Here is a 51,810-nt window from a genome sequence, read left to right on the forward strand (position 1 = left end):
TCCGCTTCACGCCCCCTCAACGCCGGTCGCCGCTTGCCCGGTCACCAGGCATCTGACAAGCTGATCCCAGAGAGACGACACACCTCTGGTTTTGACGACAGGTTCCACGTTACGACGCTTCATCGGAAGGTTCATTTTCATTCGTCTCTCGGATGCGTACCGGCCCAGGGTTTGCCCTGGACTTGCCTCCAACGCTCACGACCACGTCTCTTAAACGCAGCCGCTTGGAGTGGTTTGAGCCCAGCTCCTGAAAGCCGAGCCCGAGGGGCCAACCCTCATCATTATCGCAGCTTCAAGCACACAGATTGTCAGGCCATATAGACCATCCTTTCCGAGTGCTCTGCAGCACACTGTCATCGCCGTGAAGACGCTCGGCAGCCAGCACTTGTGCCTCGATTAGCCCCGTTCAACACCGCGGCGCAAGCGCCAACCTGGTCGGCCAATGTCGAGAGGCTGAGGTCGATGCCTTTACGGGCATAGCGCTCACTTTGCCGGTTCAGCGGCTGATGCTGACCGAACTTCTCAAACAGGATCATCGCCAAAAGGTTCGGCCCGGCAAAGCACGTGGCCTCCAGTGAACCGAAGAGCTTCTTCACCTCGGAGATCCGAGGTAAATCGGTCATGACATTTTTCTTTTTCGGACTTACTTAAGTGCGGCCCGCACCATTGCGCAGATCGAGATTCCCCGTAAAGAGTCTCTTTTCATCAATTCTGGGGGATTACATGAGCGTGGGCATTTCGCAGCGTAGCCGCACAAGTACTGAAGACGGACGCATCATCATAACCGGCACAGGCAGAGCAGGAACAACTCTGCTCGTTCAATACTTTACGGCTTTGGGTTTCGACACTGGTTTCAGCATGAACGGAATCTTTAAAGAGATCGACAGCTTTTCGCATGCCGGGCTGGAAAGAAAGCTCGTTGATGAAACAAACCCCTACGTCATTAAGTCTCCTGAATTCGCTGATCATTTGATGGATGTCCTCAAAGAAGGGCGCATGAAGATATTTTCTGCCATTATACCGATGCGAAATTTGTTCGACGCCGCCGCAAGCCGTCGACGTGTATTTAAAGCGGGTGTCCAATGGGGTTCGCTATGGAAAACGAAAGACCCAAATAAACAAGAAGACATGCTGGCCATGCAGTTTTATAAGGCCATGTACCCCCTAGTGAAATACGGCGTCCCGACCTATTTTCTCGACTTTCCCCGCTTCGCCGAAGACTTTGACTATTTTTTCAGGACACTCCGGCCGCTTACCGATGTGCATGGTGTCACACGAGCAGAAGCAAAGGCCGCCTATACTCGTGTTGTAGATAAATCAAAAATTCATTCATTCCGCGCGCTTTTTTCCACCCCGGGAAAATCCAAAAGAGGAATTGAGATAGTGCAAAACAACCTGACCGCGGCTTCGGATAATACAGTGTCCTCGAACCCGAACATTCTACTTCCACATGTATTTCGGGAGAAAGATTTCGTAGATCTGGGAACAGCCGTCGAGAGCCGATACGCAGGCATATTTTCGCCGCGCGAGGAAGTCTCTGTCGTTCCGCTAGGCGTCACGGCGCAATTTTTAGAGAATCCTGAGGATTTCCATCACGCCGCGACAGATACGGATCATGCGCAATGGCTTATAAGTACGGTGCTTGAGAGAATTTCCCATGTTCCGGAGAATTCCCTCGTTCTGGACGTGGGATCTGGCTCTGGCAATACTGCATTCGCGCTGCTACGAGCGTTGAGAAATCCGGTCATTTTGGCGACCGACATAAGCAGACCGCTGCTAAGGTCACTATTGACGACGGCAAAAACTGTGAAGAACGGCAGTTCGATTGTTCCTATCTGCATCGACTTGAACAAGCCCTCTTTCCGAGACAACAGGTTCGATTTGATTGTTGGCAGGGCTATTCTCCACCACCTTTTCGAACCTGATATTCTGATCAAGAATCTGTACGCCAGCATGAAGCCAGGTTCATCAATGGTCTTTTTTGAGCCATATGAATGTGGCTATGCATTTTTCGGGATGCTCTTGGAGATGATCATCGAGACGGCAAATAGAATGCCCGGAGTCTCAGACGAGATTATCACTTTCCTGCGAGGAACAAGCCTCAGCTATCAGAAATGCGAACCGAAACCCGTCGAAGAATATGCCAACCTGGATGATAAATGGAATTTCAGCCGCAGCTATTTTGAACGCGTTGCCGACGACCTCGGGGCGCACTTAAGAATTTATCCGATGTATAAGAGCGCTCATCCTTACAGCGGCGAGTTAGCTTTCCGTCTAAAAGCGGGGGCTGGGGCCGAAAAAGATGCACTGCCGCAATGGGCGTGGGATTTGATGGAGAAGTGGGAATCGCGGCTTTCGCAGGACGCACTCGACGAAATGGCCTATGCAGTGTCAGTTGTATTTACGAAACCGGCAAGTTGAACCTCCCTAAAAATTTCTAATGAACATGGTAGCTTTGGGGCGATAGTATTGAACTGACTTACTTCAAAGCTGCCTAAGAATTCGAGAGCATGGAATGGCGATCAAGCCCAAGATAGATTTCACCAGATTTTCATACGCCATCCAGCAAAAAATGAACGTCATGAATGCCGTAATGTTGCGCGATATGCGTACTCGTTTTTTCAATCACGGCCTTGGGTTTTTGGTACAATCCCTGTGGCCACTCAGCCACATGATTGTTTTGTTGACACTTTATAACTTTGCCGGCCGAAGTGCCCCGTTTGGCGACAGTCTCAACGTTTTCTTTGCTACCGGCTTGGTGCCTACGCTAAGTTTCATGTACATCTCCCGGTTCATGTCACTCTCTGTCGTGCTAAACAAGCCGATGCTATCTTTCCCGGCCGTAACCGTCACCGACATATTGTTTGCTCGCGCGTTGTTGGAAATTATTGCTGGGGCCCTCACGCTTCTTTTGATCATAATTGTCTTATGGTGCACTGGTGCCAACCCTACGCCGGTCGACCCGGCGCAAGCAGTTTTATGCTACCTTTCGACCGTCTTGCTTGCCGTAGGCGTTGGAACTTTGGCTGGGGTACTAGTAATGATGTTCGAATTGTTCGTTACTGTATATGCGCTGCTATGCATTCTGTTCTACATCAGCTCCGGAACGCTTTTCGTTGCGAACCAACTTCCGAGCTCACTCGCGGTTCCCTTGTCATACAGCCCGCTCATCCAAAGCGTCGAATGGATGAGGACTGCTTATTTTGAGAACTACAGTGACAGCCTCGTAAACAGAGGATATCTCGTTATCTTCGGACTCACATGCCTACTGCTAGGCCTAGGCCTGGAGCGGCTTTTTCGACGGCGGATAATGGAAGGATAGCACCAACTATCCAACCAAGCTGAGAAAATGGCTAATTTTTCCTAAGTCCACCTCAAAGTCCGCAGTGGATGGGTCGGTGTCGCCCATATCTTTGCAGAATATTTCACTATAGCGAATTCCGCTGATAGAAGCCAAATCCCAGAAAAAGGGGTCGATGAATCGTGAGGACGATAGCACCAGCGCATGCGCTCTCGGGTTGCAGAATATTATATTCGTAAGCGCTGCTCCCTTCCCTCCAATAATTACTTCGGCGTTCTGAAATGCCTTTATCTGCTGCCCAAAGCTATAGAGTTCCGGAAAGAATGTCACAAACCCTCGAGATTCAAGAAACTGCTCGAATTCGGGGCTATTTACGATGTGTCGCGTCCCAATCTTTTGCCTGCTAATATATAGACGATTCCCCTTGAACGGCTCATCCACAGTACCAAATAGCCTGATGGACGCCTCTTTCGTAAAATCGATTGCCGTTGGATGCTTGAACAACGGAGGGACATGAACTGGCTGAACGTAAAGCAGCTGCTTGACATTCAATGGCATTTGATCGTTCGCGAATATGATCTCAGCATTTGGGAAATATTCATGGGCACATCGTAACATGATTTCCTTCAAGGGGCCGGAAACATCGCCGTAAATTATGGTGTCAATCTGTACCCCTGCCGCGCTCATCGCCGGGAGAATAGGCATAAGGTCAACAAGGTAATGGCCAAAATTTCGATACCAGGGCCTTTTTACGAGAAGCGTTGTACCGTTTCCGGCCTTATCCCCTCGGTTTGGCAATTCCATGTTTTCAAATGTACCAAGAACACCATCAGGTTTAATCCCGTGGTTGATAAATTCGATCGCGCTATCAAGTACTAGAGAGCCGGTAGAGAGTATAACTGTCCCCTGCCCTACAACCGTTGCGTTTTCAAACCTAAAGAGATGTATGTCTTTTGGCGCACAACCAGATTGACCCATGACATCGCCAAAATAAGCACTCTCATCGTGCGATAGATACTGCGTGTCTAGATGAAACGGCCGGGGCCGGTCATACCCTTTTCCCGGAATTAGCGTACCGAGCACGGACGCTGTCACTGGCTTCTTCGTACCTGCGATGAGTTCAGCACAGGAAACAACGTTGTTATTTATTTTCAACTGCTTATCCTTCGCAGAATTTGATAAACTAGAGCCCTTTCAGTTGCTTTTAGCACACTGTTCACCTATGGATAGGCCCATTTTGAACAATGGAGTTTCGGGAATGTTCATCCACATTAATAGCGGAATTGGCTTCAGAGATTTTATAACGCAGATGGTTCGTAGTAAGCGTGCAAGAACTTATCTCGAAGTTGGCGTACGAGACGGAGCGACGTTGACGATGATCGATTGCGATGCGATTGGCGTCGACCCGTATTTTCAGTTCACGGTTAACCCCGCTGGCAAAAAAAGAGCACTCTATCTGTTTCAAGAGACGAGCGACGAATTTTTTCGGGACCGAGATGTTAAGGCCATCATGGCAAAACCGATTGACGTTGTGTTTCTCGACGGCCTGCATCAGTTTGAGTACCTCCTTCGCGACTTCATCAATAGCGAACGCGTTTGCCATAGCACTGGTCTGATCATGTTGGACGATTGCCTGCCGGTTAACGCGGAGATGACCGAGCGAGAGCATCGCCCCGAAAAACGTCTGAATGCCGATCTTGCGCAATGGTGGACAGGTGATGTCTGGAAGCTGGTTCCTATCCTCAAAAAATGGCGTCCTGATCTTCGCATCACATTGGTTGACACTAACCCTACCGGGAACGTCTGCATCACCAATCTCGACCCGTCTTCGACTGTCCTGAAAGACAACTTTTACAAGATTGTCGATGAATATAGGAACATTCATATGAACGACGAAGTGCTTCAAAAATTCTATGAAGAAAACGAGGTCATATCGACATCGACAGTTCTGAATGGTTTTGACGCCTCGTACGTTGTGGGTCCTTGACCAATCAAAACGCTCTCCGGCTGAATTTTTCAGCTTGCATTGGGCTGCCCCTCATAACTACTAATCTCCTAAAAATCATCAAAGCTTATTATCAATTTTCTCAACCAGAGATTACATGGGGGCTCCGTTGCGTATTCCGGTATTTTCAAAAAGTCGATCAAGCAACAAGCCTTCAGAAACAGAACTGCAGCGCGCCCAGAGAATTCGCGATGCGGGCGACATATGGGGTGCCTTTACGATCCTACGGGCGGGGTATGAAAAGCAGCCATCCGAAGAAATTGCCACCGAACTATCAAGCCTAATTGGAACCACCTCTGGTTATGTGGATGTTCTGGCCGCCATGGCTTCTCATTTCGACAATAATTTCTATCTCAACTCCAATCCTGACGTTCGAGGCGCTACCAAGGACGGCGATATCCACTATCTTCTTTATGGATGGAAGGAAAATCGAAATCCCTCGCCATTCTTCGACAATGCCTTCTATCGCGATCGCAATCCCGATCTGAAACCAGGAGAATTCCTCCTGTCACATTTCGCGAAGTGCGGTAAGGCAGCCGGCAGCCCAGCGAACCCTATTAACGACCGCTATTGGTTTGAGCCATTTTCGCCAACCGATGAGCAGTGGAGCAAACTTTCACCCGCAAGGATGAACGATAATACAGAGACGGTAGTCATAATCCCTGTTTATAAGGGATATGAAGAAACGATGACTGCCATTTATCACGCCGTTTCCTCAAGGGGAAATGATCGATATTCTCTCTTGGTGATTAACGATAAAAGCCCAGATGATGCTATAAATGCTAGACTTCGATCTCTCGCGGCCAAAGGGTTGTTTGAATATCATGCAAGCGTGATAAACCGTGGCTTTGTTCAAACCTGCAATTATGCGATTAAGGAACTGAGTGGGAACCACGACGTCATTCTGTTGAATTCGGACGCTTACGTTTTCCCTGGTTGGTACAATCGCCTCAAAGCCCACGCGATCGATCCCTCCGTGGCTACGGTCACTCCGCTTTCCAATAACGCGACGATCTGCAGTTATCCCCTAACCCATCGTGACAACTTTCTGGCTCTCGAATGCACACCCGAACAATTGGATACGCTAGCGGCAAACGCCAACAGGGGTCTTGCTGTTGAAACCCCAACCGGCGTCGGTTTCTGCTTCTACATGAACCGCAACGTCATCAACAAAATCGGAGCACTTGACTCGGACGCATTTAAGGTCGGCTACGGCGAAGAAAATGATTTTTGCATGCGTGCGCTCAATCACGGTTACAAAAACCTGATCGTCGGCGATGTTTTTGTATTCCACACGGGATCTGTGTCTTTCTCCGCGATAAAGGAAGAGAACTTCAACATGGGTCAAAAGGCCTTAGAAGTGAACCATCCCAATTATTCCCCGCTAGTTCGCGGCCACATCATGGCAGACCCAGAGCTGCATCTACGACGCAGGCTGGACATGGAACGTCTCTCCGCTGCGCTGCGTGGCGCCACTGTTTTTGTGACCCACAAATGGGGTGGTGGAATAAACACCTATCTGAAACAACAGAAAGAAGCTTTGAAGGACAAGAAATCGGATTTTGTTACACTTCAAGTGCATGATAGTTGCCGAGTTACGGTCAATACCGACTATGGGCTCTTCGTTCCTAATCTTACAAATATTGATCTCAGAAACGAGTTCGGCTTAGTCGCTGAGATGATTGACAAGCTCTCACCGAAACTTTTCCATGTGAACAGCTTCGCCGGCATCGACTGGCATTGGCATAAGAAACTGCTCGAACTTATCAGCGAGAGCGGCATCCCGTACAAGTATGTAGGGCACGACTATTCGTCCATCAGCCATCACTATCAGCTTCTTCGACCCGACAATATTTACGCACCCATCCCGTCAATTCAGGAACGCCGCACTTGGTCAACAATGATTGAGAATTCTGGCAGCATCGACATTTGCGATCCAGATGAACGGCTTGAGGCTTATACCGGCTTTCTAGTGAAGGCTGCTGTAGTGGAAGTCCCAAGCAAAGCGGCCAACGCTATTCTTGAACGCGAGTTTCCACAGGTGACTTTCAACGTAGTTCCGCATGATGATCACCTTCCAGATTTTCCGATAGCGACTCGCCGCGCCAGGGACAAGAGAATCAAAGTCGCTGTTATCGGGGCGATCGGCCCCCACAAAGGCAGCGACGTTTTAACAGCATTAGCTGTTGATGCTAAAAACAGAAATCTCGAACTCGATTACACTTTGGTGGGGTACAGCAGCAACGATGAGCTATTGAAGTCCCAAGGTGTTTATATCACTGGCCCGTATCATACTGAAGCAGAGGCCCTGGACATTCTATCTCGGGCGCAGCCCGATTTCGTGCTGATCCCGAGCATCTGGCCGGAAACATTCTGCTATGCTTTGTCAATGGCCTTGAAATTGCTCATACCGCCTGTTGTCTTTGATATCGGAGCGCAAGCAGAACGCGTTTCCCCTCTCGCGTGGGGGGTGACTCTGCCAATCAGCCTAGCCTACGCGCCCCGAAAGCTGTCTGAAACCCTATTAGGTATCGACATCGATAAATTGTGGGATGCCAGGGAAAGAAAGATAGCCGCATAGGCAGCCACAAGAAACTTCGTCATGACCGCAAACCGAAGCTGCACGGAATACTCAAACCACAACGTCGCAATATGGCAAACGTAGTCATTCATATTGGCCTACACAAAACTGGATCAACGTCGATACAGCATTTCATGGCAACCAACAGGAAGCTGCTTCACGATAACGGCGCTCTCTATTACGAAGGTGTCCTAAATGACCAAAATCATGTAGACTTGCACGTTGTTTCAATTCGTCCTGACAGAGAAACTCCCTTTAAACGCCTTACTGGCGCTAAAAGTACGCCAGAGCTTGTCGAGACCGTGCGCTCGCGCATCAGTGACGCATTGTCCAAAAATGCCAGATTGACGGTCTTCTCGAATGAAGGGATTTCTCTGATCGCTCATAAGGACGAGGCACTTCGTCTGAAGTCCCTTTTTCCCAACTCCAGCATTAAAATTCTTGTCTATCTAAGAAAGAAAGAAGACTTTCTGGCTTCGTACCGGGCGCAGATGGAGAATCTCGAATATCCGAGAGTTGTTACCAGGGATTCATACGCCTACACGAAAGATGATACTTGGTTACTCGATTATCAGAAGAGACTGAGCCTATTCCGAACCGTTTTCGGTGGCCAGAATGTTGTTGAAATTGACTATGATAATGAGATGCAATTTCATGGGAGTGTGATCCCGTCGTTTATCGAATTCATCGGCGCCAAATCTCTTTTTTCGGCATCCGATTGGCAACGCATATGGCTTAACACACGCTCAGAAATAAGCCTCTAAGAACGAAGCGGCAAAAAACTGAACATCGCTTCCTAAAGATAGTGCGTTGCCGGCCAAGAATGACTGCCGCCAAACGTTTTAACGCATCTGAAAAGATTTCAAGGAACTTCGAAACCTCCGTTCAGCAAGAATGCCACGACACCGGCGGCGATGTGGCTGATGAAAATCAGTTCCCGATGATGACGGCGCCGATCCGGCGGATAGCATCTGCGAAGGTAATGCCAGCAGCCATGCCCCCAGTGCCGACGACGCCGAGCGCCCCAAGGCCGATTAGCTTCCAGCGCCTTACGTCATCAAATCAGAGCTTCCAGACGCTTGGTCTCCAATCATCCATGTCGCATTCCGCGCGCTAATTGTGAAGCATCCCGTAGCCGTGCCATATTTGCAGTACGTCTCCGGAGCGGACCTAATGTGCCAGAAAATTACCAATGCTTACTCTTCCTGTGCGTATTCCGATGAAGCCGGCCATCGATTCCGATTTGAAGCCGGCCAGTCATTCCGATTTCATTCCGGCCGGCGTTCCGATTTGAAGGCGGCCATTTGTCGGACTGATCCTGGGTCTTTTGGATGTTTGGATTGAGTTTTGTTTTTGGTCAAGCGTGGGATGTTTCGGGCGCTCCTGGCGAGCGGTGTTTTCGCATGCTTTCACCGGTGAGATCGATGCGATAGGCATTGTGAACGAGGCGATCCAGGATGGCATCGGCGAGCGTGGGGTTTGCTATTATTTCCCACCAGCGATCCAGGGGCACCTGACTGGTGACGATCGTCGATCGACGCTCGTAGCGGTCTTCGATGATCTCGAGGAGATCGCGCCGCTGATCATCGTTGAGCTTTTCCGGTCCCCAATCATCAAGGATAAGCAGATCGGTCTTGGCCAGCGATTTGAGGATCCGGCCATATCGCCCATCGCCTCGTGCAAGGGCAAGTGTTGCGAATAGCCGGGGAACCCGGTGGTAGGCGACGGAGAAATCTTCGCGGCATGCTTTATGGCCGAGTGCACAGGCAAGCCAGCTCTTGCCGACACCGGCCGGCCCTGTGACGAGGAGGCTGTGGTGCCTGCGGATCCAGTCGCAGCCAGCAAGCGTCATGAACAGATTGCGGTCGAGACCGCGTGCGGCACGAAAGTCGGCATTCTCGATCTGCGCATCGTGGCGAAGTTTGGCAGCCCTGGCGCGGGCTTCGAAACGCTTCTGGCGGCGCATGGTGGCTTCGCGTTCGAGCAGGATGGCAAGCCATTCTCCATGCTCGAGGCCGCGCGCCTCGGATTGTGCGTCGAGCTCCTGGAAGGCGGTGGCCATGCCGTAAAGGCCGAGTTCACGCAGCATATCGATGGTGGGATTGGTCAGCATTGGTGTGTCTCCTCAATGAAAGTAATCAGGGCCACGCAGATTGGCATGGTCGACAATGGCGGTTGGTTCGGTGGAATGGCGGGCAGCCTTGTGGTTGGCCAGAAGCGAAGCAATGCTCTTGCAGTTCAGGCCACCGATCTCGACGGCGCGTGCTGATACGGCTTCGGCCCGATTGCGTTCAATGTCGCGAAACAGGCGAAGCACACCCAGGCATGTTCGAAAGCCTTGTTCGGGGTGCGGACGGCTGGCAAGGATTGCGATCACCAGGCCCTCTGTCTGTGGCCCGATGGATGCGGCCCAGCGCCGAAAGCGATCCGGCGTCCACTCAGCGTATCGCCGGTGGGAACTGGGCATGTGATCTGGGTCGGTTCCATGGCGAGGACCACCATACCGACGCTGATGCACGGCGATGCGCTTGCCGCGGTGGAAGATCTCGATGGTGCGTGCCGTTGCCCTCAGGTCGACCTGCTGGCGAATGAGGGCATGGGGCACGGAATAAAAGAAGCTTTTGAACTCGACGTGATAATCGGTCGAGACACGGACCAGACGCCATTCGGCGAATTCGTAGTCTTCACCCGGAAGGCTGGCGAGCGCAGCACGTTCGACACTTTCAAATACTTGCCGCCGGGTAACACCCAATCGACGCATGAGGTGATCGTTGATGCGATCAAGTGCTTGGCCAATAGCGGCATTGGCCTCAGCCAGCGAGAAGAAAGTCAGCTTGCGCAACCGCCCCAGGATGCAGGTCTGAGCAAAACGGACTCCGTTCTCAACTTTCGATTTGTCCCGCGGTTTCTTTGGCCGTGCCGGAAGAACTCCGACGCCATAGTGGGAGGCCATCATGCCGTAACTGCGGTTGATCTCGGGATCGTAGAAGCTGGCGTGGTTGACGCCCGACTTCAGATTGTCGGGAACGATCAGCCGGGGAACGCCTCCAAAAAAATGAAACATCCGGACATGCGAGCCGATCCAGTCAGGGAGCGTTTGCGTCCAGGTCGCCTCAGCATAGGTGAAGCTCGATGCACCGAGCACCGCCACAAAGATCTCTGCCTCGCGGATCTCTCCGGTCTTGCGATCAACGATCGGGATCTTCTTGCCGGAATAGTCGACGAACACCTTGTCGCCAGCCGCATGCTCCTGGCGCATCGTCGGTGAAAGCCGCTGTTGAAACCCACGCAGGAGTTCACAAAAGCGGCTATAGCCGTAACCGTCGGGGTGCGACCCACGATACTCCTCCCACAGGATGAGCATGGTAACGCCCGGCTTCTTGAGCTCAATGGCAAGATCGGCCCAATTGGGCTCGACCCGTCTTCTCGTGCCGTGTTTGATGCCATTACGAGTGAACAGTTTGCTCTCGAGGGCATCGTCGGTGAGATCCCCAGGCAAGGGCCAGTTTAACCCAACCGCCGCCGCGCGCTGCAGATTATCCTGCACCGTGCTACGCGCAATTCCCAATACGACGGCAATCTCACGCGAGCTGGTTCCGCTTGCCGCAAGCCGCAGCATTTGTCGCAAATGTCTCATGGTCAGCCTTCTCTTTGCCGGCATCAAAATCCCCTCGTTCATCACGAGGTATCGATGCCAAAAGTTGCTGACCCAGGAGGTAATCTTCAGTGCCGAAAACTGGCCGGTCTTTGATTGGAACGGTGGCCGGCCTCAATTCGGAATGGTGGCCGGTCTTTGATCGGATTGCCGGCCGGCTTCACGTCGGAATCCGCACTCTTCCTGGAAAGGTGACCCCATCATTTTCAGGATATTATTTCCTTTCCCGAAACAGTCTCTGGGGAACAGATAAAGCTTCACCGTAAAGCGGTATATGGTTTATAGAAGACGGCGTACCGCGCAGAGCGCATGAATTTTATGAGTACTATCTTCGTTTCAGTTGCGGTGAGCCGTTAGCATGTCAACCAGTTACCTCCAAATGCTCGAGGCCGAGACAATCCACATTCTGCGCGAGGTCGCTGCAACGTTTTCCAATCCGGTGATGCTTTATTCCATCGGCAAAGACTCTTCGGTATTGATGCATCTGGCGATGAAAGCATTTCATCCAGGAAAGCCGCCGTTCCCGTTTTTGCACGTCGACACGACCTGGAAGTTCAAAGAGATGATCACATTTCGTAATCGCATGGCAGCCGAATACGACATCGAGCTTCTTGTCCATGTTAATCGCGACGGCATAGATCAGCATGCAAGTCCATTCACCAATGGCTCGAATACCTATACCCAGATCATGAAAACGGAAGCACTAAAGCAAGCGCTCGATAAATATGGCTTCGATGCAGCTTTCGGCGGAGCCAGGCGTGACGAGGAAAAATCGCGTGCCAAGGAGCGTATGTTCTCTTTTCGCACCGCGAAACATTCCTGGGATCCCAAAAACCAGCGTCCCGAAATGTGGAAAACCTATAACACGCGGGTGAATAAGGGCGAGTCGATCCGTGTGTTTCCGTTGTCCAACTGGACCGAACTCGATATCTGGCAATATATCGTGCAGGAAAAAATCCCGATCGTGCCGCTCTATTTCGCCGCCAAACGGCCTGTGGTTGATCGCGACGGCATGTTGATCGTGGTGGACGACGAGCGTATGCCGCTTGCTGCGACGGACGTGGTGGAAGAACGGATGGTTCGCTTCCGTACGCTCGGTTGCTACCCGCTCACCGGCGCTATAGAATCAACGGCTGCAACACTTGAAGAGATTGTTGGGGAAGTGCTTGCAGCTCGCACCTCGGAACGACAAGGCCGCCTTATAGACAAGGATGAGGCGGGTTCGATGGAAAAAAAGAAGCGCGAGGGTTACTTTTGATGAATGCTGGGATCCCCCCTGATCCTCTTTGCAGTGTGGCTGGCTATCGTTCCAACCAGGATGGAAAATCCCTTCTACGCTTCCTGACATGCGGTTCCGTCGACGACGGCAAATCGACGCTCATAGGGCGCTTGCTCCACGATACTAAGAACCTCTTTGAGGACCAGCTTTCCACTTTGGAGCAGGACAGCGTCAAATATGGCACCACGGGCGATGACGTGGATTTTGCACTTTTGGTCGACGGCTTGGACGCAGAGCGCGAACAGGGGATCACGATTGATGTCGCTTATCGGTTCTTTTCTACACCGAAGCGCACGTTCATTGTAGCCGACGCTCCCGGTCACGAGGAATATACGCGCAATATGGTCACCGGCGCATCGACGGCTGACCTTGCCATTGTCCTGGTCGATTGCCGTCAAGGTGTCCTGCAGCAGACAAAGCGCCACAGTTTCATCGCATCGCTGCTTGGCATTCGCCATATCGTGGTAGCGATCAACAAGATGGATCTGCTGCAATATGAACAGGCAGCCTTTGAAGGGGTAGTCGCCGACTATATGGCCTTCGCCAAGGGACTTGGCTTTGCGACCATCAGGCCGATACCGATATCCGCGCGCTATGGCGCCAACATAGCAACAAAATCGGCAGACATGCCATGGTACGATGGTCCGTCATTGCTTGATCATCTCGAAACCGTCGCGACCGATAGCAAAGTTTCGGAAAAGCCATTCCGCTTTCCGGTACAATGGGTTAATCGACCAAATCTCGATTTTCGTGGCTTTTCCGGCCAGGTCGCCTCGGGAACAGTCTCCGTGGGCGATGCCGTCACGGTCGCTAAATCCGGCCAGCAGACTACGGTAAAGCGCATCGTCACGTATGATGGGGACCAGACCTCGGCTTTCGAGGGGCAGGCCGTCACGTTGGTCTTAAGCGATGAGGTCGAATTGTCGCGTGGGAATCTGCTGGTTTCTCCGACAGAAAGGCCCAATGTTTCCGACCAGTTCCAAGCCCATGTCATCTGGTTCAGCCACGAGGCATTGATACCCAGCCGCGCCTATATTCTAAAGACCGAGACCGACAGTGTGAGCGCCACCGTGACGGCGCTCAAATATAGCATTGACGTCAATACATTCGCCCATCAGTCCGCAAAGACGCTGGCGATGAACGAGATCGGCTTATGCAACTTGTCAACCCAGCAGCCGATCTGCTTCGACAGCTACACCGAAAATCGCATAACCGGCAATTTCATATTGATCGACCGCTTCACGAACGCGACCGTCGGTGCAGGGATGATCATCCACTCGCTGCATCGCGCGCAGAACGTCCACTGGCAGGCGTTGACGATCGACAAAGCCGCCCGTGCCGAGCAGAAAAACCAGCGTCCCGTCGTATTGTGGTTCACAGGCCTATCGGGATCCGGCAAATCGACGGTCGCCAATCTCGTTGAAAAGCTGTTGCATGCGAAGGGAAAGCACACCTTCCTGCTCGATGGCGACAATGTCCGCCAAGGTCTCAACCGCGATCTCGGCTTCACGGCCGAGGACCGCGTGGAGAACATTCGCCGGATTGCCGAGGTCGCGAAGCTGATGACCGATGCCGGCCTTATCGTGCTGGTATCGTTCATTTCGCCATTCCGATCCGAGCGGCAAATGGCGCGCGAACTCATGCCTGACGGTGAGTTTATCGAGGTCTTTGTGGACACGCCAATTGAAGAATGCGTGAGGCGCGATCCCAAGGGCCTCTATAAAAAGGCTATGGCAGGACAGATTCCGAATTTCACCGGTATTTCGTCGCCCTATGAGGCGCCCGAAAATCCAGATATCCGTCTGCATACCTTAGGCCATGATCCACTTGATCTGGCGCACCGCGTCGAAGACTATCTGAACCAAATATGAGGCTGGCGTTGCCTATGCACTAAGCAGCGGAAACGGGGGAGTTCCAGCCGCAACCTCCGCCAGCATGAAGTTCAGATGTTGGCAGCCGGCATTCGGTTGTCGATAAAATACCACTGCTCCGGATTTTCACGCACCATTGGCTCGATTACCGCGTTCAAGAGGCGCACATCCGCGGCCAATTGATCTTCAGCCCCCTTGCCCATCGGCAGCCTGAACGGCTCCAGCGCCTTTAGCACAAAGCTCGCTCCGTTTTCCCGGACGATGAGGAGCGGATAGATCAACGCATTCGTCCTACGCGCCATCCGTGCAACGATGGCGTAGTTGCCTTCCAGGTGCGCTGGCTGGCCAAAGAAGGGCGCGCGGATACGGCCGTTGAAGCCCTCGTCGCAGAACATCAGCAGATTGCCGTCGTTCTCCAGGATCCGCAGCGCCGGGCGCGCGAAGCTGCGGCCGGGTTTCAGGATCCCGAGGCCCGCACCCTTGCGCACTCGGTTGACGATGTAGTGGCGCGAGCGGCGCTTGGGCGGGTCGTAGTTCATGGTGACCGCCAATCCCATGTCGAGCAGGCAATGCCACAGCACCTCCCAGTTGCTGACATGCGGCGCGATGAAAATCACCGGACCTTCGGCGCAACGCTCGACCAATCCTTCCGGGCCGATCTTGCGGACATGGCCGCGCGCCAATCGGGGAACGACGGAATATTCGGCCATCTGCCGGCCTTGTGAATCGGCGTAACGCTCCAGAAGCGTCTCGAGTTCGGTGCCGCTGAGATCCGGCCTTATCATCTTCAGGTTGGCCGCGGCGCGAGCATAAGCCCCTTTGTGGAAACGCGGCGCCAGGAGCCGGCCCAGCCACCCGCCGAGCGCGGAACACGCTCGGGCAGGTAAAAGCATGAAGGCAAAGTAGAAAAGGAGATCTATGGCGTTGTCGACATTCTCATAAAGCCAGTAGCGCAGAAACGCCTTGCGTCGATCGCCGCCGGCCAGGAAATCGGCGAGCGGCGGTGCCTTGGGAGCCTCGTAGGTCCAAGCTTTGCGTTTGCTGCCGGCAGTTTTTCTGCCGGTCTCGTCGCCGGTTGCCACCTTAGCGCCTGTGCAGCGTCACGGGCATGCCGCCACGCGGACGCAGTGTCAGGCGGCATTGCGGCTGGACCTTGTGGCCCTCCTTCACGCGCACCCGAAAGCGTTGGGCGAGGATTGCGAGGCAAAGGATCGCCTCGGTGAGGCCGAACTGCAGGCCGGGGCACACGCGGGGGCCGGCGGCGAAGGGAATGTAGCTGTAAGGCGTTGGACGCCCCTCCCCGAGAAAGCGTTCGGGATAGAAGCGATGTGGTTCGGGAAAAAGCGTCTCCGTGCGATGCAGTATCCACGGCACGATCAGGACGAGCGCCGCCTTGCGCACCTTCACGCCGCCGATCTCGTCTGCTTCGGCCGCCTGCCGCGCCAGGATCGGCACCGGCGGATAAAGCCTCAGCGTCTCCTCAATGACAGCCCGACACCAGTCAAGCTTCGCGACGTCATCGATCGACGGCACCCGGTCGCCGCAGACGGTTTCGATTTCCGCATGAACCGCCTCCTCCACCCAGGGTGCGCCGGCAAGCAGATACCATGCCCAGGTCAAGGTCGCGGCAGTGGTCTCATGTCCAGCCATGAAGATCGTCGCCGCCTCGTTCCTGAGCGCCACGACATCGAGCTTCAGCTCCGGATTGCGCCGCTGCCGGCGGATCAGGAGCTCGACCATCGAGCTGTTGTCCCCCTTGCCGGCCAAATGATCCTCGATCACCTGATCAATGATGCGATGGATGCGTTTCACCGATCGGCGAAGGCTCGGCGTCTTGATGATCGGCAGCCCCTCGTCGAAGCCCAGGAAATAACCGAGATTGATGGAATCAACCAAGGCCTGATAGCTTGCGAAGCCTTCGGTAACGGCATTGGCGCTGTCCTCGCCAAGATCGTTGCCGAAGACGCTGCGTGAGATGATTTCCGCCGTCAGCCCTGCCATTTCGAACAGGGCATTGACCTCAGCGCCATCGCCAAGGCCCTGCCAACGGTCGGCGAGTTCGCTTGCGGTATTCTGCATGATTGCGCCGAAGGCCGGCACGCGGTTCTTGTGCACGATATCGGAGACCAGCGGCCGCCGCTGTTTCCAGGTCTCCTTGTCGGAGATGAACAGCCCGTCGCCCAGCAGATATTCCAGCGCCCGGCGCATCTGCGGCGTCTTGCGCTCGAAATTTTCATGGCGCTTGGCGACCACGTAACGGATCGCATCCGGCGAATTGACGATGACGAGTTGACGCCCGAAAAGCTTGAACTCGGCTACATGCTCCCGATAATCCGCGCGCCGCCAGATGGACAGGAAATCGCTGCGCGCCTGCAACATAAGCTTCAGCGGTTGACCGGGCCTGCCGCTATAATAGGCGGCATGAGCCGGCTCGAAAATTTGCGTCGCCTGATCGGCGTGCTCAACGATTTCGGTTTTCTGATCAAGCCAGGCCAGCATGTCGGTGCAGAACTTTCGCGCCTTGTGGCCAAGGACAATGAGATGAAGATCGGGCACCACGTCGCCCGGTGGTGCCCACTATATTCATTTCGCAACCGCGGAAAAGCCCCCGCGCTGATGACAGGAGCGCTCGTCGACATCTTTGAATGAGATCTCCGGACAAGAACGGCGCATCAACCACAAAATGGTTGCTGTGTCCCCGCTCGCTTCATGCCGGCACCCTGCCAAGAAGCCGATGCTCTCGCTTAGACATCCTCCAAGGCCAACAGCTCATCAAATGTCTGGCGCCTGCGGATCAACCTATGCGTTCCGCCATCGATCAACACCTCGGGCGCATAGAGCCGGCTGTTGTAGTTCGACGACATCGTCGCGCCATAAGCGCCGGCGCCATGGAAAATGAGATAGTCGCCGACATGGGTTTCGGGGAGATCGCGTTGCTGCACTATTCCGGATTCCGCCTGGGTGAAGACATCGCCAGATTCGCATAAGGGGCCGGCTATGACTGTCGGCAAGGTCGCTGTTTCAGCGCTGCGTGGCGTCTTTCCGGGGATGACCGAAATGTGGTGATAGCTGCCATACATGGCCGGTCGGGCGAGATCGCTGAAGCCGGCATCAACAAGCACGAACCGGTTCCGGCCCATGGTCTTGACGGCCCTCACCTCTGCGAGCAGCACCCCGGAATCCGCAGTCAAGAAGCGCCCAGGCTCGATCTCCAGTCGGATCGGATGGCCGAAATGCGCCTCGACTTCACGCCGCGCGGCATCCCAGAGCGAGAAATAATGCGAGGGGTCGATTTCCTCCTCGCCTTCCCGATAGGGCACAGAAAGACCGCCACCGGCGGAGATCGCCTCGATATCGATGCCAAGATCGCGGCAGAACCCAACCATTGCCCCGCAGACGCGCTGCAGATGGCCGTAGTCGACGCCGGAGCCGATATGCATATGCAGGCCGACGAGCCTCAGGGAATATTTCTGCGTCAGCGCCACCGCGTCCTGCAGCTGCTCGAACCAGATGCCGTGCTTGCTGTTTTCGCCGCCGGTATTGGTCTTGTTGCTATGGCCATGGCCGAAACCCGGATTGATGCGCAACCAAACCCTGTGGCCCGGCGAGCGCTCACCCAGCTGATGCAACATGTCGATCGAGCCGATATTGACCTCGATCTTGTCGGCAATGACCCGCTCAAGCGTCGGTCGGTCGAAAACATCGGCGGTAAAGACGATCTCCGCTGCCTCGGACGCGGTGCCGGTTGCAAAGCCTGCCCGTGCCGCCCGCTCGATCTCGCCGAGGGAAACGGCGTCGACCCGGACGCCCGCCTTGCGCATTTCCTGCAGGATATGAATGTTCGAACAGGCCTTTTGCGCAAAGCGCACGACGTCGAATGCGGACAGTTGCCTGATGCGACGACGGATCGCGGCGGCATCGTAGATCCAGAGCGGCGTTCCATATTCCGCTGCTAACGCGCTCAGTATTTCATTGGAAGGAATGGTCATCTTTTCTCGGTCAGCGTGGGGCGGGAATAAAATCAAAATGGATAATAGGACGGGCGGAGCAGTAGTGCCACTCCGCCCGCTTGGCAATCTGAGACACTGAAATTGCTATCGTCTTGCCGTCAGCAGCGCCTGCTCAAGATCGGAGATAACGGCTGCGGCTGAATGAAGCCCGACGTTCAGGCGGATCGTGCGGTCGCTGACGCCAAATCGTGCAAAGACATTGGTCTCCGGCGAGATGCTGAGCGCCGCCTTTGCCGGGACGACGAGGCTCTCCGGGCCGCCCCAGCTGACCCCGATGCGAATGAGGCGCAGCGCGTCAACGAAATTTGCCACATCGATGCGATCGGAAACTTCGAACGAGAACAGCCCGCCGAAGCCGCTAAAAGTGCGCTTGCCGGCATGTTCGCCGAGCGCCGGGTGCATGACATTGGTCACGTCCTCATGTGCGTCAAGCCAGGACGCGACCTCAAGGCCGGCCTCGTGGTGATGACGCATCCGGAACGGCAGGGTCTCCAGGTTGCGCAGGACCAGCCATGCCTCGAACGGCGCCAGCTTTGCACCCGTATAGGGGTAGATTTCGCTGTTGATCCGGCCGATATGTGCCTTCGAGCCGGCAACAAGACCTGCCACCGTATCGCTCTGTCCACCCAGATATTTCGAGGCCGCGTGGATGACGAGATCGATGCCGAGGGCGAGCGGGTTCTGGTAGAGCGGCGTTGCCCAGGAGTTGTCGACGATCGTCACGACGCCGTGGCGGCGCGCGGCCTCGGCGATGACAGGCAGATCCTGCAGCTCGAACACCATCGAGGTTGGATTTTCGAGATAGGCAAGCCGTGCGCCAGGAAGGGCCGCGATCATGGCCTCGGTGTCGGTGCCGTCAATATAGTCGACGACAACGCCGAAGCGCTTCAGCACCTTTTCGAAGAAGCGGAAGGCATCGCTGTAGACGTGCCGCACGGTGACGATGCGATCTCCCGGGCCGACGAAGGCAAGGACCGCCGCCGCAATCGCGCCCATGCCGCTCGCAAAGGCGCGCGCCTCCTCGGCGCCCTCCATCTCGGCGATCCTCCGCTCCAGGAGCTGCACCGTCGGATTGTCGCCGCGCGAATAGATCGGCTTCTTCGAGCGGCCGGCGAAGACATCCTCGAGCTCCTTGTAGCTGTCGAACAGGAACAGCGACGTCTGATAGATCGGCGGTACCGCTGCGTCGAACGGGTCGTCGCGGCGGGGCATCAGCGTATCGGGAATGGCGTGCCGATAGGCATCGAATCTCGGTGTCTCGTTCATGGCGTTCCTCTTGGTCAGGAGTGAAGTGTCGATTGGCCGGTCAGTTGCCCCTCGGTTTCGGCGGGCAGAATGGCAAGCCATTCTCTCCGCGCGACGAAGAGGCCGAGCATGGCGGCAAGGATTGCAGCCGCGGCGGGAGCAGCGGATACGCCAGCAAAGCCCATCCAGAGAGGCAGCAGGAGCAGAAGCGGAATGAGGAGATAGCCTTGCGGCGCAAGGCCTACGAGCGCGGACAAGCCCGCCCTGCCCCGGGATTGCAGCATAACGAGCAGCACGGACTGAAAGGCGGCCAGGGGAAAGACCGGAAAGAGGGCGCGCAGCCACGCCACAGCCTCATCGACGACCTGCGGACGACCGGTGAACAGCCGCGCCATCGGTTCGGCAGCCACAAACAGCAGAACGGAATAGAGCAACGCGACGGGCACCGTTACCGCCAGCATAATGCGGATCACGCTTTTGAGCCGAAGCGCATCGCCAGAGCCGAAGGCATGGCTGACGACGCTCTGGGCCCCAAGGCAGAAGCCGAGGATGGGAAGCTGACCCAACGTCATCAGTCGAACGGCAATCGCAGTGGCCGCCACTCCGGTGTCGCCACCATGGACCGCAGCCTCACGCATCAGCACGAGAAAGCCGAACCCGGTCACGACGCTCGTGGCAGCGGCGGGAACGCCGATCCTCACCATCGGCCGCAGCAATCGCCAGCGCACCAATCCATTCGTCACGCCGACCGTGCCCCATCTGCGGACGAAATAGACGGCATAGCAGGCAAGTGCCGCAACGGCGGAAAAGATGGTTGCCAGCGCGGCGCCCGATGCGCCAAGCTTGAAGAGAAAGATGAAGACAGGATCGAGAACAGCGTTCAGGGCAAAGCTTGCGATCAGGACGATCATCGAAAAGCGCGAGTTGCCCTCGGCAATCGCAATGAAATCGCAGACCGTCTGCAGCAACCCGAGCGTGACGCCGAAGGCGAGCAGTCGTCCATAGTCGAGGCCGGGCGCGAGCAGACTATCGCTCGCTCCCAGCGCACCGACAAAGTGGGGCAGTCCGAGATAGATGAGCACGGACAAGACAATGCCGAGCGGGATCGTCGCAGCGAGCGCGGTCGCGGCAACCGATGAGGCGGCCGTCAGATTGCCCTCGCCGAGATGTCGCGCCAAAAGCGTGGCGAGGCCAATGCCGAGTCCCTGACCGGCCGCGGCCACCAGCAGGAACAGCGGCATGACCAGGCTGATGCCTGCCAGTACCTCCGGCCCGAGGGCACCAAGAAAGATCGCGTTTATCGCGTGATGCCCGGCGCTGGCGGCCAACCCGGCCACGGCCGGAAGCGCGACCGTCAGAACGAGCCGCAGGATGCGCGGATCGTTCATGTCGACGGATGCTGTCATCACGCGGCATCCCGCGCTAGCGAACCGAGCACGGGCAGACCATCGCCATCCGTCAGACCGGAAAGGTCCGGCGAGAGCAGTCGATCCATGAAGAAACGCTCGCGCAGCAGCATGACCAGCAACGCCTTCTTGTGCGGAAACTGGATGTGCTTGATCTTGGCGAAGCCGGACCGGTCAAGATTGCGGATCTGCTGGCTGTGATGGTGGATCGGCTCGCCGACAATGCGCCGTGTGCGCGGATCGGCGAGGAACATGTAGTGCATCAGCGACGGCAGCCAGGCGCTGACGAAGGCCTTGCCGCGGAAGTCATCTTCTCCGATCGCCACATGCCAGCCGCGATCATGGCCGTCAGCGTCATAATGCGGTCCGATCCGGTCTTCCTTGGCCCAATAGAGCTCGAAATAGCCGAAGGGAATACCGCCGAAAGTCCCGATCAACGGTAAGGTGCGCGGATCGGCCAGGCGGCCGGCAATGAAATCGCGGTGATAGGCGAGATCGCTGCCGTCTTCCCAAATGGCGGCGACCCGAGGATCGTTCATCCAGCGATGGAAATGCTCAAGGTCGGCCTCGACATCGGCGACGTGAAATCCCAGCTGGGTATTCAGCCAGGGTATGAAACGCTTGTAGACTCGACCCGTCGGCTTCGGTGGCCTTTGCGGATGAAGGGCGCCGTTCGTCAGGATCGGCACCTCCGGATAGGCGTGAGGAATGCTCCCGAGCCAGGGCTTCGTTTGCTGAAAGAAGGTTTCGGGGCGCCCGATCAGACGGTCTCCACGCAGCTCGATCACGCCCAAACTCAGCAGGCGCCTGGCGAGGCTATCATCTGCGAGCGTGAGCTCCACACAGCCCAATTGTGGATTGCAGGTCAAAATGGCTTCCAGCACGGCGTTGACAATATCGTCGGCGGCAACCGCCACCGTTGCCGCGGATAGGGTGTCGAAGACCAGAACGTCGGCGGGACCCGACAGATTGCCCGAGGCTACCTCCATTCCGTGATATTCGACCCGGAAATCACCAGACATCAGCCCCGACGATACGAGAAGCGGCTGGCCGCAGGCGAGCGCATGGCTCGCAACGCCTGCGGCCGGCAGACGCAGATCGAATGACTGCGACGCCATCGTTTCGCTCCTCATCGCTACGGAAGCATCCATAGTTCTTCTCCATCTCTCGAAACCGCGCGTCATTGGAATCGGCAAGGCCGCACACAGCGCTAATTCCGCAGTGACGAACGGCGCCCCGCGGAATTCAAAATATTTTTTGGAAATATTTTTTGAGATTTTTCTGAATTTCTGCGAACGCCGTTCGTTATGCAGCTGCGTCGATGTAATTCACGGACGAATCGAATTTATTGGCGCCGTAAAGTCAATATAGATGACGCGTTTAACTCAATAGTTATTAAAACTATTGGGATATGTACATTATTACACTTTGCTATGTTGGCTATGTATTAAATATCTTCGAGGAGAACGGCGAAGAAATGACTATTCATGACCGGAACGCCAATGCGGTTGATGACTCGGATCACGTCGCGAAATGCTCGCTATCGCCGACACAGTCGCGAATTTGGCTTCTATCAGAGACGGGCAACGAGGTCATTTATGGGCGGCAAATTCTTGCTATCGCCTTCCCTCCCATCGCTCTTGCAGTAGCACGCAAAGGGCTTGCGGCACTTTCGCGTCAACATCCGCTCATCACATCGGAATTCGAGGCTCGAGCCGGCGGCGCTGTGCAGCAGATCCTGAGGAATAGTCGTCATGTCGATGTGATCGAGGTGGATTTGGCGGCCGACGACAGTCTGGACGAGGCGCTTGCCGCAGCGGCCTCGGCGGAACGAGCGCGCGCCATAGATCTCGCCAGCGGCAATCCCGCCCGTTTCGTTCTGCTGTCAAGGAACGAGCAAGCGGTCGGCGCGGTATTTTCTCTCCACGCCGTCCTTGCCGATGCCGCAACGCTCGATCTGCTTGCGAAGGATTTCCTGCGCAATATACGCGGCAGCGCCAATGTGCTGGCTGATGTTAGCGAAACCGCGCTCCCGGACGCGGCATCCTGGATGACCGGCAATAGCGCGCCACGCAGTCCGGCGCTGGAGCTCGTCGATTTCTGGTTCGAACGCCTGACGGCACAGGAAAACATCGCGTCGCTCCCGCCGCAGGCAACGGCCGGACGGGATATAGTCGATGAGGCATGGTTCGAGCATTTGGTGGAGGTGCCCGCTCCGGAGTCCCTTGCACACGCACAGTCGACGGTTGAGACGTCCCGCGACGTTCTTGCCGCGCTGAGCATCGCCCTCCGTCGCCACACCGGATACGACACCCAAAGGATCGGTTTGGTCACGCGGCCGGCGACGCCGACGATCGCGGCGCGCAGCGAGGATGTGCTGATCCTCACCGCGGAACTGAATGGCGCCATGGGGCTTGAGGATGTCCGCAAGACATTCATCGAGGAAATCGAGACCGCCGCACGGCAATCCCTGCCCTTCGAGGCTCTTGCCGACGCGTTGCTGCGACGTGACGAATTCTTTGACACCACCGGCCTCGTCAAGACGCTTCTCGATGTACGGGCACCGCTCCAGTTTATGGAATCGGCCACGGATGAAACCCCGATCCGATGCCTCGTCGAGCCTCCGGCCCGCCGCGATGCCGAACTGGTCGTCACTGTTTCCCAAGCATCCAGGGATAGACTTCGCATCGGGATCGGCTTCGATCCGCAAAAGCATGACCGTAAGCAGATCGCCCGCTTCGCCGATGATCTGGTTATCGCCCTTGCCCGGTTGGGCAGCAACCCCGGCGAGGCGATCAAGCACATCCCATTCGTTTCGCCGGAACAACTGGACGGGCTGTCTGCGCCCTATCCCGACATACCCGAGCCGGATGACGGAGTGCCGATCCACGAGGTCATCTCCGCACAAGCCAGACGGCGGCCGTATGCCTTCGCCGTTGCGCAAGGAGAGAAATCGGTCACGCACGGCGAGCTCGAGGCGGCGGCCAATCGGCTCGCGCATCGCCTGATCTCCTTGGGGATCGGGCCTGAGAAGCGCGTCGCCATCGCGCTCGAAAAGTCGATCGATGCAATTATCGCCATTCTTGCCGTGCTGAAATCAGGCGGCGCCTTTACACCGGTCGAGCCGGATCACCCCGAAGCGCGCAACCGGCATATTCTGACCGCTCCCGGCCTGTCTCTCGTCATCTCCCGCACGCGGCACATCGCCAATCTGCCCAGCGACATCGCCACAGCGTATCTCAATCTCGACGCCACCGATCTCTCGTCGGAAAGCAGCGACGCGCCTGCCACCGCCGCTATAGCCCCGCAGCAGCTCGCATATGTGATCTACACGTCTGGCTCGACAGGTGTCCCGAAGGGTGTCGCGGTCGAGCACGGTCCCTTGGCGCATCATTGCAAGGCGACCCTGCGCATCTACGAAATGAACGAGGACTCTTGCGAATATCCGGTCCTGCCATTTACGTCAGATGGCGGGCATGAACGCTGGATGGTGCCGCTGATGGCGGGTGGCGGCGTAGTGCTGACACAGGACAAGCTCGCCACGCCCGAAGATGCTTTCGCGATGATGAAGCGGCACGGCGTCAACAATGCCAGCCTTCCCACAAGCTACGTGCGCGGACTTGCCGAATATGCCGGTGAGAACAGCGACATACCGCGGCTGCGGCTCTATTCCTTCGGCGGCGAGGCGCTGTCGCAAGCGGTGTTCGACATGATCACCGAGAACCTCAAGGCGCAGATGCTGATCAATGGCTATGGCCCGACCGAGACGATCATGACGCCGATGATCTGGAAAATCCCGGCGGGAACCCGCTTCGAGGGGACGGTCGCGCCGATCGGCCGCGGCGTGGGCGACCGGCGGATCTATGTGCTCGATGCCGACCTCGCGCCTGTTCCGGTCGGCGTGATCGGCGAAATCTATATCGGCGGCAGCGGCCTTGCACGCGGCTATCTCGGCCAGCCGGAGCTGACGGCGGACCGTTTCATTCTCGATCCCTTTTCGCTAGGCGGCAGACTCTATAAGTCCGGCGATCTCGGCCGCTGGCGGGAGGATGGCATCGTCGAATTCGCCGGTCGCGTCGATCATCAGATCAAATTGCGCGGCTTCCGCATCGAGCCCGGCGAGATCGAGGCCGTGCTGCGATCCGACCAGCGCGTCGCCGAAGCCGTCGTACTGCTGCACAATGAAGGCGGGCGCAGCTCGCTCGTCGCCTATGTGGTTCCGCGCGAGGGCGAAAGCTTAAGCGTGACCGAACTGCGCCGCGCAGCCATGACCGCCCTGCCCGATTATATGGTGCCGCAAACCATCATGATCATCGACGAGCTGCCGATGGGGCCGAACAGCAAGCTGGACCGCGCCGCCCTGCCCGCACCTCGCATCGAACGCGAACTGGTCGCGCCAGCAAGCGAGAAGGAAAAGACAATCCTCGACGCGTGGAAGGCCATTCTCGACATTGGCGATATCGGCGTCACCGAGAACTTCTTCGATATCGGCGGACAATCGCTGGCCGCCGTGCGCATCGTCTCACGCCTGAAGATGCGCCATCCCGAATGGCCGCTTTCGATAGCCGACATGTTCAATCATCCGACCATCCGCGACCTGGCGCTTGCCGTCGAGGGAAGCCGCGACGAGACCGGCGTCGACGTCGTCTATCTCCGGCGAAACGGCGACCGGCCGGTTCTCTATTGCTTCCCCGGCCTCCTCGTCTCGACGCGCGAATATATGCGCCTGGTGGATTATCTCGGCCCGGAACAGCCGGCGACCGGCTTCATTTGCTATTCGCTGACCGAGACCAAGACGCTCAGCACCCGTGTCGAGGACATCACGGCGCGCTATGCGGAAGCGGTGCGCAAGAAGGCCAAGGGTCGGCCCTGCGCCTTCCTCGGCTGGTCCTGGGGCGGGCTTCTTGCCTATGAGGCCGCCCGGCAGCTCGGCAATGACATCGACCTGCGCATGATCGGCATGGTCGATGTTTGCGACATGGACGAGGAATTCACCGTCGGCATCATGCCGCGCTTCGAAGACGGCATCAGGGACCGTACTCATGCCGCCGTGCAAAGCTGGCTCGCGAAGACGCCGATGCGCGAGGATTGGAAGAGGCTCTTTGCCGCGATGGATGGCGAGGTCTACGAACAGTTCCTCCACCATATCGTCAAGCATAACGTCAAGCTGCCGACGGATGGTCCGGACATCGGCTCCGAAGAGCACACGTTCTGGATTCTGGTCGACAACGCGATGATCTTCCGAAACTACCGCCTTGCGCCTTCGGATTTCCGCATCCATGCCTTTGCCGCCGAGGATTCCCTCACACGCGCGCTCAACGTCATCGACTGGCGCCGCTATTCGCCGAACGCCACGGCCTCCGAGATCGTCAATGGCACCAACCACCTGACGATCATCGGCAAGACGCCATTCCACCAGCGCTTCGCCCGACGGCTGGACCACGCCTTTGTGCCGACCATCCTGCCCGCGGGCAAGAACAACTAATCCACATCCTTCTGGAGCTGCATCATGACATCGCACGTGCTCGACCTCGCCGGGGCCGGAATTGGTCCGTTCAACCTCAGCCTTGCCGCCCAGCTCGATTCCATACCGCAACTTTCGGTCCGCTTTTTCGAGCGGCGACCTGCCTTCGCCTGGCATCCGGGAATGATGCTGCCCGGCGCGGAAATGCAGACATCCATCCTTAAGGATCTGGTGACCGCCACCAACCCGACCAGCCCATGGAGCTTTCTCTCCTATCTGGTTGCACACAAACGCTTTTACCAGTTTCTTAATGCGGAATATGAGGCCGTTCCCCGCAAGGAATTCGCTGACTATCTCGCATGGGTCGCGCGCGGCCTGACGTCGCTTCGTTTCGGTGCAAGCATGCGCGAAGTCCATGCGAATGACGGTCTATTTTCCATCGCGACTGACGACGGCCCGGTTTGCGCCCGCAATCTCTCCGTCGGCGTCGGCAAGATACCGGCGCGCCCGGTCTGGGCCGAGCAACTGCCGAAGTCGATGACCTTTCACAGCAGCGAGGCCGCCACTCGCCTTGGCGACGTCAAGGCTCCGCGCGTTGCCGTCATCGGCGGCGGCCAGAGCGGTGCGGAGATCGTCGACGCCCTCCTGGATCTGAACGCCGTCTCGTCGGTCCACTGGATCAGCCGCCGTCCGAATTTCGAGCCGCTTGATGCCACGCCCTTCACCAACGAACTCTTCACACCGAGCTACATGGAGCGCTTTCACGGGCTTCCCGAGGCGTTGCGGCTCACTCACACGCGCCGGCAGGTGCTTGCGAGCGACGGCGTCTCCGCCTCGACCCTGAAGAAGCTCTATCGCCGGCTCTATGAAAGGAAATTCGAAGCGGCCGGTGGCGCCGATCAGGGCATCTCGTTACGCCCCTTCCGCGATGTCGTCGCGGCCGCACAGGATGGTCCCGAAATCGCACTTACCATGCGCAATGGCTTCGACAACAGCATCGAGACGCTGGCGGTCGACATGATCGTGCTTGCCACAGGCTATCGCTTCGTCCTTCCCGAATTCCTGCATTCGCTTGAGAACCGCATCGAGCTGAACTCCATCGGCGAGCCGGTGCTGGAAAGCGATTTTTCGCTGGCATGGGACGGCCCGCGCGAAAATCGCATCTTCGTCCTCAATGCCGGACGCCACAGCCACGGGATTGCGGAACCGCAGCTCAGCCTTGCCGCCTGGCGCAGCGCCGTCATCGCCAATGCATTGCTTGGCCGTGAGCATTTCGATCTCGGTCAGCTCGATCCCATCGTCCAATGGGAAACCCAGGGACATCAATCCGAACTCGCTTCGCATCTGGGACAGGCTGCGGAATAAGGTGCCCGCTTTCCCAAAAGGAGAAGAGATCGCGCAGATCGAGCTTCACAGCCTGCATCTGCGCGACGGGCTTCATATCTCGACCGCTCTATTGAGCGACGCGGAAAAAGCGCGCGCCGCCGCATTTCGGTCACGCGATGCTGCGCGCTTGTTCATCGCTGGACGCCTTCTCTGCCGCAGCATTATCGGCAATATGATCGGCTGCGCGCCACAGGCCCTCACCATCTCGCTTACGCCGCATGGCAGGCCGTATCTGCCGGATCATACCGATATCGACTTCAATCTTTCCCACACAAAAAACAGGGTTGCTCTCGCCGTCTGCCGCGGCGGTCGCGTGGGAATCGACATCGAGCAGCCGGATAGGATTTCCGAAACCGAGGTGCTCGAAATCATGCCGTTGATTCTGTGCGAGCGGGAACTCGACGACATCCAGCGACAGCCGCCAGAGCAACGACACAGGACATTTCTCTCATATTGGGTTCGAAAAGAGGCTGTGTTGAAGTGCCGTGGCCGCGGCTTCCTTGATGATCCCAGAGGCATCGCGCTCGAGCCGGCGGATACAACCGAAAATATGTCGAATCGGGCATTCGATGCAGCTAATTTCATCCGCTTCGGCTCTTGCCGTAGCGAAAATGCACCTAACTTTCTATGGGCTGTCGCGGCCTCGCAAATGCTGTCCGAGCCTGTTTGGCAGCAGCATCCAGACGTTGGAAGCCTCATCGGGGATTGTTTAAAATTAAAATAAAATCAAATCACTAGCCGATGCAAGGAAAGATGGTTCCCAGCCTTTAGATTTTATCTTGACTATCATTATCATGTTTTATACGGTGCGCTGAAAAAGAGGGGCACACCGAAATGCAACTTTGGATTTCAGCGAGAGCCCGACATGATTGCCAACACTTCGCAGTCGACTTCCAATGAGCAACTTCAAACTGCCCTTCATGCCTATCCCAAGCTTCTCTCCATCGCGCGCCGGATCACCGGTAGCATGACATTGGCCGAAGATGTCGTGCAGGAGGTCCTTCTGCAATTGGTCTCCAAACCGCTCAAGCAGGACATAGCGGCACCAGGCCCCTATGTGATGCGCATGGTACGCAATCTGGCGACGGACCACATGCGACGGTTGCGCTATGAGAGAGGCCTGTTCGTCGAAGAAGAGGTCGGCGGCAACACGTCGGCCTACGGAAGCCCCGAAGAGCATCTGCACGAGGCGGAGGCATACAAAGCCTTCCGCTGCACGGTCGAGGCGATGCCCGCAAGGACGCGCAAGTTTTACGAGGAGCATTATTTCAAGGACGTTCCGCAAAACATCATCGCCAAAGAAGCCGGCGTCTCATGCGCCCTCGTTTGCGGCCTGTTGAGAGAGGCGCATTCACGCTGCCTCGCTGCAATATCGCTCGAGGCCGACCAGGATTATGCCGCCGGCCGCGCGCACAGCCCGCGCAGAACACCACGAACCTCAGAGATGCGGGCTTGACACGGGAGCGCCGAATGACGCTACCAGCCGGTAAGGAAGAACAGATGCAGGAAGCTATCGAAATAACCGAATCCAAGAGCGATATTTGTCGTGCCATCATGTCGGAGCTGACGGACTGGTTCACAGAACCGGAGGTCATCGAGGCATGTGCGGAAGCCGTCGAAACCTTGCCGATGTTCGGCTGTCTCGACGAAGGCACCGTTACCGGCTTCGTTGCCATACAGGCCCATCCTCCCGCCGCTATGGAAATCCTGGTCATCGCCACCCGGCGGCAGCACCATGGCAGCGGCGTGGGCAAGCGGCTGCTTGCCGCCGCCGAACGGTTCGCCCGGTCCGCTGGTTGCAAGCTGCTGACGGTGAAGACACTTGCGCCGCGCGGCAAGGATGAACCGCAATACGATGCGACGCGCGCCTTCTATGACAGGAACGGCTTTATCCGCGCCGAGGTGTTCCCCACCCTCTGGCACGAGGACCATCCATGCCTGTTCTTCGTCAAGCCGTTAACGGCCGCCAATTGAAGGCGATCGAAATATCACGAGGCCATGCTGCTTAGCAGGAACGACCATGAAACACGAAACCATCCCCAAAGCCGGCCAGCATCCGGTATCCGTCTTCACGACGGAGGGCCTCCACTTCGACGTCGATGGCAAGACCATTCTCCATCCGCTGGATCTTACGTTCAATGCCGGCGAGATCTCGGGACTGATCGGCCATAACGGTTCCGGCAAATCGACCCTGATCAAATTGCTGGCGCGCCAGATCCAGCCGACGGGCGGACGGATCCTGTTCGACGGCGTTTCCGCCGCTTCCTATGACATGCGCGCCTTTGCCCGTGCTGTCGCCTATCTGCCGCAGGATACCACATCGGCCGCCGGCATGACCGTTGAGGAACTGGTCGCCTGCGGGCGCTATCCCTGGCATGGCGCCTTGGGCCGCTTCACCGATCTCGACCGCGAAAAAGTCGAGACCGCGATGCGGCTGACGCATGTCGACACTTTGAAGGGCCGGATGGTGGACACGCTTTCGGGCGGCGAGCGCCAGCGGGTCTGGATCGCCATGCTGGTCGCGCAGGACAGTCGCTGCCTCCTTCTCGACGAACCGACCTCGGCACTCGACATCGCCCACCAGATGGAGATCCTCGGCCTGGTGCGAGAGCTCTGCCGCACGAAGGGCCTGAGCGTCATCCTCGTGCTGCACGACATCAATGTCGCCTCGCATTTTTGCGATCACCTGCATGCGCTGAAACAAGGGCGCCTGATTGCCGCCGGCCCCGCGCCGAGCCTCATGAAGGCCGAAACGCTGCATACGATCTACGGCACGAACATGGGCGTTACAGCTCATCCGGTGCATGGAACGCCGCTCGCCTATGTCATCTGAGGATCATTTCCACGGGTTGAGGCTATCGCGCCGCAACGCGCTTCTTGCCGCCGCGGCTCTCCTTGCCGTCCCACGCGCGGGATATGCCGGCGCGACAGTGTCCGGACCGATCGTCTCGCTCGACTACGGCCTTGCCTCGACGCTGCTGGCGCTCGGTGTCACACCCGCCGCGATCGCCTCGCTTGCCGATTGGGACAAGTGGGTCGTCGAGCCGAAAATGCCGGCCGGGGTCGTCGATCTCGGCACGACCAATGAGATCAATCTCGAAATCCTGGCAAGCCTGAAACCGGCGCTGATCCTGACCACACCCTATCTCGCACCCCTAAAGCCACGCCTGGAAGTGATTTCGCCGGTCATGGAGCTGACGATCTATGCCCAAGGCGGTGAAGCCCTGCAACGCTCCATCGAAGCCACTCGGCTGTTGGCTGCCGCCATCGGCCGTCAACAGCAGGCAACCGATTTCCTGACGCAGTCCGAGCAGTTCTTCGACGATTGCGTCAACCGGGTGAACAAGCTCAAGCCTCCGCCACTGGCTCTCGTCAACTTTGTCGATCAGCGCCACGCCCGCATCTATGGCGGCACCGGCCTCTATCAGAACGTCATGACCAAGATCGGCCTCAGGAACGCCTGGACAGGACCCGGCAATTTCTGGGGCTTCGAAACGATCGGCCTGGAGCAACTGGCAACACTCGATCAAAGCCTGCGCCTGATAGCCTTCGAACCTCTTATTCCACCAAATATACTCGACAATCTGCAAGACAGCCCCCTGTGGACCAGTCTTCCCTTCGTTAAGGCGAGTCGAGTCTCGGTACTGCCTGGGACGCTGATGTTCGGCATGGTTCAGGAGGCGGAGCGCTTCGCCCGTATTCTGCTCGATCACCTGGAAAAGCTCGCATGATCCGCACCAATGGAAACAATTCCCTCGGCGCCCCCGTCGTGGCGGTGACGCTGTTGGTGCTTGCCGGCTTGCTTGCCTGGCATCAGGTCGCGCCGGATTTTTCGCGGCTGATGGTACGGGACGCCGGTTATGATCCGCAGCGCCCGTTGCTTATTTATTCGACGCTGCCGAGAATAGCGACCGCGCTGCTGGCCGGCGCGGCACTCGCATTATCAGGCACTCTGCTGCAGCAAGTGCTGCGTAATCCGCTTGCATCACCCTCTACGCTCGGCATTTCCGCCGGCGCCAACCTGGCGCTCGTCGCCGTCATGCTCGCCTTTCCGGCGCTTGAGGGCTTCGGCCGCGATGCGGTCGCTCTGTTCGGCAGCGCCGCGGCAGCCGCCGTCGTTTTCCTGATCGGTGCAAGACGAGGCTTTTCGCCGTTTGCACTCGTGCTTTCGGGACTGATCGTCAGCGTCTGGAGCGGCGCGCTTGCTGCCATCCTCGTTCTGATGAACGACCGCTACCTCTCCGGCCTTTTCATCTGGGGTGCCGGGTCGCTGGCGCAGCAGAGCGGGACCATCCCCCTCTCGCTCCTTCCGAAAATCACGATTCTCACCATCGCCGCTTTCCTGATGGTGCGGCCGCTATCGCTTATGGAACTTGGCGACGGCGGTGCCAGCGGGCTCGGCCTTTCGGTGAAGCGGACCCGTATTGCCGCCGTCTGCCTTGCCATCGTGCTGGCCGCTGTCGTGACCAGCGCCGTCGGCGTCATCGGCTTCATTGGCCTTATTGCCCCCCGGATCGCGCAGCTTTCCGGCGCGCGGCAGATGAAGAGCCAGCTTATCTGGTCCCCTCTCATAGGCGCGGGCTTGCTGCTTCTGACCGATGAGGCATTGGTGCTGCTCTCCGGCGCTTCCTCGACCTTCCTGCCGACAGGAGCCATTACCGCCCTGCTCGGCGCTCCGCTGCTGCTCTTGATGCTGCCGCGTCTGAAGACGATACAGCGTACTGTGCCGGCCCTTTCGCACAGCCCGAACCGGACTGCACACACCTCGCGAAATCTGCTCCTTGCAACGATCGGCGGCCTTCTCGCTCTGCTCGCCGGCGCAATCTTTTTCGGACGCGCGCCGGATGGTACATGGACTACCCTTGCCTATTTGAACTGGCCCGACGTGCTGCCCTATCGTCTGCCGCGTGTCATTGGCGCCTTTGCCGCCGGAGCGATGCTTGGCGTCGTCGGCGCAATCCTGCAGCGGCTCAGCGGCAACGAGATGGCAAGCCCCGAAGTGCTGGGCATTTCGGCCGGCGCCACCATCGGCGTCACAGCCGCACTCTTCATCTTGCCCGCACCCGGCATGGCCGCTCAGCTCGGCTTCGGCGGCATCGGCGCATTCACCGTCCTGCTTGCCATCTTCGCCTTCGGCATGCGTTCCGGCTTCGCACCAGAACGGGTATTGCTGACCGGCATCGCGCTGGGTGCCATGCTGGATGCCGTCATCAGCGTGCTTTCCGCCAGCGGCGATCCGCGCGCGCTAACTATCATGCAATGGATGAGCGGATCGACCTATCTCGTTGATACAAAGGAGGCAATTTCCGCCACAATTGCCGCTGCCATAGGCCTCGCGCTGGCATTCCTCGCCCGCCGCTGGCTTGATCTACTGCCACTCGGACCACCGGCCGCACAGGCGATCGGCATCCGCGTCAACCTTGCCCGCGCATCTCTCTTCGCGCTGGCCGCCGCCATGACCGCCGCCGCCACACTCGTCGTCGGTCCCTTGAGCTTTATCGGCCTCATGGGGCCCCATCTGGCGCGAGAGCTTGGGCTACGACGCGCAGCCCCGCAGCTTACCGGAGCAGCGCTCGCCGGCGGAGGGCTCATGATGCTCGCGGACTGGTTCGGCAGGATGATTGTGTTTCCGTATCAAATTCCGGCCGGGCTGGTCTCGGCACTCGTTGGTGCGCCGTTGTTGCTGGTGCTGCTGATGAAGCGGCGCAGGACGGCATAAGATCCATGAAGGCTAGCTTCCGTCGCTCCTTGTCTTTCGCGACACAGTCTCATGACGCAGGCTGGAACACTTGCAGCGCCCAAAAGCATCACGTTAGAGCGCGATCGGCGCGTAGCAGGCGCATTCTATTCAGTCGCTGACAGACCTTAGTGACAGGTTTTGGCCGGTGGAATCGTAACAATCCGCTTCAATAAGCCGGTGAGTACACTGAGTGCGGTAGCGGATAAGCCGCGGCGTCCAAGCTTCAAATTCACCGCAGGAGAGATGACGGGCGCCACGCCAAAACGCAGCGCCTATCAATGCCCCCTACCACCGATACTTCAGCGATGCCGTGATGTTGCGGCCCTGACCCAAATAGCAATAGCCGCTGTCGCAGATCGTCAGGCGCCGGTTGGCGATGTTGCGGACGTCGAGGGATGCCGTCAGGCCTTTGTATTTCTTGTCGGCAGCCCCGAAGTCGTAGGAAAGGGCCGCGTCCAGGTAGAAGCTCGCGTCGTTCTTGGAGGTGTTGGCGGTGCTGGTATAGGTCTCGCCGGTGTAGCGAATGCCGGCGCCGGCTGTCAGGCCGTTGGCGACGGAATCCTCCTGGAAGGTATAATTCGTCCATAGGCTGGCGATATGCTTCGGTGTGATCGAAGGCGAATTGCCGACGTCGTCACCACCGGTGATTTCCGAGTGATTGTAGCTGTAGGCGGCAATCACATCCAGGCCGTCGGCAACTGTCGCCTTGGCCTCCAGTTCGATGCCCTTGTTGGTGACCTCACCCAGCGAGGCATAGACGAGCGTCAGGGGATTGACCAGGACGGGCTTGTTCGTCTCGACGAGATGATAGGCTACGGCGGACAAGAGAATATCGGTACCCGGCGGCTGGTACTTCACACCCAGCTCATACTGCTTCCCCTTCGTGGGATCCAGAATGCTGCCGGATGCCGATCGCTGGGTCACGGGATCGAAGGAGGTCGAATAGCTGGTGAAAGGCGCTATACCGTTGTCAAAAAGATAGAGTGCGCCGGCCTGGACGGAGAACGCCTTGTTGTTGATGTTTTCGGACGTGCTCGTCCCGGAGGAAACAAAGGTCGTGTCGCTGGATTGATCGACCCACGTCTGCCGTCCACCAAGCGTGAAGCGCCACTTGTCTAGCTCGATCTGGTCGAGAGCATAGGCTCCCACCTGCCGCATGCTGGCGCTGACCCGGCTATAATTATAGTCCGGCGTCGGGCCGGAAACGCCGTAAGTCGGGTTGGAGATGTCGAAATCATAAGCGGCGCTGGTCGTCGCATCGAAGCCGTAGCCGAAGGACGAATTCACATTGGTGTAGTCCAGGCCGAACAGCATGGTATGCGAGGCTGGCCCCGTGTCGAACTTGGATTCGAGCTGGTTGTCGACCTGGAAGACGTTCATCGCGTCCCGGATCGCGGTCGCGCGGCGATGGGCGACGGTGCCGGTCCAGTTGTAGGTGCTGAGATAGCGCGCCCTCAGATCCATATGAGAGAAGCGAAGATTCTGGCGGAAGGTGAAGCCGCCGTCGAACTCGTGCTCGAACTGGTAGCCCACCTGCTGTTGGCGGGTCTTTTGGTAGTCATAGTCGGGATCGCTGTCGCGCAAATTGAGAATATTGCCGTCAGGACCGACCATGGCACCGACATTGGCATCCGTCTCGTCCGCCTGCGCCGAGCCATAGACCGTAAATTTAGTCGAATCGTCCGGCTTCCAGGTAAAGGACGGCTGTATCAGATAGCGATCGTCGGCAATATCGAAATTGGTGTCACCCTTTCGCGCCAGGCCAACGATCCGGTACAACATCGTATCGTCATCCTGGGTGACCGGGCCGCCGAAATCGAACATGGTCTGGGCGCGATCCGATGTTCCGTAGACGACCCCGACTTCCCTGATCGTCTCTTCCGTCGGCAGTTTCGAGATCTTGTTGACGATGCCGCCCGGCGAGCCCGCACCATAGAGCACGGATACCGGTCCCTTGATCACTTCGACCCGATCCAGCGCATAGGGATCGGTGCGGAACATTCCATAATTCATAAAGGGTTGCCGCAGGCCATCGCGGAAATCGCCCGTTGTCGTGATGTTGTTGCCGCGGATGAAGATCTGATCGAAGCGGGGATCGAAGCCGTTCATACCGGTCTGGACGCCGGCGGAATAGCGCACCGCCTCGATGATGCTCTGCGCACCCCGCTCCTCGATCTCCTTCTTGGTGACCACCGAAACGGCGCGTGGCGTCTCAACCAGCGGCGTATCGATCTTCGTGGCACCGCGGCTTTTCTTGGCAGCGACTGTCTTATCGTCACTTGTGCCGCTCGACTGGCCGCTGACGACGATCGGAGCGAGCTGTGTCGCGCCGCCCGCATTCTCACTGGCTGCAGAATCCTGCCCAAAGGCATTGCCGCTCAGCGCAAACAAGGTGACCAGTGCAGTGGCAGCGCGCCCCAATCGAAATGAATTTCTTCCCAAATAATTGATATTATTACAGAATATCTGTCCCATGTTCCCTTTTCGCCTGCCCTTTCCTGTAAAAGATGGCGCAAATTAGATTGCAGGCGCTGTGGTCGTCAAGAATACATGACTTTAATAGTCATCTTTTTTGTCGATATGGGATCTTTGACGCACCAAAGTTGCCTCCAAGGGAGGGACACCGTAAAATTACGAGGTTGAAGCTCCTGATCCGCTTGGCAAATTTCGCTTCTCATAATATGAGGAATTCTATCATATTTTTAAAGCGCAGCCTCTTTCGCGCCGCACCCGCCCTTTCGATCGCCCAGAGAGACCATGCCTCACCCGTCACCACTCAACGCAGCGGTTCCGCTGACGCCTGTTACATTTGCCGGGGCAACATTTGCCGATATCACCTTCGAAAACGCCGATCAGCCGCACAGGATCTTTCTCTATCGACCCGATAAATCGCCCCCGCCAGAAGGGTGGCCGGTTCTTTATCTGACGGACGGGAATGCCTGCTTTGCAACCGCCGTCGACGCGCTCAAAGTGCAGGCCGCTTATCCGAACGGAACCAATATCTGTGAAGGCGTTATCGTCGCTATCGGCTATCCATCCGACGAACCCTACGATCCGCTGAGGCGCTCCTGGGATTTGAGCCCGCCACCTGGGCGGACCTATCCGCCATTTTTCCCTGGCGGGCCGGATGTCAGGACAGGCGGAGGAGAACGGTTCCTGAAGCTGATCGAAAACGAACTGAAGCCCTGGGTGGAAGGCCATGTTCCGGTCGATCGGTCGCGCCAGGCGCTTTTCGGCCACTCGTTCGGCGGTTTGTTCGCACTTTATGCGTTGTTTTCGAAACCAGACGCCTTCAGCCGCTGGATTGCGGCGAGCCCGGCGATCTTCTGGGAAGATGCAGCGATCCTTGCGACTGAAAGAGCGCTCCTGGACAATCTTGAGGCTCCCCTCGATATCGAGCTGCACCTTTCGTCCGGCGAATATGAAGGCGAGAAGCTCGCGCCTTTCCACAAGGGCACGCCCGATGAGCACAAAAGGCAGGAACGCGCCAAGGAAACACGCACGATCGAACTCGCCCGTGACATGGCGCAGCGATGGTCAACATCGGCGTCGTTCGCAGGAACTGCGATATTCGAGGAATATCCCGGCGAGAACCATATGTCCGTTCTTCCGGTCGCCTTGAACAGGGCCGTTCAGATTGCGTTCCGCAGGCCGAAATAGAGCTCAAATTCACGCGTTTGCCTGCAACAGAAGTGGCGCGCGGGCGAGCCTTTGCGGTTCGCCTCGGCGCAAATTTGAACGAATGTCACGCCCAGCTGAATTTCATACCGTTATCCGGCACCTCAATTCCTGACGTTAATCCTTGGTTAACCATAATCCCGCTTATTCGTGCTATCAAATACAAGGACTTGATTCCCAGCTCCACCGCGCAATTTAGCGGATAATATTACACAGAAACACTTTGCCGTGACCCGACAATATGCACCTTCTTAAAACGATAGCGCTGATGACGTTAGCCGGCTTGACGGCGGGATGCACGACAACGGGTCACATCAGACAGTCGATCGGCGTCGAAACGGTCGACAATGACAAGGCGCTGGCCTTTCCGCCGCCCGGTGGTCCGGCGATCGTGAGTGTGGTCGAGCGCAGACATGCAAAGGATGTCGAGCAGACGATTTCGCTTTCGACGTCGTCTTCTGTCCCCGGCCAGAATTTCCTCAAGGTGCAGTTTCTCGGCCTGACGGGATCCAATCCAGGGCTCGGCAGCAGGCCGTACAACACGATCAGCGACCTCGCGATAGCCCGCGAGATGGCATCGGCCGTGCCCGGTGTACGGCTGGCACGCTCGGCAACCTTCGTGCAGAACAGCTACGGACCGTTCGGCTATGCTTCGGGCCAAAGCAGAAATGGCGACACCTGTCTCTATGCCTGGCAGCAGATCCCGGCAGGTTTTTCTCCGCCGCAGGAACAGCGCAATTTCGGTATGGTGCAGGTTAGGCTCAGGCTTTGCGACGCACACGCAACCGAGCGCCAGCTGCTGGGCACAGTCTATGGCTACACGATCGCCGGCCGTTTCGACGGCGCCGCCCTGAACCCGTTCGGAGCTCCGCGGGGTGCCGACGCCCTCTTGGGCAAGCCCGGCGAGCCGGTTTATCCCGACGCGGCCGCCTATCGCACTCCCCCGATCAGCATAGGCTACCAGACCGCTCCAGTGGCAGCGCGCCGCTTCGTTCCGCGCCGGCCGGTCGTCGTTCAGCCGCAGGCGGCCCCAGCGCTGCCGCCAATGATTGGTCCGCGCGTGCCGCTCCCCGATGGGCCGGGCGACACGCCGCAGACGGGAGCTGCAGGCAGCTCACCGGCGACCACGGCGCAGCATCCGCCCGCGGCCGCTGGAAGCAGCGTCATCGTGCCTTTACCGGACTGTAACGGAGATGCTGGCATATCTGAAGCTTGCCGCCGTTAAGCGGGACGACGTCGGGGCGCCAGGATGGCGCCTGGCAATACCCTTGAAGGAAGATCGATGCAGACAGCAAGCAGCATCTTGATATGGGCCGTGATCGCGCTGTGCGGGGTGGTGCTTATAACGTTGCCGGTCAACCTTCAAACGCAGCTGATCGCCAGCACCGTTGTCGTCACGATGATGGCGATCATCAAGATTCTCAAGCGTCAGGGCACCTGGCGGCTTGTCGCGCTCGCCTTCGGCACGGCAATCGTGCTGCGCTATGTGTATTGGCGGACGACGAGCACGCTGCCGCCCGTCAACCAGCTTGAAAACTTCATCCCGGGGCTGCTGCTCTATCTCGCCGAAATGTATAACGTGGCGATGCTGATGCTCAGCCTCTTCATCGTCGCCACACCCCTGCCCCCGCGCACGGCCCGTGCCTTGAAGACGCAAAATTTTCCATCCGTCGACGTCTTCGTGCCGTCCTACAACGAGGACACCAATCTTCTCGCCAACACGCTCGCCTCCGCCAAGGCGATGGACTACCCAGCCGATAAGCTCCGAGTCTGGCTGCTTGACGACGGCGGCACGGCACAGAAGCGAAATTCCACCAAGGTACTTGAATCCCAGGCTGCCATTGCTCGCCATGACGAGCTCAAACAGCTATGTGTGGAGCTCGACGTCGAATATCTGACGCGCGAGCGCAACGAACACGCCAAGGCCGGCAACCTCAACAATGGACTCGAACATTCCGATGGCGACCTGATCGCCGTCTTCGATGCCGATCACGCGCCCGCGCGCGATTTCCTGCGCGAGACGGTCGGCTACTTTGAGGACGATCCGAAGCTCTTTCTCGTCCAGACTCCGCATTTCTTCATCAATCCCGACCCGCTGGAGCGCAATCTGCGCACCTTCGACAGCATGCCTAGTGAGAACGAGATGTTCTACGGCATCATTCAACGCGGTCTGGACAAGTGGAATGCAGCCTTCTTCTGCGGCTCGGCAGCCGTGCTCAGCCGCAAGGCACTGGAATCCCAAAACGGCTTCAGCGGCATCAGTATTACCGAAGACTGTGAAACCGCACTTGCGCTCCATGGCGCCGGCTGGAACAGCATCTATGTCGACAAGCCGCTGATCGCCGGGCTGCAGCCCGCCACGTTTGCGAGCTTCATCGGCCAGCGCAGCCGATGGGCGCAGGGCATGATGCAGATCCTGCGCTTCCGCTTCCCGCTGCTGAAGCGTGGTCTGACCCTGCCGCAGCGCCTGTGCTACATGTCCTCGACGCTGTTCTGGCTCTTCCCGTTTCCGCGCGTCGTTTTCCTGTTCGCGCCGCTTTTCTATCTGTTTTTCGATCTCGAGATATTCACGGCCTCAGGCAGCGAATTCCTTGCCTATACGCTTGCCTATATGCTCGTGAACCTGATGATGCAGAACTATCTCTATGGCTCCTTCCGCTGGCCGTGGATTTCCGAGCTCTACGAATATGTCCAGACGGTGCATCTGTTGCCCGCCGTCATCTCGGTCATGCTCAACCCCCGCAAGCCGACCTTCAAGGTCACGGCCAAGGACGAATCGATCTCCGTCAGCCGTCTTTCCGAAATCAGCCGCCCATTCTTCGTCATCTTTGCCGTACAGGTCATTGCGCTGGCGGTGACCATATACCGTGTCTATGCCGAGCCCTATAAGGCTGATGTCACGCTCGTCGTCGGCGGCTGGAACGTAATCAACCTGATCCTCTCCGGTTGCGCACTGGGTGTCGTCTCCGAGCGTGGAGAGCGCGCCTCCTCGCGGCGCGTCAGGGTCGACCGCCGCAGCGAATTCGGCGTCGGCGACAAATGGAATTCCGCCTCTATCGAGGATGTGTCCGTTCACGGCGCCAGATTGAACGTCTTCAACAAGGACATGGGCCTGGTGAAGATCGGTTCCGAAGCCATCGTCCGCTTCCAGCCCTATAGCGGCACCGAGATGGTGACGCTGTCGGTCATCATCCGCAATATCGAGCAGATGGGAGATATCACGACCATCGGGTGCCAATATGTCCCGAAGGGTGCAGCCGATCACCGGCTGATCGCCGATCTCGTCTTTGCCAACTCCGATCAGTGGACGAAATTTCAGCAGGCACGCCGCCGCAACCCTGGCATCATCCGCGGAACGGTCTGGTTCCTGGGGCTATCGCTCTACCAGACCAGCCGGGGCTTGCTCTATCTCTTCAAGGGAGTCGGGGCCGAAAAGGGGCAGCAACGGCAGGACGCGAAGGCGAAAGGCTGATGAGACGCATCCTTCCAGCACTGATCTTCCTCATCACCGCCGCCGTCGCGCAGGCGCAAACGACGCCCTTCGATATGTCGGGTGAACGGCCGAAAGGCGAGCCGCCGGCCACACCGCAGATTTTCACGCCACAGCCGGCAACGCCGCAGACCGAGGCACCCAAGGCGGTGGCTCCGCTGGTAATTGCTCCCCAGATGACTGCTCCACAAGCGATAGTGCCGCCGGCAGCTACGCCGCAGGTTGTCGCGCCGCATATGACGACGCCCGCCGTCCCTGCTCAAGTGACACCGCAGGCGGCACCGGTTGTGAAACAGGCGGCACCGGCAACACCTGCGTTTCGGCGTTACGTCGTCCCCTTCGCGAAATTTCGGCTGGAAGGCGAGAACGATCGCAGATCCTGGTCGATCTATCTGACGCCCGAACAGGCGGCGGCACCGGCGAAATTCAATTTCGCCTATCAAAACGCGGTCGTCGTCGCTCCTGAAGCATCGCAACTCACCGTCCTTCTCAACGACCGGGTAGTTCACCAGCAGCAGATCGGTTCGCCCGATAGTGTTTCGGATGTCAGCTTCGACATTCCGCGAGGGCTCTTGCAGCCGGGCGCCAATTTGCTGACGTTCGAGGCGACACAACGCCATCGCACCGACTGCGACATACAATCGACCTATGAACTTTGGTCCGATGTCGATCCGGAAAAAACCTATCTGAGCTTCACCGGCCGCGAGGCTGAGAAACTGTCGACCACCGATGCAATCCGCGCGATCGGCGTCGATGGTGCCGGGAAAACCCAATACAATATCGTGGTGCCGGCGCTGGCTCAACCCGGTACCACCAAGCCGCTGCTGCGGCTTGCGCAAGGCCTGTCGCTCCTCAGCGGCATGCCGAATGAGACATTCTCCTTTGGCACGGATGGAGTACCGGCGGCGGGACCGGGCAAAATGACGGTTGTCGTCGGCACACCCGCAGAACTGCAGCCGGTCTTCGCCGCACCTTCCTCGGCACAGAGCGGCGCGCTGGCGACATTCGCGACCGATCCGCGCAGCGGCCAGCAGCTTCTGCTCATCAGCGGCCCATCCTGGCAGGCGATCTCCGCCGCGATCGATATGGTCGTTTCACCGACCGACAGGGACCCTGGCACCCGTCGCGATCTGCTGGTTACGCAGCGATGGACGGCGCCGGATGCCCCTCTGATCTACTCCGGCACCAGCCTTTCCTTCGAGCAACTGGGCGTGAAGACGACGGAATTCTCCGGGCGTCGCTTCCACACCAGCTTCAACGTGGCGATCCCCTCGGACTTCTATGCGAATGCCTATGGGGAAGCGACCATCCTGCTGGACGCCGCCTATGCAAAGGACGTGCGCCCCGGCAGCCATATCGACGTTTACGTCAATGGCAGCATTGCCACGACGAAACCGATTACTGCCAGCGGCGGTGGCATCTTCCGGCAATTGCCCATCCGCATCACCATGCGCCATTTCAAGCCGGGCCTGAATACATTGACGCTCGAGGCCATGTTGATGACCGACGAGGATACCGTCTGCGCGCCCGCCGCCACGTCCAGCACGACACCGCGCTTTGCGCTGTTCGACACAAGCCAGTTCCGCATGCCGGATTTTGCAAGGGTCGCACAGCGCCCCAACCTGGCGGCGTTTGCAGGAACCGGCTATCCCTATAATCGCGACACCGAGCCGACCACCCTCTTCATCGATCGGGCCGATGCCGATACGCTGTCGGCGAGCGCAACCCTGCTCGGACAGATGGCGATCGTTGCGGGACACCCGGTCGCCGTGGAGCCGACTACCTCGCCGAACACGATCAGCGGCCGCAACGCGATCTTCATCGGTTCGATCTCTCAACTGCCGTCGACGATCCTTTCGCAAATGAATATCGCGGCGACGAGCCAGGTGGCTTGGCGCCCACCCACTCCAGGGCAAGCCGGCACGCAGGACGCCTCCGTCACGATCGCGGATTGGCGCTCCCGCATCAGCGGCGGTCTGCTGCAGGGTCAATTCGACCGCTTCCAGCAATGGATGCATCGCAACTTCGATATCTCGCTCAGTTCGCTACGCTTCATGCCGAGTTCGGAGCAGGTGTTTACGCCGTCGAATGCCAATACGTTCCTGATCGCCCAGGAAGCCAACTCGACCAACGACGCCACCTGGACCGTGATCACAGCACCGAGCGCTGGAGATCTGCGGGCAGGCGTGGAGGCCATGACGTCGCAATTCGACTGGCCGCAAATCAGCGGTCGCATCACTGTCTATTCCGGCAAGACGGGAAAGATCGACACGGTACCTGTCAGCCGTTTCGATCTTGTCACGTCGCAGGCCTGGTCGCTGACCAATTATCGCTTGATCGCCGCCAACTGGCTTTCCAGCAATATCTTGTCCTACGCCTTCCTGCTCGTGATCGGTTCGCTGCTGCTCGGCGTCAGCACCGCAAGCATTCTCTCGAAGATCGGCAGGCGCGAATGAGACGCTGGCGCTTCATCCTTGCAATCTGCGGCGCTGTCATCCTGGCGGTAGCCCAACCGGTCGCAGCTCAGCATGCTGCGATCGATCCGGAAGCCTGGATCGCCTACAAGACGAAATTCCTCGATGCAAGCGGCCGTATCATCGACAATGGCAACGGCAACGTCAGCCACAGCGAAGGGCAAGGTTACGGCCTCTTGCTCGCCTATCTCGCCAATAGCCCGGCCGATTTCGAGCAGATCTGGTACTTCACACGAACCGAATTGCTGTTGCGCGACGATGGCCTGGCGGCCTGGAAATGGGATCCCGCCGTCATGCCGCATATAACAGACACGAACAATGCCTCCGACGGCGACCTCCTGATCGCCTACGCGCTGGCGCTTGCGGGATCGGCATGGAACAAGAAGGACTATCTGCAGGTCGCCGCAACCATGGCAAAGGCACTTCTTTCCCATGTCGTGATCGATTCCGATGGCCGGACGCTCCTCCTTCCCGGAGTTGATGGCTACAAGGCCCCGGGCCGCAAGGATGGCCCCATCATCAATCCATCCTATTGGATTTACGAGGCTATCCCCGTCATGGCGCTGCTGGCGCCCTCCGATCGATGGCAAAAACTGACGGATGATGGCGTTGCCCTGTTGCGCTCAATGCAGTTCGGCCCGCGCAAACTGCCGGCCGATTGGGTGAGCCTGCGCGCAATGCCGAAACCTGCCGATGGCTTCGAGGCGGAGTTTGGCTATAATGCCATCAGGATACCGCTCTACCTGGCGCGAGCCGGGATAGACGACAAGGTTTTGCTGATACGGCTGCGACAAGGCATGACCGTCGAGGGGGACGAACCGGGCACGATCGATCTGGCAACGGGCAAGCCAAAACAGCTGCTTCCCGACCCCGGTTATAGAATTGTTAACGATGTTGTGGCGTGTGTGGTTAACGGAACGAAACTACCCACCTCGGTTCGGCAGTTCGCGCCGTCCCTTTACTACCCGTCCACTTTGCAATTGTTGAGCCTGGCTTTCGTCGCGGAGAAACACCCGGAGTGCTTATAAAATCCACTTTGATCATGGCTTTTATGGCAGTGGCCGTGGCGGGTTTCACCCTCGCGACGAAGGATCATGTCTCGCCTGAAGACAAGATCAAGCTGGCGAAATCGAGCCGCCTGGAGCCGCAGACTCTGCTTGCCGCCGATATCAAGCCGGGCGGCGCTACCGAACAAACAGTCGATTTACGCGCGGTCGCCGACCGCATTCAGGCGACGGCACCATCCGCCGTCCTGTCCGACGGGCCGAGCAATCCGCAACCGAATGCGCCGGCGCCTGACGCACTGGCACAGGCTGCACCGCAGTCGACGGCGCCCCAAGCTGCTCAACAACAACCGGCACAGCAGCAGTCGGGCCAAGCTCAACCGGCTAGCCCGCCGAAGGTGGACGAAAGCGCGTTGCGCTATTTCGCCAGCCGCGGCGACAAGGCGCGGCTGCAGGCCGAAATCTCCAGATTGCAAACGCTTTACCCGAATTGGACACCGCCAGCCGATCCGCTTGCCGTTCCGCAAAACAGCGACAAGCAGCTGGAAGCCATGTGGCAGCTCTATTCTGAGGGCCGCTATGCTGAGCTGCGCAAGGCGATCGCCGACCGTCAGACCGCAGAAGCCGGATGGCAGCCGCCCGCCGATCTGCTGGAGCGCCTCGACGTCGCCGAAGCGCGCGCGCGCCTCGTCAACGCCTCCGATCTCAAGCAATATGCGACTGTCATCGACATCGCCGCCAACACGCAGAGCCTGCTCACCTGCAGCGACATAGACATTCTGTGGCGGGTGGCGGAAGCCTTTATCCGCACGGATCGGGTCAAGCGCGGGCAGGACGCCTATACCTATATGCTGAAGAGCTGCACCAATCCGCAGGAAAGGCTTGCGACCATCCAGAAAGCCGCGGCAATGCTGTCTTATCAGCCCATGCAGGACCTGCTGGCCCTCGAGAAACCCGACGGCAATGGCGGGCGGGAATTCGACAGCATAAGGACCGACCTTGCACGCCGTTTCGTGGCGCAGGGCAATGACGATCCGAAACTGACCGTCTCTCAGGACTATCTCTCGCAGGTCGAACGGGTCGCGCGCAGCCAGGGGCTGGCATCCGATGATTCGCTTCTCGGCTGGTACTATCTGCGCCGCAGCAATTATAGCGACGCGGAGCAATGGTTCGAGGCCGCGCACACCAAGGAAGATTCCGCAGCAATCTCGCAGGGCCTGGCATTGGTGCTGATCGCCGACCACAAGCCGCAAGAGGCCGAAGAGGCGATGTACAAATGGCGCAACGAATCCAAGGACGCGATGGCAACCTATCTTGCCGCCACCGCCAATCTGATGGCCTTGCAGCCACCCGCCAATCTCAGCGAGGACGTCCTTGGACGAATGGCCGGCGAAGTAGTGAAGCAAAAATACGTTCCAACGGCGCAACAATTCGGATGGTATGCGCGTTCGCTGAACCAGCCGCAGGCTGCGGCGCGCTGGTTCGAGACGGCGCTTCGCTGGAAGCCGGATGACGAACCATCCGCTTATGGACTGGCCATCACCCGCAATCAGCTGAACGACCGGCAAGGTGTCGCCGAAGTCCAGCGGCTCTGGGCAGGCCGTTCGCAGCGTATCGCCGTTCTCGGCGAGCCGGCGACGCGCACGCCGACCTCGGCACCACTGCCCTCTCCGAACCAGACAGTCCAGCTAACACCGCAGATCGCGCCGCAGGGATCGCTCCAAAGCGCGCCTCTGGCGGCTCCCCAAGCAACGCCTCTGGACCCCATCACACAACCACCCGTCAACGCGCAGGCGGCCGCAGAGCCCGCAGCGCCCGTCCGCCGCGCGCCACCAGTCGAATACAATCAAGCGGAAGCCCGCACCAGGACGGCCGTGCGCGGCGCACGCAGTCCGGCCGGCTGTACAACCACGATCAGCGCCGAACTGCTGACACCGGCAAACGCGCTATCGCGCGGCTGGTGCCTGATGAACCTCAATCGACCGATGGAAGCCGTGGAAGCCTTTGGCGTCGCGCTGAACAATACCGATCCAAAGTCGCGCGAGGAGGCCGCCTATGGGCAAAGCCTCGCCTATCTGCGAGCCGGGCTTGCCAACAACGCCGCCGTCGCGGCGACCAAGGCCCCCATGAACCACCAGCGCGCCGCTGAATTACAGGTGGCCATTCTCTCCGATCGCGCGCTCTCGGCCTTTTCGGGCAAGCGGTACCATGAGGCCCTCCTCTATCTCGACCAGCGCTCGCAGCTTCAGCAGGAGCGTGTGGACCTGATGGTGCTGCGCGGATACTGCTATCTCAATCTCAAAATGTACGACGATGCTGAGCGCATCTTCACCGCGGTCGCCGCAACCGGCAACCGCGACGGCAATCGCGGCCTGAGAGACCTGAGGCTCGCGACCCATCCGCAGCCGGGGGGGTATTAAGGTCAGCTGCCCCATAGTGATCACTGCAGTTAATTTGAACAATCCAGGCCTCCTCTAGTAAGGAATTGAAATGCTGTCTCGATTGGTATAGCCCCCAACAAGTATTCTCATCTGACCCATTTCGAGCGATGACCGAAACCAAAAAACGAACCAGGGACCTAGGTCTCGATCATATTCGCGCGCTTGCGGCATTCATGGTTTTCAGCTGGCATTTCCTGCATTACGCGAACGGCTGCCCAGTGCCTTTTGAAGGTGCACCATCGATTTTCCCGCTTGCTCTGCTGGATGAGGGGCATACGGGCGTCGCTCTTTTCATGACGTTAAGCGGTTATCTGTTCGCGAAAATTCTTGACGGGAGATCGGTAAATTACCTTGCATTCCTGTCACGTCGAGCGACCCGGCTCCTTCCCCTACTTTTTGCGATGTTGGTAGTGGAGGGCGTGCGGGAGTATGTCGTTGGAGCTGACCTCGTTGGCTATTCAAGGAGCCTTGCGACCGGTCTGATCGAACCGACACTGCCCAATGGTGCGTGGTCCCTGACGGTGGAATTCCACTTCTACCTTTTACTTCCTCTCCTGCTGTTTCTCTGCCGGAAATCGCCAGCGCTTCTTTTCGCGGCGATATTCCTGGCAGTCGGCTTACGAACGTTCTTGTTCATCAGGAACGATACGGTTTTCTGGCCCGCCTACTGGACGCTCGCCGGCCGCCTAGACCAATTTGTATTTGGAATTTTGGCCTACCACTACCGTTCGATGATCATCAAGAAACACGTGCTTGCTCTGGTACTAGGGACCGTGTTTTGCGTATTTTATTATCTATTTGACCGGATGGGCGGCTTCTACCGAATGCCGCAATACCCCTCGCCCTCTCCTATCTGGATTATTCTCCCCACCATTGAAGGGGCTTTCTTTAGCGCACTCATTGCCTACTACGACGGCTCATTCCAACATCCCCGCGGATTGCTGTCACGATTCATCGCAAAGATCGGCAAATATTCCTACTCGATATATCTCTGGCACTTCTATGTCGTATTCCTCATGGCAGACTTCGTGCAACGACACATTATGAATATCTCTTACTACTACATTGGACAGGTCTGGGCGTTGCTTTGTTTCCTCGCGCTGGTTCCGTTCGCCTTCGTTAGCTACCAAATATTCGAGAAGCCCTTCATGAATGTGGGCTTGTCATATTCAAGGAAAACAGGCCCGCAACAGCCTTCGCTCGTTGTCTGACCAAATTCCCTAATCTGGTGACCGAATAACTTAAGGAAACTCGACCTTTTGCAAGCACGATATTTTCCACCGCCAGCGGGACCTGTTAGCTACCGCCGGTCGCCCAGGTTGAATGACGTGTGGTTCACAACAGCGCAAGATTAAGAAGATATCAATCACGAACTTAGTTTCCTGTTTGAGGATGGATTTCACCGGGCAAGCCGTCTAAACTGACTCGATCACGATGATGCTCAAGTGGGGGGGCATCGTTGCCGGTTTCATGTGCCCGACGCGGAATGTTCGCGTTGCCCTCATGGGATCCGGCAGCACCTTCGCAATTCCGGTTTGCCGGAACATTGAGCTAGTCTGATCATGCAAGATGCCAACGAGACCGTTGAAGGTCCTGTACCAACGCACCATCTCCTCATTGCTGGCACTGGCCGGGCGGGTACAAGCTTTCTTGTACGTTACCTTTCCGCCTTGGGTCTGGACACGGGCTTCAAACCTGATGACAAGTCGCAAGCTTGGGAAGCAAACGCCAATGCCGGCCTCGAACGCCTACCCCTCGTGGAGCCGAACGAAAATCTGCCATATGTCCTGAAATCGCCTTGGTCTGGCGAATACATCGACGAAATCCTGGCAAGCAATCGGTTTTCTTTCGACGCCATCATCATTCCGATGCGGGACCTGGTCGAGGCGGCTTCGAGCAGAAGCATCCTTGAACACCGTCACCTACACCAACATATTGGTTGGATGGCGGACCGGCTCGATGCCACGTGGGAGGTTTTCGCCTATACCCCCGGCGGGATCATCTACTCGTTGAACCCCCTCGACCAAGCGCGGCTGCTCGCGATTGGTTTTCATAGACTGGTGCATAGCGCCGCCAAGGCGGGCATCCCGCTTATATTCCCGGTCTTTCCGCGCATGGTCGAGGATTGGTCTTATCTTTACGAGACCCTAAAGCCCATACTTCCCGACACGATCACCGCCGAAGCGGCAAAATCGGTCCATGATCAAGTCGCGTCCATGTCCTTGGTTCGGGTCGGGTCCGAACTTGGCGGTGCCGAGCCGAGCCAAGCCGGAGAGGCTGCCGGTCAATCGATCCATCGCTATCCCACGACATCCGATATCGATCTCATCGCCTTGCGCCGCGAGCTTACGCGGGTGAGACAGGAAAGACAGGCCGCAGCGGAGGATGTTGCTAGGCTTTCCAATGATGTTGCAAGGCTCTCCGCGCAATGCAACACCATCGAAGCTGAGGCGAAGCGCCTCGAAATTGAGTTGGAGGCAGCCCAAAAATACGAAGAGGAAAACGCAATTATCCTTGGTCGGCTTGGCAATCTGCTGAATAGCAAATCATGGCGATTGACGGCTCCTTTGAGGAAATTGGTTGATACCGTGCGCCCGAAACGCCGCATCTGAAATTCCGAGCCTGCGGCAGAGTCTCCTGCCGTTCGGAATCATGCGTGCGCGCCTTCGTCGTACGCATACGGGCAGGACCGCGGGACGTTTTCGCCTGCGCGTGATAAGCTGGCGATATGGAGATCGACGAAGACAAAATCGACGAGGCGGTTCTGGCGCTACTCTGGCTGACACGTCACAACGGGTGCTGCGCCTGGAAAGGTTTTGACTGGGCAACGACGGATCGCTTGCATCATAAGGGGCTGATCGGCGATCCGGTGAACAAGTCGAAATCATTGGTGTTGACAGACGAAGGCCTGCGGCGCTCGGAGGAACTGTTCCGTCAGCTGTTTACGCGATGAACGTTCAGTTCTTGCTGACCCGGGTGCATCTTCAGGTTTTTCGGCGCGTCCTGGCTTTTCGAACCCATTTAGCCCCGAGATCATCGACAGCCCTGTTGAGATGACTGAAGTTGGCGTAGCCAGGATTGTAGTCGCTGCCAAGCCATTCGGCGAATTCGGCATGCCGCTCATGCGATGGATCGGCACGTGCCGCCAGGAGCTCCTGGTAACTCCATGGGCCGCCGATATCCTCCGGCGGGCATGCTCCCGTGGCCTCAAGCAGCATCGGGCGGTCCATGCCGAGTGCTGGAAAGGTGCGTTCGATCTTGATGCTGTGCGTCCATCCGTCGCCAAAGTCGTAAAGATACTTGAACGATTTGGCGCCGGTGTCCTGAACCGCAGACAGCAGCGTGACCTTACGTGCATCGATGGGGCCATCTCCCCAGTCATCATCCGGTAAACCAAAGCCGACATCACGCATACGGAACTCGTAGAGGTGGCTGTTGGTCCAGCCCATCGCCACCTGCAGCACCTCGTGAAGGCGGCTGAGCCTGATCCGGAATGGTACGACCACGCGCCGCATCACAGTCGGCTCGACGTCATCGAGGGTAATCTTCAGGCGAACAACGGAAGCGCCCGCCATCAGGCCGCCTGCGGCAGGGCGGTGGCTGCCGATGCTTTTTTCCACGTCCATGGAAGCAGTTCATGTAAACGCGATGCGGGATAATCGGCGATGCGGGCAAGCACATCGGCCAGCCAGGCCTTCGGATCAACCTCGTTGAGGCGGCAGGTCATGATGAGCGTCAGCATGACGGCGGTGCGCTCGGCGCCACGTTCAGATCCCGCAAACGTCCAATTCCGCCTTCCCAGTGCAAGCCCTCTCAGCGCGCGCTCGGCCGCGTTGTTCGTAAGACAAATTCTCCCGTCTTCCAGGAAGTGGGCAAAGCCTTCCCAGCGTTTGAGCATGTAATCCATCGCCTTGACAAGATCGGAGGACCGGCTGAGCGTGGCACGTTCCTGTTGCAGCCATACATGCATATCTTCGAATAGCGGCCTGCTTTTTTCCTGTCGCACGGCAAGTCTCTCTTCGGCGCTCAGTCCATTGATCTGTCGCTCGATTTCAAAGAGCGCATCGAAGCGCTTGACCGCCTCCAGTGCGATCGGCGAGATCGGCTTGCCGTTGCGCTTGCTGTCGCGGGCGCTTTTCTCGATGTCGGCAAGCTCAAAGAACTTCCGTCTCGCATGGGCATGGCAAAAGGCGAACGTGATCGGCTTGTCCTTCCTTTGCGCAACGCCGAGCGGCTCGAACCCGTTGTAGCAGTCCGTCTGCAGGATGCCGCCATAGTCCGCCAGGTGCTTTTGCGGATGCTCGCCCCGCCGGTCGCTGGAAGCATAATAGACTGCAGCTGGCGGCAAATGCCCCCCGAAGGACCTGTCGTCAAACACGTAAGTCCATACCCGCCCAGTCCTGCATTTGCCCTTGGCCAAAATGGGGATCGTCGGGCGAGTAGGCCGGAGGAATTTCACCTCCAGCCTCTCTCAGAACCGGGCGTGAGGCTCTCACCTCACCCGGCTCCCATCAAGCGAGCTCCGTGCCATTACCGAGTTGCCAGTGTACGAACAGCTTCCGGTTTTCCCGCGCAATCTTTGCAACAAAGAGGCGCGCTTGCCCCAGGCGTTTGCGGAAGCGCTTATATTTCCGTTTAAACCAAACATAGAGGGTTTCGTTGATGTATCTCGCCATCGGATAAAGTGCCGAGCGCGAGTATTGCCCATAGTATGCGATCCATCCCCGAACGATCGGGTTTATCTCGCGAGCAATGTCATCCAACGTCACCTCCGTTCGTT

At 57.8% G+C, this 51,810-nt stretch carries 36 protein-coding genes and 3 pseudogenes; 24 read left to right on the forward strand and 15 right to left on the reverse strand.

Annotated features, from left to right (window positions below; translation table 11 throughout):
* Positions 1 to 325: 325 nt before the first annotated feature.
* Positions 326 to 560 (reverse strand): annotated as a pseudogene (locus GA0061101_RS34155) (IS66 family transposase); the annotation flags it as partial.
* A gap of 163 nt (positions 561 to 723) precedes the next feature.
* Here GA0061101_RS34155 and GA0061101_RS39670 point away from each other — a divergent pair.
* Together GA0061101_RS39670 and GA0061101_RS34165 are read left to right on the forward strand one after the other, a co-directional pair.
* Positions 724 to 2,421, forward strand: a complete 1,698-nt coding sequence (locus tag GA0061101_RS39670) for a class I SAM-dependent methyltransferase (protein ID WP_167669626.1) — start codon at positions 724 to 726, stop codon at positions 2,419 to 2,421.
* Positions 2,422 to 2,515: 94 nt separating this feature from the next.
* Complete coding sequence (locus GA0061101_RS34165) at positions 2,516 to 3,322, forward strand: ABC transporter permease (RefSeq protein ID WP_245297637.1); 807 nt, start codon at positions 2,516 to 2,518, stop codon at positions 3,320 to 3,322.
* Between the two features lie 6 nt (positions 3,323 to 3,328).
* Here the strand turns inward: GA0061101_RS34165 and GA0061101_RS34170 are convergent, their stop codons facing one another.
* Complete coding sequence (locus GA0061101_RS34170; RefSeq protein WP_092576826.1) at positions 3,329 to 4,456, reverse strand: glycosyltransferase family 61 protein; 1,128 nt, start codon at positions 4,454 to 4,456, stop codon at positions 3,329 to 3,331.
* Between the two features lie 103 nt (positions 4,457 to 4,559).
* On the opposite strand from GA0061101_RS34170, the gene GA0061101_RS34175 reads away from it, so the two are divergent.
* The 3 genes from GA0061101_RS34175 (at position 4,560) to GA0061101_RS34185 (ending at position 8,651) form a co-directional block, all read left to right on the forward strand.
* Complete coding sequence (locus GA0061101_RS34175) at positions 4,560 to 5,288, forward strand: class I SAM-dependent methyltransferase (RefSeq protein ID WP_092576828.1); 729 nt, start codon at positions 4,560 to 4,562, stop codon at positions 5,286 to 5,288.
* Positions 5,289 to 5,415: 127 nt separating this feature from the next.
* Positions 5,416 to 7,887 (forward strand): glycosyltransferase, encoded by a 2,472-nt coding sequence (locus GA0061101_RS34180; RefSeq protein WP_167669627.1) that lies wholly within the window; start codon positions 5,416 to 5,418, stop codon positions 7,885 to 7,887.
* A 134-nt stretch (positions 7,888 to 8,021) separates the two neighbouring features.
* Positions 8,022 to 8,651 carry a hypothetical protein gene (locus GA0061101_RS34185; protein ID WP_141694153.1) on the forward strand — a complete coding sequence of 210 codons (630 nt, stop codon included), beginning with the start codon at positions 8,022 to 8,024 and terminating at the stop codon, positions 8,649 to 8,651.
* A gap of 166 nt (positions 8,652 to 8,817) precedes the next feature.
* On the opposite strand, the pseudogene GA0061101_RS40985 reads toward GA0061101_RS34185, so the two are convergent.
* The 3 genes and pseudogenes from GA0061101_RS40985 to istA form a co-directional block, all read right to left on the reverse strand.
* A pseudogene (locus GA0061101_RS40985) lies at positions 8,818 to 8,946 on the reverse strand (DUF1515 family protein); the annotation flags it as partial.
* A gap of 298 nt (positions 8,947 to 9,244) precedes the next feature.
* Complete coding sequence (gene istB / locus GA0061101_RS34195; protein WP_092576836.1) at positions 9,245 to 10,000, reverse strand: IS21-like element helper ATPase IstB; 756 nt, start codon at positions 9,998 to 10,000, stop codon at positions 9,245 to 9,247.
* 12 nt (positions 10,001 to 10,012) lie between these two features.
* Positions 10,013 to 11,524 (reverse strand): IS21 family transposase, encoded by a 1,512-nt coding sequence (istA, locus tag GA0061101_RS34200; RefSeq protein ID WP_425350044.1) that lies wholly within the window; start codon positions 11,522 to 11,524, stop codon positions 10,013 to 10,015.
* Between the two features lie 376 nt (positions 11,525 to 11,900).
* Here istA and cysD point away from each other — a divergent pair, with 376 nt between their 5' ends.
* Both cysD and cysN read left to right on the forward strand, forming a co-directional pair.
* Positions 11,901 to 12,800: a sulfate adenylyltransferase subunit CysD gene (gene cysD, locus GA0061101_RS34210; protein WP_092576840.1), complete on the forward strand. Its 900-nt coding sequence runs from the start codon at positions 11,901 to 11,903 to the stop codon at positions 12,798 to 12,800.
* A complete protein-coding gene (gene cysN, locus GA0061101_RS34215) occupies positions 12,800 to 14,692 on the forward strand; it encodes a sulfate adenylyltransferase subunit CysN (protein ID WP_092576843.1) in 1,893 nt (630 codons plus the stop codon). The genes cysD and cysN overlap by 1 nt, the downstream gene beginning before the upstream one ends.
* 71 nt (positions 14,693 to 14,763) lie before the next feature.
* Here cysN and GA0061101_RS34220 read toward each other — a convergent pair whose 3' ends face one another.
* The 6 genes from GA0061101_RS34220 to GA0061101_RS34245 all read right to left on the reverse strand — a co-directional run bounded on the left by GA0061101_RS34220 (position 14,764) and on the right by GA0061101_RS34245 (position 22,504).
* On the reverse strand, positions 14,764 to 15,774 hold the full coding sequence (locus GA0061101_RS34220) for a lysophospholipid acyltransferase family protein (RefSeq protein ID WP_092576846.1): 1,011 nt from the start codon (positions 15,772 to 15,774) through the stop codon (positions 14,764 to 14,766).
* Between the two features lies 1 nt (position 15,775).
* Complete coding sequence (locus GA0061101_RS34225) at positions 15,776 to 17,248, reverse strand: cytochrome P450 (RefSeq protein WP_245297639.1); 1,473 nt, start codon at positions 17,246 to 17,248, stop codon at positions 15,776 to 15,778.
* Positions 17,249 to 17,436: 188 nt separating this feature from the next.
* On the reverse strand, positions 17,437 to 18,681 hold the full coding sequence (gene lysA, locus GA0061101_RS34230; protein WP_092576849.1) for a diaminopimelate decarboxylase: 1,245 nt from the start codon (positions 18,679 to 18,681) through the stop codon (positions 17,437 to 17,439).
* A 105-nt stretch (positions 18,682 to 18,786) separates the two neighbouring features.
* The gene (locus GA0061101_RS34235) at positions 18,787 to 19,968 is read right to left on the reverse strand and encodes a PLP-dependent transferase (protein ID WP_092576851.1); all 1,182 of its coding nucleotides are present in this window, start codon (positions 19,966 to 19,968) and stop codon (positions 18,787 to 18,789) included.
* Positions 19,969 to 19,982: 14 nt separating this feature from the next.
* Entirely contained in the window at positions 19,983 to 21,353 is a 1,371-nt protein-coding gene (locus GA0061101_RS34240) for an MATE family efflux transporter (protein WP_092576854.1), read from the reverse strand.
* Positions 21,353 to 22,504: a GNAT family N-acetyltransferase gene (locus tag GA0061101_RS34245; protein WP_092576856.1), complete on the reverse strand. Its 1,152-nt coding sequence runs from the start codon at positions 22,502 to 22,504 to the stop codon at positions 21,353 to 21,355. Before GA0061101_RS34245 ends, GA0061101_RS34240 begins: the two co-directional genes overlap by 1 nt.
* Before the next feature lie 326 nt (positions 22,505 to 22,830).
* On the opposite strand from GA0061101_RS34245, the gene GA0061101_RS34250 reads away from it, so the two are divergent.
* The 8 genes from GA0061101_RS34250 to fhuB all read left to right on the forward strand — a co-directional run bounded on the left by GA0061101_RS34250 (position 22,831) and on the right by fhuB (position 33,922).
* Positions 22,831 to 26,838 carry a non-ribosomal peptide synthetase gene (locus tag GA0061101_RS34250; RefSeq protein ID WP_092576858.1) on the forward strand — a complete coding sequence of 1,336 codons (4,008 nt, stop codon included), beginning with the start codon at positions 22,831 to 22,833 and terminating at the stop codon, positions 26,836 to 26,838.
* A 24-nt stretch (positions 26,839 to 26,862) separates the two neighbouring features.
* Entirely contained in the window at positions 26,863 to 28,182 is a 1,320-nt protein-coding gene (locus GA0061101_RS34255) for a lysine N(6)-hydroxylase/L-ornithine N(5)-oxygenase family protein (RefSeq protein ID WP_092576860.1), read from the forward strand.
* A gap of 1 nt (position 28,183) precedes the next feature.
* Positions 28,184 to 28,927: a 4'-phosphopantetheinyl transferase family protein gene (locus GA0061101_RS34260; RefSeq protein ID WP_037200291.1), complete on the forward strand. Its 744-nt coding sequence runs from the start codon at positions 28,184 to 28,186 to the stop codon at positions 28,925 to 28,927.
* Positions 28,928 to 29,068: 141 nt separating this feature from the next.
* Entirely contained in the window at positions 29,069 to 29,659 is a 591-nt protein-coding gene (locus GA0061101_RS34265) for a sigma-70 family RNA polymerase sigma factor (RefSeq protein ID WP_037200289.1), read from the forward strand.
* A gap of 44 nt (positions 29,660 to 29,703) precedes the next feature.
* Positions 29,704 to 30,177: a GNAT family N-acetyltransferase gene (locus GA0061101_RS34270; protein ID WP_092576863.1), complete on the forward strand. Its 474-nt coding sequence runs from the start codon at positions 29,704 to 29,706 to the stop codon at positions 30,175 to 30,177.
* Positions 30,178 to 30,223: 46 nt separating this feature from the next.
* Positions 30,224 to 31,036 (forward strand): ATP-binding cassette domain-containing protein, encoded by an 813-nt coding sequence (locus GA0061101_RS34275; RefSeq protein WP_037200286.1) that lies wholly within the window; start codon positions 30,224 to 30,226, stop codon positions 31,034 to 31,036.
* Positions 31,026 to 31,934 carry an iron-siderophore ABC transporter substrate-binding protein gene (locus GA0061101_RS34280; RefSeq protein WP_092576866.1) on the forward strand — a complete coding sequence of 303 codons (909 nt, stop codon included), beginning with the start codon at positions 31,026 to 31,028 and terminating at the stop codon, positions 31,932 to 31,934. Before GA0061101_RS34275 ends, GA0061101_RS34280 begins: the two co-directional genes overlap by 11 nt.
* Complete coding sequence (fhuB, locus tag GA0061101_RS34285; RefSeq protein ID WP_208865050.1) at positions 31,931 to 33,922, forward strand: Fe(3+)-hydroxamate ABC transporter permease FhuB; 1,992 nt, start codon at positions 31,931 to 31,933, stop codon at positions 33,920 to 33,922. The genes GA0061101_RS34280 and fhuB overlap by 4 nt, the downstream gene beginning before the upstream one ends.
* 306 nt (positions 33,923 to 34,228) lie before the next feature.
* Here fhuB and GA0061101_RS34290 read toward each other — a convergent pair whose 3' ends face one another.
* Complete coding sequence (locus tag GA0061101_RS34290; protein WP_092576869.1) at positions 34,229 to 36,418, reverse strand: TonB-dependent siderophore receptor; 2,190 nt, start codon at positions 36,416 to 36,418, stop codon at positions 34,229 to 34,231.
* Between the two features lie 282 nt (positions 36,419 to 36,700).
* On the opposite strand from GA0061101_RS34290, the gene GA0061101_RS34295 reads away from it, so the two are divergent.
* The 9 genes from GA0061101_RS34295 to GA0061101_RS34335 all read left to right on the forward strand — a co-directional run bounded on the left by GA0061101_RS34295 (position 36,701) and on the right by GA0061101_RS34335 (position 49,983).
* Positions 36,701 to 37,603, forward strand: a complete 903-nt coding sequence (locus GA0061101_RS34295) for an alpha/beta hydrolase (RefSeq protein WP_092576872.1) — start codon at positions 36,701 to 36,703, stop codon at positions 37,601 to 37,603.
* 259 nt (positions 37,604 to 37,862) lie between these two features.
* Positions 37,863 to 38,846: a cellulose biosynthesis protein BcsN gene (bcsN, locus tag GA0061101_RS34300; RefSeq protein WP_092576875.1), complete on the forward strand. Its 984-nt coding sequence runs from the start codon at positions 37,863 to 37,865 to the stop codon at positions 38,844 to 38,846.
* 57 nt (positions 38,847 to 38,903) lie between these two features.
* Positions 38,904 to 41,093, forward strand: a complete 2,190-nt coding sequence (gene bcsA, locus GA0061101_RS34305) for a UDP-forming cellulose synthase catalytic subunit (RefSeq protein ID WP_092576877.1) — start codon at positions 38,904 to 38,906, stop codon at positions 41,091 to 41,093.
* A complete protein-coding gene (locus tag GA0061101_RS34310) occupies positions 41,093 to 43,567 on the forward strand; it encodes a cellulose biosynthesis cyclic di-GMP-binding regulatory protein BcsB (protein ID WP_092576880.1) in 2,475 nt (824 codons plus the stop codon). Before bcsA ends, GA0061101_RS34310 begins: the two co-directional genes overlap by 1 nt.
* Positions 43,564 to 44,613: a family 8 glycosyl hydrolase gene (locus GA0061101_RS34315; RefSeq protein WP_092576884.1), complete on the forward strand. Its 1,050-nt coding sequence runs from the start codon at positions 43,564 to 43,566 to the stop codon at positions 44,611 to 44,613. The genes GA0061101_RS34310 and GA0061101_RS34315 overlap by 4 nt, the downstream gene beginning before the upstream one ends.
* Positions 44,610 to 47,009 carry a cellulose synthase gene (locus GA0061101_RS34320; protein WP_092576907.1) on the forward strand — a complete coding sequence of 800 codons (2,400 nt, stop codon included), beginning with the start codon at positions 44,610 to 44,612 and terminating at the stop codon, positions 47,007 to 47,009. The genes GA0061101_RS34315 and GA0061101_RS34320 overlap by 4 nt, the downstream gene beginning before the upstream one ends.
* A gap of 128 nt (positions 47,010 to 47,137) precedes the next feature.
* Entirely contained in the window at positions 47,138 to 48,241 is a 1,104-nt protein-coding gene (locus GA0061101_RS34325; protein ID WP_092576887.1) for an acyltransferase family protein, read from the forward strand.
* 351 nt (positions 48,242 to 48,592) lie between these two features.
* The gene (locus GA0061101_RS34330; protein WP_092576890.1) at positions 48,593 to 49,642 is read left to right on the forward strand and encodes a hypothetical protein; all 1,050 of its coding nucleotides are present in this window, start codon (positions 48,593 to 48,595) and stop codon (positions 49,640 to 49,642) included.
* 116 nt (positions 49,643 to 49,758) lie between these two features.
* Positions 49,759 to 49,983 (forward strand): DUF6429 family protein, encoded by a 225-nt coding sequence (locus GA0061101_RS34335; protein WP_037198638.1) that lies wholly within the window; start codon positions 49,759 to 49,761, stop codon positions 49,981 to 49,983.
* 31 nt (positions 49,984 to 50,014) lie between these two features.
* Here the strand turns inward: GA0061101_RS34335 and GA0061101_RS34340 are convergent, their stop codons facing one another.
* From GA0061101_RS34340 to GA0061101_RS34350, 3 genes and pseudogenes are all read right to left on the reverse strand, one after another.
* Positions 50,015 to 50,656, reverse strand: a complete 642-nt coding sequence (locus GA0061101_RS34340; protein WP_425350046.1) for a plasmid pRiA4b ORF-3 family protein — start codon at positions 50,654 to 50,656, stop codon at positions 50,015 to 50,017.
* A pseudogene (gene tnpC, locus GA0061101_RS34345) lies at positions 50,605 to 51,462 on the reverse strand (IS66 family transposase); the annotation flags it as partial. The gene GA0061101_RS34340 and the pseudogene tnpC, both read right to left, overlap by 52 nt.
* Before the next feature lie 79 nt (positions 51,463 to 51,541).
* On the reverse strand, positions 51,542 to 51,810 hold a 269-nt coding region (locus GA0061101_RS34350; RefSeq protein ID WP_280951449.1), incomplete at its 5' end, for a group II intron maturase-specific domain-containing protein.

The sequence above is a fragment of the Martinezella lusitana genome (genome assembly GCF_900094565.1).
Classification (GTDB): Bacteria; Pseudomonadota; Alphaproteobacteria; order Rhizobiales; family Rhizobiaceae; genus Rhizobium; species Rhizobium lusitanum.

What these genes read in the sequence shown, in the direction of transcription:
- GA0061101_RS39670 (WP_167669626.1), top strand. Translation starts at nt 724, where the DNA reads ATGAGCGTGGGCATTTCGCAGCGTAGCCGCACAAGTACTGAAGACGGA.
- GA0061101_RS34165 (WP_245297637.1), top strand. Translation starts at nt 2,516, where the DNA reads ATGGCGATCAAGCCCAAGATAGATTTCACCAGATTTTCATACGCCATC.
- GA0061101_RS34175 (WP_092576828.1), top strand. Translation starts at nt 4,560, where the DNA reads ATGTTCATCCACATTAATAGCGGAATTGGCTTCAGAGATTTTATAACG.
- GA0061101_RS34185 (WP_141694153.1), top strand. Translation starts at nt 8,022, where the DNA reads ATGGCAACCAACAGGAAGCTGCTTCACGATAACGGCGCTCTCTATTAC.
- istB (WP_092576836.1), bottom strand. Translation starts at nt 10,000, where the DNA reads ATGCTGACCAATCCCACCATCGATATGCTGCGTGAACTCGGCCTTTAC.
- istA (WP_425350044.1), bottom strand. Translation starts at nt 11,524, where the DNA reads ATGAGACATTTGCGACAAATGCTGCGGCTTGCGGCAAGCGGAACCAGC.
- cysD (WP_092576840.1), top strand. Translation starts at nt 11,901, where the DNA reads ATGTCAACCAGTTACCTCCAAATGCTCGAGGCCGAGACAATCCACATT.
- cysN (WP_092576843.1), top strand. Translation starts at nt 12,800, where the DNA reads ATGAATGCTGGGATCCCCCCTGATCCTCTTTGCAGTGTGGCTGGCTAT.
- lysA (WP_092576849.1), bottom strand. Translation starts at nt 18,681, where the DNA reads ATGACCATTCCTTCCAATGAAATACTGAGCGCGTTAGCAGCGGAATAT.
- GA0061101_RS34235 (WP_092576851.1), bottom strand. Translation starts at nt 19,968, where the DNA reads ATGAACGAGACACCGAGATTCGATGCCTATCGGCACGCCATTCCCGAT.
- GA0061101_RS34240 (WP_092576854.1), bottom strand. Translation starts at nt 21,353, where the DNA reads ATGACAGCATCCGTCGACATGAACGATCCGCGCATCCTGCGGCTCGTT.
- GA0061101_RS34245 (WP_092576856.1), bottom strand. Translation starts at nt 22,504, where the DNA reads ATGGATGCTTCCGTAGCGATGAGGAGCGAAACGATGGCGTCGCAGTCA.
- GA0061101_RS34250 (WP_092576858.1), top strand. Translation starts at nt 22,831, where the DNA reads ATGACTATTCATGACCGGAACGCCAATGCGGTTGATGACTCGGATCAC.
- GA0061101_RS34255 (WP_092576860.1), top strand. Translation starts at nt 26,863, where the DNA reads ATGACATCGCACGTGCTCGACCTCGCCGGGGCCGGAATTGGTCCGTTC.
- GA0061101_RS34265 (WP_037200289.1), top strand. Translation starts at nt 29,069, where the DNA reads ATGATTGCCAACACTTCGCAGTCGACTTCCAATGAGCAACTTCAAACT.
- GA0061101_RS34270 (WP_092576863.1), top strand. Translation starts at nt 29,704, where the DNA reads ATGCAGGAAGCTATCGAAATAACCGAATCCAAGAGCGATATTTGTCGT.
- GA0061101_RS34275 (WP_037200286.1), top strand. Translation starts at nt 30,224, where the DNA reads ATGAAACACGAAACCATCCCCAAAGCCGGCCAGCATCCGGTATCCGTC.
- GA0061101_RS34280 (WP_092576866.1), top strand. Translation starts at nt 31,026, where the DNA reads ATGTCATCTGAGGATCATTTCCACGGGTTGAGGCTATCGCGCCGCAAC.
- fhuB (WP_208865050.1), top strand. Translation starts at nt 31,931, where the DNA reads ATGATCCGCACCAATGGAAACAATTCCCTCGGCGCCCCCGTCGTGGCG.
- GA0061101_RS34290 (WP_092576869.1), bottom strand. Translation starts at nt 36,418, where the DNA reads ATGGGACAGATATTCTGTAATAATATCAATTATTTGGGAAGAAATTCA.
- GA0061101_RS34295 (WP_092576872.1), top strand. Translation starts at nt 36,701, where the DNA reads ATGCCTCACCCGTCACCACTCAACGCAGCGGTTCCGCTGACGCCTGTT.
- bcsN (WP_092576875.1), top strand. Translation starts at nt 37,863, where the DNA reads ATGCACCTTCTTAAAACGATAGCGCTGATGACGTTAGCCGGCTTGACG.
- bcsA (WP_092576877.1), top strand. Translation starts at nt 38,904, where the DNA reads ATGCAGACAGCAAGCAGCATCTTGATATGGGCCGTGATCGCGCTGTGC.
- GA0061101_RS34310 (WP_092576880.1), top strand. Translation starts at nt 41,093, where the DNA reads ATGAGACGCATCCTTCCAGCACTGATCTTCCTCATCACCGCCGCCGTC.
- GA0061101_RS34315 (WP_092576884.1), top strand. Translation starts at nt 43,564, where the DNA reads ATGAGACGCTGGCGCTTCATCCTTGCAATCTGCGGCGCTGTCATCCTG.
- GA0061101_RS34325 (WP_092576887.1), top strand. Translation starts at nt 47,138, where the DNA reads ATGACCGAAACCAAAAAACGAACCAGGGACCTAGGTCTCGATCATATT.
- GA0061101_RS34330 (WP_092576890.1), top strand. Translation starts at nt 48,593, where the DNA reads ATGCAAGATGCCAACGAGACCGTTGAAGGTCCTGTACCAACGCACCAT.
- GA0061101_RS34335 (WP_037198638.1), top strand. Translation starts at nt 49,759, where the DNA reads ATGGAGATCGACGAAGACAAAATCGACGAGGCGGTTCTGGCGCTACTC.
- GA0061101_RS34340 (WP_425350046.1), bottom strand. Translation starts at nt 50,656, where the DNA reads ATGGACGTGGAAAAAAGCATCGGCAGCCACCGCCCTGCCGCAGGCGGC.